Consider the following 57,671-nt stretch of genomic DNA (forward strand, 5'->3'; position numbering starts at 1 on the left):
TCGGTCAAATGACAAAACACTGCAAAACTATATGAAAACCAACCCTTTTTATAAATCAACTATCTAATTTATTGGATTTAAAAACCTTTGCAGCTTTGTCCCTCTGAACCTTTGAACCTCAATTTGGTACAAATTAAACTAAATGTTGTAATTTTGCACAAAATATTGAAGATGGTCAAGATTGGCAACATAGAATTACCCGAATTTCCTTTATTACTCGCACCGATGGAAGATGTGAGCGATCCGCCGTTTCGCAGATTATGCAAAACGCATGGTGCTGACATGATGTATTCTGAATTTATTTCATCTGAAGGATTGATTCGTGATGCTATCAAAAGTAGAATGAAGCTGGATATTTTTGATTACGAACGTCCTGTTGGAATTCAAATTTTTGGTGGTGATGAAGAAGCAATGGCGCTTTCGTCTAAAATTGTTTCTACCGTAAAACCGGATTTAGTAGACATTAATTTTGGATGCCCGGTAAAAAAAGTAGTTTGTAAAGGTGCCGGAGCAGGAGTTTTGAAAGATGTTGATTTGATGGTGCGTTTGACCAAGGCGGTTATTCGCAGTACTGATTTACCAGTTACTGTAAAAACACGTCTGGGTTGGGATGATAACTCGATCAACATTGATGAAGTAGCTGAAAGACTTCAGGATATTGGCGTTCAGGCTTTGACGATCCACGCCAGAACCCGCGCACAAATGTATAAAGGCCACGCTGACTGGTCGCATATTGCACGTGTAAAAAACAACCCAAGAATTACAATGCCTATTTTTGGAAATGGCGATATCGACAGTCCTGAAAAAGCATTAAAATATAAAAATGAATACGGTATTGACGGAATCATGATTGGTCGTGCCGCAATTGGTTATCCGTGGATTTTTGACGAAATCAAGCATTATTTTAAAACCGGTGAACACTTGCCTGCCCCAACGGTTGCTGATCGTGTAGAAGCTGCCAGAAATCATCTTATGTGGTCGATGGAATGGAAAGGTGAACGCCTTGGAATTGTTGAAATGCGTCGTCATTATACCAATTATTTTAAAGGAATTCATTCGTTTAAAGAATACAAACAAAAACTGGTTACTACTGATGAACCTGAGAATTTGTTTGCTGTTATGAAAGAGATAGAACAGGTTTATGCCGGATATGAATTTGTTTAGACTATAATAATCTTTATCAAAGTTTAAAAACGTTAACAAAGATGCTGATACAAAAAAGACCTTCAAATTTGAAGGTCTTTTTTGTATTATTAATCATCATAATGAAATCTACATTGTATAATTACGCACTTTTGATCTAAACCCTTAGTTCCTGAAACTTTATAAACTAATCGATGTTCGCCATTAATTCTTCGCGACCAAAAACTTTTTAAATCGTGACGTAAAGGTTCTGGTTTCCCAATTCCTTTAAATGGATTCTCTCTAATTGATTTAATTAATTCTTTTATTTTTATTGCAGTGTCAGTATCATTTTCAATCCAGAATTCAAACTCTTCCCAACCATTTTTAGTAAAACAAATATCCATACTATCAATTATAATTCGTCTATATTATAAGAGATAAGTTTTCCTTTTTCTAATTGCTCAATAGATTCACCAAGCCTGTTTCTATTTGCTTTAGTTGATAATAAATGCTGCGTTTCTAATATTGAGTTGTATTCTTTCATAGAAATTATTACAACTGCATCTTCCTCTGTATTTCTTGGAACAACAATAATTTCTGATGATTCAGATACTTCATCAAAATAGTTTTTTATATTTTTTCTTAATGTAGAAATTGTTATTGCTTTCATTTTACTTAAATTATAGCGTACATTTTTTTGTACGTTCAAAGGTACAAAATAAATTCCATAAAAAAGACCTTCAAATTTGAAGGTCTTTTTTTATTTATGGATTATACCTGAATACGTTTCCATTTCCCTCTTTTGTAAAAGAAAATACTCGCCAGTGTTATGGCTGTTTCGGCAACCGGAATTGCGATGAAAACACCTGTTGGCCCCATATTAAAATGTTTCGCCAATACATAGGCTAACGGGATTTGGAACAGCCAAAACCCAAAGAAATTAATTCCGGTTGGTGTCCAGGTATCTCCTGCTCCGTTGAAAGTATTGATCAAAACCATTCCTATTCCGTAAAAGATAAATCCGATACTCATGATTTGTAAAGCTTCGACGGCGATTGTTTTTACCAATTCATCATTCGTAAAAAACGAGATAATATACTTTCCAAAACATAGTGTAATCACCATGATCGTTGCCATAAAAATGACATTGTATTTAGCGGTTGTATAAACTGATTTTTCGGCACGGTCAATTTGTTTTGCCCCTAAATTTTGCCCTACCAAAGTGGCTGCGGCATTACTTAACCCCCAGGCCGGAAGAATAAAGAACATCATAATTCGAAGCGCTGTCTGATAACCTGCAGAACCATGATCACCACCTGTTGTGGCAACTAATTGTGCCAGAAAAATCCAACTGCAGGAAGCGATAACAAACTGCAAAACTCCGGGAGCAGCAATTTTTACTAATGCTTTTATCTGATCAAAATCGGGAATGAAATATGAAAGTTTAATTTTTAAAGCACCATTTCCAAAAAACAAATGATACAATTGATATAATACCCCAATACTTCTTCCTAAAGTAGTTGCAATGGCAGCACCTGTTAATCCAAAAGCAGGAATTGGTCCAAAACCGTTAATCAATATTGGACATAAAATGATATTGCAAATATTAGCCAGCCATAAACTTTTCATCGCAATGGCTGCATTTCCTGCCCCACGAAATATCCCGTTAATCAGGAATAAAAGCATAATGCATAAACTTCCGCCAATCATAATCTGGGTAAAAATGTAACCGTGTTCTGCTGCATCCTGAGATGCACCCATCAAAATCAAGATATCCCTGGCATAAATAACGCCCAGAATACTAATTATGGTGTTAATAGCAAATGCCACAATAATAGCCTGCATTCCTGCTTTTGCAGCAGCAACAGGATCTTTTTCGCCAATGCGTCGTGCGACAACTGCTGTAGCTGCCATACTCATTCCAATAGCTACCGAATATATAATGGTAAGCACAGACTCTGTTAAACCAACAGTTTGAATGGCAAAACTGCTATGCTCTAAATGTCCGACGAAATATAAATCGACCAAAGCAAAAACAGATTCCATCATCATTTCTAAAACCATCGGAATGGCTAATAAAATGACGGCTTTTTTGATACTGCCAACGGTGTAATCAAAAGATTCATCTCCTTTGATAGCTTGTTTTAAAGTGGTGAAAATTTTAGATAATAGACTTTTCTTTATAATAGTTTCTGTCATGATGTATTAGGATAAATGATAAAATAAGTCCAGATTCAATAATCCAGACTGAAGAAAAATAAACATAAGTATCCTAATTATTCGAAAAATAAAATTAGGATTAGGCAGAAACAATCATATGCTGTAGTTTTTAAGAGCATAAATATAGGTAATATTTTTTAGGAAGAAATATTAAAGCAATAACTTTTTACTTACTCTGCTGCTGGCAATTAAAGAAGCTACAAAACCAAGTGAAACGATTGTTCCCATTACAATGAGCACGTTTTCAAAAGTAAAAACAACAGGATATGCTAAGGTTGGCGTAAGCATAATTAGTTGATAATGTTGTTGTAGTACTACTAAAATGATACCCAGAACAAGACCAATTATGCCACCAAAAAAGCTTAGTAATGTTCCCTGAAGCAGGAATATTTTACGTAAACTATTGATTTCTGTTCCAAGATTAAAAAGGGTTTTTAAATTTCCTTTTTTCTCCAAAATCATCATAATCAAAGCTCCGACTAAATTAAAAAGTGCCACAATAATAACCAAGGTAAAAATCAGATATACTACTATGTTTTCGGTATTGAGCATTTTATATAATGACTCATTCAGTTGTGCCCTGTTTTTTACTGTAATTTTATTATTGAAAATTGTTTTAAGTTTGGAATTGACCGCATTTTCATCGGCATTTTCTTTGAGCTTAAACTCGATTCCGGAAATTTGATTGGGCTTGTACATTAATAATTCCTGTGCCAAAGCCAAATCCGCAAATACGTACTTAGAATCTATGTCTTCACTTATAGAATAAATACCAACAGGCAAAACATCTGTTTTATTGAATGCTTCATCAGGATTTTCTATCGCGCCTTTTCCGGGTTTAGGAGCAAATATTTGCAGGGGATTTTCGAAATCCAGAATGCCCATTGAAAAATCTCTTGCAATGCCGTAACCTACAATAACCTGATAGGTACCTGGTTTCAGCCATTCTCCCTCTTCGTTAAAAAGCTTTTTTTTAATAGCATTTACGACCGTATAATTACTGTCAACTCCTTTCAAATAGGTTACGAGCTGTTTGTCCTTAAATAAAAACAAGACACGTTCTTCAATAATTTTACTGTAGGAAGCAATTCCCTCAATATTTTTAATCTGATTTTCCTGTTCAGGTGTTATCAAAAAAGATTTTCCGTAGGTACTGGTAATTTTTAAGTCCGGGTCAATTTCGTTTGTAAACGAAAGACTAAAAACTTTTAATCCGCTAAAAACAGATAAAACGACAAACAAAGCCATTGTGCCAACAATAATTCCCATGCTGGCAATGCGATTGATAATATTGATAGCGTTGTTTTTACTTCTGCTAAAAATATAACGTTTGGCTATGTAAAGGGGGAAATTCAATTTATGATTTTCTTCTTTTTTCTAAAAGATCACGGTTTTCAATTGGGTTTTCTCTGTTTGATAAGGCATTATCAATTTTTTCAATATAATCTAAGGAGTCATCAATAAAAAATACCAGGTTTGGTACACGACGCAATTGCAAACGTACACGTTGCGATAAATCGTGCTTAATTAGAGTTGAATTTGATTTTATCCCTTCTAAAGTTTCTTTGGCTTTGTCCTGAGGAAAAATGCTTAAATAAACTGTTGCCACAGATAAATCTGAAGTAACACTAACTTTGGATACTGAAATTACCAGATTTGTAATCCCGTTTTTTCGCACTTCACCTTGCAAGATATCAACCAAATCTTTTTGGATGACACCGCCTATTTTTTTCTGTCTATTTGTTTCCATACTGCAAAAATACTATTTTTAAATTTCAATCGATACAATTTCAAATGAACAATACCGTGATTTTTGGATTTCACACTATTTTTATTCCATTTCTAAGGCTTTTTCACTAAAACACACACCATTTTTTCATTGTCCTTCTTTTCTAAAACCATGATAAAAATCATATTTATTATCAGAATTGTTTTACATATTTGATAGAAATATAACAACACATTTATTATGAAAAAGAGAGAACCAATCAGTCACATTATGACCAAAAGCGTTATAACGGCTAGCGAAAATGACGATTTAAGAAAAGTAGTTGAAAAGTTAAAGAAAAATACAATTCGACATATTCCTATTATTAAAGGCAAAGAGGTAATTGGTATCATAAGCCGCTCCGATATAAACCGATTGACTTTTGGAGCATTGTTTGAAGGACAAGAAGGTGCTGATGAAGCAATTCTGGATATGCTTACCATATCTCAGGTTATGACTTCAAAACCAAAAACAGTATCATCAGACACTATTATCAGGGATTTGGCTGAAATATTTGTAAAAGAAGAATTTCATGCATTACCGGTAGTAGATGACGGAGAACTTAAGGGAATTGTAACGACAACAGATGTCGTAAAGTATTTCTTAGAACAATATGACTAACCAGAGTGTCAAAAAAAATGGGAGCTAAAAGGCTCCCATTTTTTATTTATCTGTTTTGCAACCATCCTTCCGGATTCATATTTGATGTGTTTTGGAGTATTAAAAACTTAATAACTGTTTTTCCTGTATCACCACTGGTTCTAACTTTTCCAATACTTTGTTTTATATTTACTTTATCCCCTTTCTCGACAGATACTGAACTTAGATTTTGATAAACGGTGAAATAATCTCCGTGCTGAATCATAACTGCCCTTGTTACCGGAGATGTAACCATTACTGTTGACACTACACCTTCAAAAACGGCACGCGCTGTTGCTCCTTGCTCTGTAGTAATTTCTACTCCTGAATTATGAACCGTTAGTGATGGATAAGCGGGATGGGGCTGATCTCCGTAACCAAGTGAAACAAATCCTTTTTCTACAGGCCATGGTAACTTTCCTCTGTTGGCCTTAAAATCAGCAGCTAATATTTTTCCTTCTGGTGTTAAGGCTATTTTTGAGGAAGAAACCGGTGCAGTAGAAGCTGTAGATCCCGGATTCTCCTTCGCTCTTTCTAATGCTGCTTTTCTATTGGCTTCGGCAATTGCCTCACGAATTAAACGATCAATTTGCCTGTCAATTCTTTTAGCCTCCTGTTGTTTATTTTTTGTATCGGCAATAATTTTGTTTTTATCCTTTTTAATCGAGTTAACTAATTTTTGTTGCTCTTGTTTTTCAGTTTCTAAGCTTTGTTTTTCTTTTTCGTTTTCAGCAATTATTTTTTTCTTTACCTTTCTTTGTCCATCCAGTCTCGAATTGAAATCAACTAGTTGTGCGGTCTTAGACTGAATTTCTAAACCCTGGTTTTTTCTGAAATTGGTGTATTGTTTTAAATATTGAGCTCTTTTATACGCTTGTAAAAAACTCTCTGACGATAAAATAAACATGGCTCTGCTTTGCTCAGATCTGCTTTTGTATGATTTCAGAATCATTTTAGAGTAGTCTGCTTTCAATATCGCCAACTCTTTTTTTAGCTTATTAACCTGAACCTGGTTAATATACATGTCATTGCTTAAAAGTTTTTCTTGTTTTGCCGTAGTATTAATCAGCTTCTCCTTTAGTTTTATTTTGTTCGCCTGAATTAAGAAAACATTTACTGCTGATTTTTCTTTTTTCTTTACAGATTGCAACATTTTTTCGTTGTCCCTGATTTCCTGCTGAATTTGTGCTTTGCGCTGTTCCAGTTTTTCTTGTTGCGAATCTTGCGCCCATACAAAAGTAGTGGCACAGATTAAAATTAGGCTAAGGAGAAATTTTGGCATGTTTATATTTTATTTTGCAAATTTACTTAATTATAACTTTTTTATACCCACTTGGCACACTATAAGGGAAAGAAAGTTCTTCATTAAATGAAATTGTATTATAATTTAAATTAATATTGGTTTTTCCTTTTGGCTGAATTGCATTAATCTCAATTCCTGTTGGAAGCGTACCCTGATTAAAAACTTTACTGTCAGAATATAAAATCTCTAACATTCTGTTTTCTTCAGGTTGCGAAATCTCTTCTTTTTGAACCAAATATTTGTCTGAATCTAAAAAGAATGTTTTTTTAATTTTTGTTTCTTTTTCATCTTCTAAGCGAAAAAGATTTTCTACAATGGTCTGTGTATATTTTCCTTTTCGTAAATCATCTAATGCTTCCCCAACTAACAAGTTCTGAACTTTGCTATAATCCAATTCAGTTCCTAACCATTTGCTTAAGCTTGTAAAGTCACCATCGTAATACGTGCTGTTTATTTTTTCATAATAACTTACCGCTGTTGGCGTAATCAATGCTTTTGCCATGGTAATCCCGAGAAAACGAACACTTACTAAAATTTGTTTGTCTTTTTCGATTTTAATCTCTGCGGTAACATTCTGACTTTGTTTTTCATCAACATATCTCGCACTTGCTTTTATATATAAAGTAGAAAAATCTAATTTATTGGTATAATGGTTCTCGATTACTTTTTTTTCTTCTTTCGGGGAAATTTCTTTAATCCCGGTATTATTTTGTACTGCAACGGCTTTTGATTTACAAGAAATCATAACAACCGGCAACAAGGCTAGTACTATATATTTTTTCATCTAACTTACTTTTTTTTCTTTAATAATTCATTTGCCTTCAAAAAGTATTCCTCTTTTTTCTTCGCATCTCCCAAACCATTATAAGCCTCTCCTAATTGAATATTAAAATTTGCTTCGAGCGTTTTATCTTCTACAACATAATCAAGTCCCATTTCTAAAACGGTTTTTGCGTTCTTAAATTGTTGCAACTGATTGTTTCCTAGTCCTGCATAATAATAAAACTGAGGCTGACTTGGATAAACTTCAATCATATTCATTGCTCTTTTAGTCATTGGCACAAATTGTTTGGCCTGAGTATAGGCTTCCAATAAAAGTAAATTGGTTTCGCGATCCGTATCTGAATTTGCTTTTAGGTCTTTTTCATAATATTTAATTGCATTTTCAAACTGGCCTTTGCTATGATAAAATTTTCCGATTTCTTTGGCAACATCAACCTCTTTATCGTTGTCAAAATAGGCAATCGCTTTTTCTAAATCTGGTGCATATTGTGGATTTTTATTCGTAAAAATTAAAAATTCATTAAGCGTCCGGTGTTTTATTTTGGAATCGATTTTAGAACTTGACAAAATCACGTTCATCGATTTAATAGCTTTATCGGCTTGATTTGCATCCAGATAAACTTTGAACATACTGACTTGGGCCCATTCTGAATTTGGAACTTCCTTCGCTAATTGTTTTGCAACATCCAATGCTTTATCTGTTTCTTCTGCTTTTGAATATAGAAAAATCAGGTTTACATAATTTGATTCTTCTTTTGGATTTTTTTTAATCTGATCTATCAAATTCGTGATTTCTGCATTTTGATATTTCCCCTGGGATAAAATCTGCTGTTTATAACGGTCACGATCTTCTGATTTTCCGAATTTATCATTCATTTCATTGATCGTCACCAGCGCTTTATCGAATTGATTGGTAATCATATACAACGAAATCAGATCATCTTTATACTCTTCATCAAAAGAAATTATTTTCTGGATCGTTTCAATTGCCAAAGCATAGTTTTTGGTTTCATAACTTACATCGTAAATTCCTAACCAATACCATTTGTTTTTTGGATCTAATTGTGTAGCTTTTTCAAAAGAATTCTGCGCGTTTTGATATTCTTTTAAGGACAGATAGTTTTTTCCTAATTCAAAATAAGCGACGGCATCATCAGGTTTTAGCTTAATACATTTTTCTAATGATACGATAGCTTTATCATAGTTTTCGATTCCTTTTTGTTTCAAAGATTCGTAAAAAGAGTCTTGATATTCATCTTTTGCCATAGCAATATCTTCCGGTTCAGTCTGAGCCATAACCGAAACAGGATTGCCAAGCAAAACGAAAAATAAAACAACTATAACTCCTTTTGGTATCATTTTTTAAATTTACTGTTTAAACAAAAATGAATCTGTTTAAACCCTGATTTATTCTAAAACTGAATAATCACCAATGCTAATACTGGTAAACTTGCCATCATAAACAACGTGATTTCCAATCATTGCATTGTCTAAGTTAGCATTTTTTATTTGGGAAAAAGTCTGTACTAAACTGTTTTTTATAGTACTATCAATAACATGACACCCTTTTCCTATTGATACATTTGGTCCAACTATAGCATTTTTCAACACTACATTTTCACCAATATAACAAGGAGGGATAATTGTTGAATTTTCTAATTTTACATCATAATCAACTAAATGTTCACCATCATTATGTAAAAAGCCTAACATTCTGGAATTTGTTTCAACTGTAACATCTTTGTTTCCGCAATCCATCCATTCGTCAACACTACCGGTTTTAAAAACTTTACCGTTAGCCATCATTGCTTTGATTCCATCATTGATTTGATATTCGCCTCCATTTTGGATGTTATTGTCTAAAACGCCCTGAAGTTCTTTTTTCAGATCTCCAACTTCTTTAAAATAATAGATTCCGATAACGGCTAAATCGCTCACGAATTCTTTTGGCTTTTCAACCAATTCTATAATTTCGTTATTAGCATTTAATTTTACTACACCAAATGCTTCCGGCTGTTCTACCTGTTTTACCCAAATTACAGCATCAGCTGCAGGATCTAATTCAAAATCAGCTCTGATCAAAGTATCTGCATAAGCGATAACTGCTGGTCCGGACAATGAATCTTTTGCACACATAATCGCATGGCCTGTTCCTAATGGTAAATCCTGACGATAAATTGAAGCTTTTGCACCCAAACTTCCCGCCAATTCTTCCAGGCTTTCAACAAGGTCATCTCCAAAAAAAGCAGCATCTCCTAAAATAAAAGCCACTTCTTCGATAGGTTCTTTTAATATTTTAGCAATGTCTTCGACTAAACGATGTACAATTGATTTTCCTGCAACAGGAATTAATGGTTTTGGAACAGTTAAAGTATGTGGCCTAAGTCTAGATCCCCGACCTGCCATTGGAACGATTATTTTCATTTTTATATTTTATTTGTTACGGGAAGATTTAAAAATCTTCATTGATTTGGTTCTTTTTTGATAGCAAATATCCATCCCGATAAATAGAAATTTACAAATTTTTCCCTTTTATCTCCTCTAATTTAAAGACAGCAAAGTGCAAACAGATTACTAAAAACTATTTCACTCCTGTACTGCCAAAACCGCCTTCGCCTCTTGAAGTTTCTGAAAGTTCTTCGACTTCAATCCATTCAGCTCTTTCGTGTTTGGCAATGATCAATTGTGCAATTCGTTCTCCGTTTTCGATTACGAATTCTTCATTTGATAAATTTACTAAAATTACCCCTATTTCACCTCTGTAATCTGCATCAACAGTTCCCGGAGAATTTAAAACGGTTACTCCTTTTTTTGCAGCCAGTCCGCTTCGTGGTCTTACCTGTGCTTCGTAACCAATTGGCAATTCAATAAAAAGACCCGTTTTTACAATGGTTCTTCCTAATGGTTTTAAGGTTATAGACTCCGTTAAATTGGCACGTAAATCCATTCCTGCCGAAGCAATAGTTTCATAGTCAGGTAAAGCGTGCTGTGATTTGTTGATAATTTGTATTTTCATTTTTTATTGTAAAGATTAAAAAGCAAGATTGAATAAAACCAAACTTACTATCTATTCATAATTCCTTTAATTGTAGTTTTTTCGTTATGATATACAAAATAGATGAATGCCAGAAATAAAGGGATTCCAACAAAATAATTCTCTCTAAATCCATAAAATGAAATAGCCGAAAATACAATTGAAATTCCTAAATAAGCTCCAATTTTGTTCATATCATAAGGTATGGGATAATATTTGTTTCCTAAAACATAAGATATCAGCATCATGCTCCCATAAGCAGAAATTGTTGCGATCGCTGAACCGTAATAACTGTATTTTGGAATTAAAAAATAGTTTAAGACCAATGTTATAACAGCGCCGACAATCGAAATGTAAGCCCCTATTTTTGTTTTGTCTGTTAATTTATACCAAACCGATAAGTTGTTGTAAATTCCTAAAAAGAAATTTGCCAGAATAATAAGTGGTACAACTTTCATTGCTTCCCAATAGGATTTATTGTCCAGTAAAAGATATTTTAAAACATCTGCAAAAACAATAACACCCAATAAAATCAGGGAACCCAGGATCACAAAATACTTTGTAATTACAGCATAAGTCTGAGGTGCATTTTCACTTTTGGCATGACTGAAAAAGAAAGGTTCAATTCCTAACCTAAAAGCAGTAGCAAACAAAACCATAAATAAACCTAACTTATAACATGCTGAATAAGCACCAACTTCTGATTTTGCAAGATTTTCAGGCAATAAGTATCCTAGTAAAATTTTATCAAAATGTTCATTCACTGCAAATGCAAGTCCGGCAACTAAAATTGGTAAACCGTATTTCATCATTTTCTTCCAAAGTACCGGATCAAATTTTCTTCCTAATGACAGATAGTTTGGCGAAAGCACAATAAATGTAGCCAGACTCGCCAGTAGGTTTGCAATGAAAATATAAGCGATTTGGAAATTCTCTACATATAAATTATCCCAAACTGAATTAGGATGTGACGCTGCCAATTTAGGTAAATATATCAAAAAGAATATATTCAGTAATAAATTGATTACAACGTTTCCAATTTTAATAGCTGCATAAACCATCGGCCTTTGATTGGCTCTTAATTTAGAAAAGGGTATTAAAACCAATGCGTCTAAAACCAATATCCAAACGGTATAGGTAACATATTGTACGTCAACTTCAGCAAGGCTTGCTAACGTGTTTCTAAAAATTAATGCTGCAAATAAGAAAATAATAGACGACCAAAATATAGAAATCGTCGAAGTTGCAATTACATTTTTCTTATCTTCTTCGGCACTATAGAATCTAAAAAATGCCGTTTCCATACCATAGGACAGCACTACATTAAAGAAAACCATCCAGGACAAAACGATCGAAACCTCACCGTATTCAGCCGTTGGTAAAATACCGGTGTACAATCTCACTAATAAAAAACTTAGCATTCTTGGCAGGACAGTCGCCAGACCGTAAATAGCGGTTTGTTTGAATAGATTTTTATATAATCCCAAAATATATAAGTAATAAAGTTTATAGAACAAAAATAACCAATTCTTTGGTTTATTATTGATTTTGCTGGTTCAATAAAAAAAACTAGAGGTAATTTTATTGTGTCAATTTATTTTCGTCTATTATTTTGACAAAATGAAAACCTTTTGGCCCATAACCCTGATTGTAATAAAACCGATGCGCTGCAAAATTTGCTGTAAAGGCGTCTAAGACTATACTGCTACAATCCAGATCAATGGCTTTTTGCTCTATATAATCAGTGAGTAATTTCCCTACTCCTTTAGAACGCTGTTCTGGATTTACAACAAAATTATCGATTTCAAGATATTTCCCTGTCCATAATTTAGTTGACGACCAGCAACCTGTAATTCCTAAACAAACTTCATTCTCAAAAACTCCAATCTGAATATAATTGTGTGGAACCATTTGAGAAAGAAACTCTTTATACTTTTCGACAGAAAGTTTAGGATAGAGAAATCTCATGGTTTCAATTTGATCCAGCATTTCTTCGATTGTTATAAGTTCTTTTATGTTCAATTGAATAGTATTAAATATATAGGTTTCAAAAATACTCAATTTTTTTATTGCTTCTTATATAATTCAGAAACAGGCGATATGTGAAATCTATAATAAAGAATAAAAATTGTATAAATAATTATAAGTACTTCTGTATTAACTTTGTATCAAAGGGAATGAGGAAAGCTAAAATACAACCCTTCAAAAAAAGCAAAGCATTGGGACTAATAAAGCTAGTTTGTTCCCATAAAAGACAAAGCACAGGGATTGATTCTGCTGAAATGTAACCCTTAAAAAAACAGAGCCCTGGGACTAATAAAGCTTGTTTGTTCCCATAAAAGACAAAGCACGGGGATTGATTCTGCTGAAATGTAACCCTTAAAAAAAACAGAGCATTGGGACTAATAAAGCTAGTTTGTTCCCATAAAAGACAAAGCACCACAGAGTGATAAATCTGTAAATAATTTTATAAAATGGTACTTGATTCTCGGTTTTGGATAAATTGAGAATCACCATTTTATAAGTTTTACTTCAAAAAATTAAAACTACTATATATAAAAAGAGCCGACAATTACTTGTCGGCTCTTTTGCTTATTGTCTTAAATAAATTATCCGTTCAAAGCTTCTGCTCCACCAACGATTTCAAGGATTTCGTTTGTAATAGCAGCCTGACGTGCTTTATTGTAAGTTAATTTCAATTGGTTTCTTAATTCAGTTGCGTTGTCAGTTGCTTTATGCATTGCTGTCATACGCGCTCCATGTTCTGAAGCAAATGAATCACGAATACCTTTATATAATTGTGTTTTTAATGACTTAGGAATCAAAGTCAACACGATTTCTTCTTTTGAAGGTTCAAAAATATAATCTCCAGCTGAAACAGGCACTTCAGATTTAATTGGCGCTAATGGTAAAAACTGCTCTGTCTGAACAATTTGCGTTGCAGCGTTTTTAAACTGATTGTAAATCAATTCAATTCTGTCGTATTCTCCTGATAAGAATTTTTCAGTTAAATTATCTGCAATTCCGGCAACATTTTCAAAAGTTAAATGGTCAAAAATTGCATTATGGTGACCGTGAACCTTATGTGTTTTGCTTAAAACATCATTTCCTTTTTTACCAATAGCAAAAACGTCAACTTGTTTTCCGGCATAAAATGCAGTTCTGTTTTTAATTTCTTTAATTACGTTTGTATTAAATGCTCCACATAAACCTCTGTTTGAAGTTATAGCAACAAGCAATACTTTTTTTACTTCACGTTGTGTGGTATAATCTCCTCCAACTTCACCTTCAAGTGTAGCTGAAAGGTTTTGTAACAACTCCGTTAATTTCTCGGCATAAGGGCGCATCGCAGTGATTGCATCTTGTGCTTTCTTAAGCTTTGCTGCAGAAACCATTTTCATAGCCGATGTAATTTGCATCGTCGATGAAACGGAAGTAATTCTATTACGGATTTCCTTTAAATTTGCCATTTGTTGATTAAAAAAATGTGAAAATTTGAAAACTTAGATAACTAGAAAATCCTTTGAGAATCTTCTAATTATCTAGTTTACGAATTATCTAATTAGATATATTTTGCTGAAATTTCTTTTGCTGCTTTTTCGATTACATCAGTAATGTTGTCATCTAATTTACCAGCTTTCAAAGCGTTAAGCGTATCTTTATGTTTACTGTTTAAGTAAGCTAAGAAATCTGCTTCAAATTCTTTTACTTTATTTACAGGAACGTTTCTTAATAAGTTTTTAGAACCAGCGTAAATAATAGCTACCTGATTTTCTACTGTATAAGGATCGTTCAAACCTTGTTTCAGGATCTCAACGTTTCTTTTTCCTTTTTCAATTACGTTTAAAGTAACAGAATCTAAGTCAGAACCAAATTTAGCGAAAGCTTCTAATTCACGGAATTGAGCCTGGTCTAATTTTAAAGTTCCTGAAACTTTTTTCATTGATTTAATCTGAGCATTACCTCCAACACGAGATACAGAAATACCTACGTTAATTGCCGGACGAACTCCAGAGTTGAACAAATCTCCATCAAGGAAAATCTGACCGTCTGTAATCGAAATTACGTTTGTTGGAATATACGCAGAAACGTCACCAGCCTGAGTCTCGATAATTGGCAAAGCAGTTAATGAACCACCTCCTTTTACGATAGACTTGATAGAATCTGGTAAGTCGTTCATGTTTTTAGCGATACCGTCATCAGCAATCACTTTACAAGCACGCTCTAATAAACGAGAGTGTAAGTAGAAAACGTCTCCAGGATAAGCCTCACGTCCCGGTGGTCTTCTTAATAAAAGAGAAACCTCACGGTAAGCCACAGCTTGTTTAGATAAATCATCATACACAATAAGTGCAGGACGACCTGAATCTCTAAAATATTCTCCAATTGCAGCACCTGCGAAAGGAGCATAAACTTGCATTGGAGCAGGGTCAGAAGCATTAGCTGCCACAATAACGGTATAAGCCATTGCCCCTTTTTCTTCTAACATTTTAGCAATTCCTGCTACAGTTGAAGCTTTTTGCCCAATTGCAACATATATACAGAATACAGGTTTTCCTGCATCGTAAAATTCTTTTTGATTTAAGATGGTATCCAGACAAACAGTTGATTTACCTGTTTGACGGTCACCAATTACAAGCTCACGTTGTCCACGACCAACCGGGATCATAGCATCAACTGCTTTTACTCCTGTTTGTAATGGTTCAGTAACTGGCTGACGGAAGATAACACCAGGTGCTTTTCTTTCTAATGGCATTTCATATAAGTCTCCACCAATTGGCCCTTTTCCATCAATTGGAAAACCAAGAGTGTTTACTACACGTCCTACCATTTGCTCACCTACTTTAAGAGAAGCAATACGTTGTGTTCTTTTTGCTGTTGATCCTTCTTTGATACCAGTTGATGGTCCTAAAAGTACCACACCAACATTATCTTCTTCAAGGTTCAATACAATAGCTTCAAGTCCGTTATCAAATTCAACTAACTCACCATATTGTACATTAGATAGCCCGTAAATACGAGCAATACCATCTCCAACTTGAAGTACCGTTCCTACTTCCTCTAGCGTAGCACCAGATTCAAAACCTTCTACTTGCTTTCTTAATATTGCTGAAATTTCAGCAGGTTTGATTTCCGCCATCTTAATTTATAATTTAGACACTTTTATGTGTAATAAAACTAATTACTTAACTCTCTTTTTAATACTTGTAATCTGTTTGCAACTGAAGCATTATATTGCTTGTCACCAATTCTTAAAATAAATCCTCCAATAATTGATGGATCTACTATATTTTCTATTGTGATTTTTTTATCTGATAAAGTTGCAATTTTCGCTAAAACTTTAGCTTCCAAATCTGCATCCATAGGAATTGCTGTTGTAACTTTTGCTACTTCAATTCCATTGCTTTCATCAAAAACATGGCTATATTGTATTGCAATTGCTTCCAGAATTTCAAATCTTTTGTTTTCAAATAATAAATGAAATAAACCTTTAGTAATACCATTTACATTTGCGAAAACTTCTAAAAGAGCACTTTCTTTCACTTCACCTTTTGTAGTTGGGTTTTGGATAAACGTACTCAATTCTTCATTGGTCTGAATTGCTGAGGCAATCGACTTCATATCGTTATTAACAACTTCTGCAACACCTTTAGAGTTTGCTAAGTCCAAAATTGCTTTTGCATAACGAATTGCTGCTCTTGTACTTGCCATAATCTTAGTTTAGCTTTACGTCACCTAACATTTTCTCTACTAATTTAGTCTGAGATTCTTTGTTAGATAATTCTTCTTTCAATATTTTTTCAGCGATGCTTAATGATAAAGTTGAAACCTGTAATTTCAATTCTGCCATAGCAGCATTTTTTTCACTTTCGATAGCCGCTTTAGCCTGCTCGATCATTTTTTGACCTTGTGCCTGTGCTTCGTTTTTAGAATCAGCAATCATTTTCTCTTTCAATTCACGAGCTTCTTTAAGCATTGCGTCACGCTCTGCACGGGCTTCGTTCAAAATTCTTTGATTATCAGCTTGTAGATTTTGCATTTCCTGTCTTGCATTTTCAGCAGAAAGTAAAGCATCTTTAATACCCTGCTCTCTATCATTTACTGCATCAAGAATTGGTTTCCAGGCGAATTTTTTCAACAAAAGGATCAATCCAACAAAAATGATTATTTGCCAGAAGAACAAACCGAACTCAAACTGATTTATTAACTTATCCATTATATATAATTATAAATTTTAAATTATGTCTTTTTAAATTGCCTTTCTTAAAGCAATTTTAATGTTTTAATTTTAAAACAATAGTTACAACCAACCGTTGCAACTATTGTTTTTGTGTTTTAATTAAGCAGCGAATAACGCAGCGAAACCAATACCTTCAATAAGTGCAGCTGCGATAAGCATAGCTGTTTGGATTTTTCCTGAAGCTTCTGGCTGACGAGCAATAGCGTCCATTGCTGAACCACCAATTCTACCAATACCTAATGCAGCTCCGATTACGATTAATCCTGCTCCTATGAAATTTAAACCGTTCATATGTATATATATTAAAAATTAAACATTCAATTTATTATCGATTTTTTGAATTTAGATTTTGCATTATAATAACTTAAAATCTGAGATCTAAAATCTGGTATTTAATGATGAGCTTCTTCTTCGTGATGATGCTCTTCTACTGCTGATCCAAAATAAAGTGCAGACAGCATTGTAAAAATATAGGCTTGTAAAAATGCAACTAAAATTTCTAAGATCGAAAGTACAAATGACAATCCAAAAGATAAACTGCTTCCAATCCAGCTTTTAAAGATAAACATTAATCCGATGATACTCATTAAAACAATGTGACCTGCAAAGATATTTGCATACAAACGAATCATTAATGAAAACGGTTTGATGAAAACTCCCAGCAATTCAATTGGAGCCAAAATAATACGCATTGGTTTTGGCACTCCCGGCATCCAGAAAATGTGACCCCAGTAATTTTTATTTGCAGTAAGGTTTGTAATTAAGAAAGTAAGTATTGCTAAAGAAAATGTAATTGTTAAATTACCAGTAGCATTAATTCCCAGCGGCGTTAATCCGAAAAGATTTAAAAACAATACAAAGAAAAAGATCGTCAATAAATAACTCATGTATTTCTTATAATGTTTCTCTCCAATATTTGGAATCGCAACTTCGTCACGGATGTAAACGACAAGAGGTTCGAAAATCCTTCCTACTCCTGAAGCAATTCCTCCATTTTTAGCATACGATTTTGCTAAGCTTGAAAACAGCCAGAACATTAATAATGCAGCTGCGAAAATAGAAACTACTGTTTTCGTAATTGAAAAATCTAATGGACGTACATTTGTTGGATGTCCTGTTTTTTCATCTTCAGTAATTTTTCCGCTGGCATCTGTTCTGTAAATTTTACCATCATGATGATTAATCGCATAATAGTTTCCATTTGATTCTGCTACAGCATGACCATGATTGAATTTTGCTGAAGAAAAAATATGCAAACCATTATCCCAGATAATAACTGGTAATGGAAAACCATAATACTTTCCTGTCTCATCATCCTGAGTGAAAGTAAAATCATGAGAATCTAAAACGTGATGATTTGCGAAAGCCTTAATTTTAGACTTTAAATCTGTCGGCTCTGCATGTTGACCTTCTGAAACAGCTTCGTGGGCTACTTCAGTTTGAGTATTTGCGGCGTCTTTTTCTGAATTAGCAAAGCTTATTACCGGAAGACAAGCTACTAAAGCTACAAGAATAAATCTGAGTGGTTTGTTTGAAATCACCATATCTGTTAAAAATCTTATTTTTTTTACGTTTCTAAAATTTGGTGCAAAGGTACATTTTTTATTAATATTCAAAAGGATATGAAAAATTATTTTTGAACCTTGTTTTACAGAATCCCTATTTTAACGCTTTTCATTTAATAATCGGATAGTTAAAAGCGTTTCAAATAACAAAAATAAAATAAATGTTATAAAAAAATTCATTTTTTCTATCGCCATGTTCTGAAACTTATCCACCAAAACAGGTCTCAAAACAAAATATAAAAAAAACATTTGAATAAAAGTTCCGCCCATAAAAAGCATTCCGATATTATCAAAATGACTTGTTTTAAACTTTAATAGTATCATAAAAAGAACCGTTGCAAATGCAAAAAAAATGAGATACAACGATTCTATAGTGTAATGAAAATTTTGGTCCTGAATTTCAAAAACCAAAAAAACTCCTTTATGAATTATATAGGATAGTAATGCCAGTAAGAATAAATGTAGAATGGTTTTGTAATTTTTAAAAAGCATTTGAATAATTTTTATGCAAAGATGCAACATTTATTCAACGCTATTTTAAAAGATAAATTACTTTGTTTTGTTGATTTCGTTAACCTGACGAAATACATTATATAAAGCCAGGAAAACACCTATCATCACTAAGATTTTATTATAGTAAACTTTGGGACTGGGATGATTTTCGTCTAACCAGTTTCCTAAATAAGAAAACAAGAAAATAATAACCCCCATTTGAATGGGAATATTAATGAGGGCTATCCATTTATTTCTTTGATTTTTATTCGGTTCCTTTTCCATCTTTTAAAGTTACTTCTCTGGTATTATTGGTTAACATGGTACAGGTAGCTGTAAAATCAGCTCCTGGTTCAATAGACAGTTTTCCAACAGCTACTTCGCCATGAATTTGTGCGGAAGCTTTTATATTAAGGATTTCTAAAACTTTAATTTTTCCCTGAAACTCTCCTTCAATATCAGCGTTATTGCAAACAATCTCGCCTTTTACAACTCCTGATGCTCCTATAACTAGTTTTCCCTGCGAAGTAAAGTTACCAATTAATTCGCCATCCAATCTAAAATCGGCTTTTGATACAATATCTCCTATAATGGAGGTTCCTTCAACTATTCTATTTGTTTTTCCTAAAAGTTCTGTTCCGTTTTTTTTGACTTTATCAAACATGATTATGGGGTTTTTGGGGCTAAGTAGGTTTCGAGATTCTTTTTAATTTGAATCAATTTGTAATTATCACTCGATATGATAATAGGTGGATTTGATATTTTATATTTTTTATCATCTCTAAAAACTCCTGAAACATCCTGGGCATAAGCCTCTGATTTTAAACCATGAACGACTACAAAACTTTCTGTTCTGTTGTATTTATCAAAAGAAGTTGTTAATCTCTCATAATTTTCAACTAACAAAAATACTCTGATTGCTTCCTCAATTTTTTTGCGGGTTTTAGTATCGTTATTGGAAACCAGGTATAAAATTTTCCAGTTTTTACTATCAACTGCCGTAAAATCAAGTTTTTCTAAACCAGGGATTTGATTCTCTAAAATCTCCCGGGCATTTTTACCTTCCTCACTGTTTGGATAATTATCGGCAACAGACTCTAATGCTTTTTTATATGCTGCTAAACCATTTACTTTTGCCAAAGTATTTGCTTTTAGCAATTCATACTTAGAAACAATTTCATCACCTGAATATTGATTGATCAAATTATCGATATTATCCAGGACGGTATCAAACTGTTCTTCCTGATATAATTTATACCATTTTTGATACTCTTTATCCGGTGACGCTAAATCTTCTGAATTGGTATTGTTTAAAATTTGTGCGTATCTCGAAGTTGGATAGTTGGCTGTAATGTCAGACTTTATTCTTTCTGCTCTGGCCGGATTGGTAATCTGATAAATTTTATACAAATTATACATTGATGGCAAAATCAGCTTTTCTTCGGGATTGTTTTTTAATAACTGCTCAAGCTTATCACTTGCTAAAGTGTATTCTTTAAATTTCTCTTTATAAATAAGTCCTAGTTGATAATAGGCAAAATTGCGCTCTTTACCAATACTGTCCATTGCAGTTTGCGTAGTTGGAAGCTGTTTTTCATAAAAAGCTGTTGTATATTTTTCAACCACTACAGAATCTTTTAGTGCATTTGCGGCATCCTCACTATTCATTATACTGTCATTGGTCATTGCAGCATTATTGGCAGATTTTATTCCCGCAAGTCTCCAGTTACCCGCTACGGTTCTGTTGCCCCACATTTTCTTAAACTGAAGTTTTCCGTAAGCAACTGTTGTTGGATTATAAAAATAAAAGGTACTCGCACTGGCCGTTTCATTTCCTGATGGCGGATTAAATGCTCCTACACCCGGATCACTTTTTCCAATTGCATTAGGATTGACAGCTGTTGGCGCACTACTGGCATTTGTATTACGATCTATATTGGCTAATCGTTCTTTTTCTTTTTCTTCTAAAACACGTTTTGCCTCGTCTTTCTTTTTAAGCTCAGCGATATAATCTTCAAAATAACTTTTTCTGTCGGCTGGTGGTAAACCGTATACTTTAATGATACTGTCGTTACGTTTTACGATTGCTTCGTATTTAATTACGTTATCTAAATTTTTTCTGTTTTTTTGGATAAAAGCAAACTCTCTCGTTTTAGGATCTAATTTTACCAATGTACTGTCATAATACTTGGCAGCCATTGTATAATTAGTATTTTTAAAATACATGTTTCCTATATTACGATAGGTAGATGCTACTAAATAAGGGTCTTTAGATTTTCTTGACAATGATTTATTGTAGAAAATAAAAGCATCTTCCTGTTCTTCGGTTTTGTCAAAAAATACTCCCATTTCGTAAAAAAGGATATCATAATATGGCCTGTTTTCGCGATCAGCAACCAATTTATTATATACTTCTAAAAATAAATCCTGGTTACCATTTTCATAGTCAAACATCTGTGCCTTTTTTGCATAAGCGTGCATCATGTATTTTCGATCGGCTTTTCGATTCATGTCAATAACGCCGTCATAGAAATAATTGGCACTGTCTTTTTTTCCGGCTTCCTGATACATCTGACCAAGAATGAAACGGTATCTGGCCCTGTCTTCATTTATTCTTGTAAATTTCTCAGCAATTTTAAGTTTTGCAATAGCGCTATCTTTTTCTTCAATATTTAAAAATGCTTCTGCCAGTAAAGCATTGGCATCAGAAAAAGTCTGTTTATTTAAATCTGTGTTTTTTAATAACAGTTTAATGTTTTTTAAAGCAATAGCATCGTTTCCTAAACGCATATTGGTTTTTTCGCGCCAGATTTTTGCGGTATAAATATTACTGCTATTCGGATATTTATATAAAATATAATTGAATGCTTCTAAAGCCGGAATAAAACGCTGATCGTAATATCTTGCTTTACCAAGCATTAAATACGCTTCGTCAATTTGTGAATTTCGCTCTCTTCCTCCAATATTCATGGAGTGTTTCTGAATGGCTTTTGTGGCTTTTGTTTCTGCCTTTTCAAAATCAGCATTTTTAGCTTTTTCACCTTCCGAATAATTTTCGTCGATTTGCATTTTTTCTATCGGCAGCATTTTCCAGAAATTATCCTGATTATTGGCCTGAATGGATTTTAGTCCTTTATCAAGACCAATGCCGCCATTGTACAAAATGTTATATTTTGTACTTAAAGCGTGCGAATTTCTGGCCAAAAAAGTATTTTTCTTGGTAGAACAGGCTATCAAAAGAAATAAAAAAACGAGAAAAAAACTATATTTAAGAGTATTCTTTTTCAATAGAAAAGAGTTTAAATCAATTAACTTCTAAAAAGGATTTTTAGTATAATGACTTGTAAAAATACGCTTCTTTTTGAAATATAGAAATTTAAACAGCAAAAAACAATTCCAGTTCTTGTAAGGTTTCTTTTGAAGTTTGAATATCTTTTACGACTTCGCCTTTGTTAAGAGCTACAATTCTATCGCAAACCTCAACCGTATGCTGTAAATCATGACTGGAAACCAACACTGTAACATTTGGATTATCAGCCAGATCTTTTATTATTTTTTTTAATCGGCTTACCGTTGTGGGATCTAAATTAGCAAAAGGCTCATCTAAAATAACCACTTGAGGATTTCCGATAAGTGTGGCAATTATACCCACTTTCTTTTGATTTCCTTTAGATAAGTCTCTTAAATACTTTTTGTTGTTCAGGATTTCTCCATTAAAAAATTCTTCGTGTTCTGCCAGTAAAGCATCGATGTCGGCTTTATTCTGATGACGTAAATCGCCAATAAAATAAAAATATTCCTCAGGAGTTAAATACCCAATCAGGAAACTCTCATCTAAAAAAGATCCTGTAAAAGATTTCCAGTTTTCGCTGGTATTTACCTGAATACTATTACTTGTGATATGTCCTGTTGAAGGCTGAATTAAATCTAATAACAAACTGAAAAAAGTTGTTTTTCCCGCTCCGTTATTTCCTACCAACCCAAAACTTTGTCCTTTTGGAATTTCAAGATTATTAATGTTTAAAACTGTTGTTTCGTTATATTTTTTTGAAAGTTGATTTACTTGTATCATGATGAGTTTAGATTTTAGATTGCTGATTTTAGATTAAAAAATCTCCAGCATGTTTTTTAATATTCGATTCTGTCTGATAAATTATTTCATTATCAAATTGGTGCATTTTCTAATTTAGTTCTTTTGTTTATAAGCGCTTATTGTACTGTATTTCTCGATTTTATATCTTTTTTCGATTAATGAAAACACCTTGTCTTTTAAGATAAAACCTAAAACTCCTGCACCGGCAACTAATGCTAATCCGATGGTTTTGTTTCCTAAATAAAGACCAATGGCATAAAGTCCTAATGGTAATAGTAATTTTGGTAAAGTCAATAACATGGCACTGGCATTAAAAGCTTTTTTATCTCCAAAAGCACCGCCGGCCGAACTTAAATCGATAGGAGTTTTTGTAAATGCTCCTCCCAGAAGTACTAAGTGCGAGTTTACACCAATATTATAAATGGCTCCAATAACAATGGTTAAATAAATTACCCATCCGAAAAAAAGATAAAAGGAAGCAATTATGGTTGAAATAATAGTACCAATAACAATTAGCCACCATTTTGCAGTAATATAACCGCGATACGGAATATTTTGTGTCATCATTAATTGATAATACGAACTATCCCAGCTTGGTACAAACTGACCAAAGACGAATAAAAATCCTCCCGAAACAAAGATTCCGGCAAAAATATGCATTACCTCTGGCTGACTTGTGTTTCCGAAAAAGATGAAACCGTAGAACAAAAAGAAAACACTCATAAATATGGTTGTTTTTGATCTTTTATTTCTTTTAATCAATTTGATATCGTTTTTTAGAAAGGTTCCTAATGTTCCAAACTGATTCAGCCAGGAAAGATTTTCGGTTGTAGCAATATCTTCTTTTTTAGAAAGTCCGGCATCCAGAAACAAGTTGTTTTTGAAATACTTAAAGGTAAATAAATACAATCCGGCCAATACCAAAATTGGAATTATAAGCAGTCCCTTTGTGGCATAAAACCCCTGAAAAACAGGCGTTGTAAAAGTCGTAATATCAAATATTTTATAATATTGCGCTGCTCCCAAAGCCATAATAATTGCGATAAAAACAACAAACAATTTATCGATATTACTTAAAATAATATTCAGAAAATTGTTGATGTATATTAATGAAAATGCCGCTAAAAGCCAAAAAATAATTCCGGTAATATCGTAACCTTCCATGGCTAGCACAATCGAAAAAGGAATGAAGAAAAGGGCATGCACCCAATTAAAAAAAGATAAAGCTGTTTTGCCTAATGAGAAATGAACAATAGTTGGTTTTTTGAAAGGTAAAACCAATAGTGGTTTGATATTCAATACCGGAATTGCCTGCATTAACAAGCGGACTACAAGGTCGAACAAAAAATAGTAAATTAGAAATTGATTGATAGTCGATAAGGGTTCGAGATTCATTTTTCGTAATACATAAAATGCCCCAACGCCCATCCCGATAAAAAGTACCGAGAAATAGACCATCAAAAAACCAATTAAAATTTTCATGGCCACATTAGCACCAAAGGATGCAGATCTTGTAAAGGCCTTCCATTCGAGATAAATAAACTTTTTAATCATGGTTATTTGGTTTTCAGTTTTGTAGTAAGAGATCAAATGTAACTAAACGTTACAAAAAAAGTTAAAAATAATATTTTCGTGCCTGTCATTTAATCTCCGTTTGCTACTTTTGCATAAAATATACAATCATGCCTTCATTCTTAAAACTTATAATTAAAGAGGTAAAACGCGAAACAAAAGATGCGGTTTCTGTACTTTTTAATGTTCCCGAAGAACTAAAACCTGACTATAAATTTATAGCCGGACAATACATAAATTTAAAATTAACTCTTGATAATCAAGAAATTCGTCGTGCTTACTCTATTTGTTCTGCACCAGAAAGCGGCGAATTAAGAATTGCAGTAAAAGCAGTAAAAAACGGTTTATTCTCTCAGTTTGCAAACACGAGACTTAAAGCCGGTGATGTTCTTGAAGTTGGTCATCCGGAAGGAGTATTTACTTTTGAACCAGATGCTGAAAGACAAAAAAACTATGCTGCGTTTGTGGCCGGAAGCGGAATTACACCGGTTCTTTCAATTATAAAATCAGTATTAAAAAGTGAACCAAAAAGTTCATTTGTATTGGTTTACGGAAATAGAACTCCTGAAGAAACTATTTTTTACCAGGAATTACATGATTTGCAATTGCAATATGTAGGTCGTTTTTTCGTGCATTATGTCTTTAGTCAGGCTAAAGCTGAAAATGCTTTGTTTGGAAGAATCGAAAAATCTTCAGTAAATTTTGTTTTGAACAACAAGCACAAAGAATTGCAATTTGATAAATTTTTCTTGTGCGGACCAGAAGAAATGATCAATACTGTTTCGAATGTTTTGAAAGAAAAAAACGTAAAAGAATCAGCGATTAAGTTTGAACTTTTTACTTCTTCCTCTCAAGAGCATGAAATAAAAACTTCATTAGAAGGACATACAAAAATCACCGTTTTAGTAGATGATGACGAAGTTTCGTTCGAGATGTCTCAAAAACAAACCATATTAGATGCCGCTTTAAAACAAGGAATCGACGCTCCGTATTCTTGCCAGGGCGGAATTTGCAGTAGCTGTCTCGCTCGTGTAACTTCTGGAAGTGCCGAAATGACGAAAAATTCGATTTTAACAGATAAAGAAATTGCTTCAGGTTTAATTTTAACTTGCCAGGCGCATCCAACATCTGAGTCTATTTATGTAGATTATGATGATGTATAGACGTTAAAATTTCAAAATATTTAAAATCCAAATTCCAAACTTACAATTGGAATTTGGATTTTTTTTTGTTTAATTACGTTATTTCACACAAAATAGCCACAATTATTGCCAACCTGATGAATGAGGAATGACAAAATGCGCAGACTAGCTTTTGACTTGGAATTTGAAATTAAAAAACACAGTTGAGTAATGCGTAAACAAACATATAAGTTTTTGTGGATTTTTCAAAAAACATACTTGATTTTTAGTATATTAGTACTTTACTAAAGCTGATCATTCTTTTTTACTTTAAGATAGATTTGTAAAGCTATTTCTGATTGTCAACCTAAAATTTAAATATTATGGCAATGCATCATTACCTCCGCCTCTCTTTTATTCTACTTTTTGTAATAATGTCTTTCTTTTGTATCTACTTTATAATTAAAAAAAGAAGAAACAAAAAAGCCCCTAAATTACTTTCAGCAGAAAAGTATCCTTCTTCAATGAGTGAGGGAATGAAAGAAATACCATCTAACGATAGTTTTTTTAATATTTGGCCTTATATAAGTGAATTAAAAGCAGCTAAAATTTTATCAAAAAAAGTTAAAGAATCTGAATTGGTACATAAAGTTTACAGAAATTCAACCGAAGATTTTGAACACATTTTACTTGCCACTGAAAAAGAAAATCATTTTGTTGAAATTGTAGTGGACAGAAACAAAAAGAAAGCAATGGGATATCTTTTTCTTGATTTGTGAGAATGAATCAAAGATTAATGTCAAGTTTTTACATAAAACAACCACTATCCTGGTTCTCCCGGGGAACGAGAAATCTCCACAAGAAATTAGCACAAAGTATTTTTCCTAAAATGCCGAGCTGCTTGTTGAGATTTCTCGTTGCTCGAAATGACAAACTAGTCAGATTACTCCGAAATTATTTGTTGATTAATTTTTCGAGCCTTTCCATCATTTCATCTTTCTCCTTCAACATACGCTCGTATAATGCGATTTTTTCTTCATGTATTTGTACAATTTTATCAATCGGATTAAAAGTACAATTAATATATCCAGAATTATTAGCAACTGCTCCTTCATGAAAAGTATTAGCAATAATATTTACCGCCTGCTCCTCATCAAAATTCTGAAAAGCTTCCACCGGAATTTTCAACGCATTTGAGATTTGTTTAAGCAAATTATCCTCAATTACATCTTTTTGCTCCAGCATAGAAATTTTATTCTGGTTCCAGTCATTTCCCAGATCAAAAGCCAATGCTTCTTGTTTGATGCCAAGCATTTCTCTAAAACGTCTTACGTTTCTTCCCTGATGTATTTTCTGTTCCATAATGAATATCTATTTTCTGAAAGCTCAAATATAAAGCCATTTGAATTAAAAAGTCTGAATTTTAAAAATAAAAAAATTCCAAATCCCAATTGTAAAAGTTGGAATTTGGAATTTTTTTTATTGGAGTTTTTAATTTAAAATTACATTTTTTCCCAAATCTCGTTCCTCGACATGACAAACTATTGGGATCCTCGAAATTATTTATTGATTAATTTTTCGAGCCTTTCCATCATTTCATCTTTCTCCTTTAACATCCTTTCATACAATGCAATCTTTTCATCGTATAATTGTATAATTTTATCAATTGCATTAAATGTACAATTATCATTCTTTTGATAACCAACTGCACCGTTGTCAAATTTATTCGAAATAAAATTTACCGCTTGTTCCTCGTCAAAATTCTGAAAAGCTTCAACAGGAATTCTCAATACGTTTGAGATTTGTTTTAGCAAATTATCCTCAATTATATCTTTTTGCTCCAGCATAGAAATTTTCTTTTGATTCCATTCATTTCCCAAATCAAAAGCCAATGCTTCTTGTTTGATGCCAAGCATTTCTCTAAAACGTTTTACGTTTCTTCCCTGATGTATTTTCTGTTCCATAATGAATATCTATTTTCTGAAGGCTCAAATATAAAGCCATTTGAATTAAAAAGTCTGAATTTCAAAAATAAAAAAATTCCAAATCCCAATTGTAAAAGTTGAAATTTGGAATTTTTTTATTGGAGTTTTTAATTTAAAATTACATTTTTTCCCAAATCTCGTTCCTCGACATGACAAACTATTGGAATCCTCGAAATTATTTATTGATTAATTTTTCGAGCCTTGCCATCATTTCATCTTTCTCCTTTAACATCCTTTCATACAATGCAATCTTTTCTTCATGAAGTTTTTTTAATTCGTCCAATGGATTGATGTTGAATACAGGCTTAGCGTTTCCTATATAAGCATCTTTTTCAATATTAAACGTATTAGATATAATATTTACCGCTTGTTCCTCATCAAAGTTCTGAAAAGCCTCAACAGGAATTTTCAATGCATTTGAGATTTGTTTAAGCAAATTATCTTCAATTATATCTTTTTGCTCCAGCATAGAAATTTTATTCTGGTTCCAGTCATTTCCCAGATCAAAAGCCAATGCTTCTTGTTTGATGCCAAGCATTTCTCTAAAACGTTTTACGTTTTTTCCCTGATGTATTTTCTGTTCCATAATGAATATCAATTTTCTAAAGGCTCAAATATAAAGCCATTTGAATTAAAAAGTCTGAATTTCAAAAATAAAAAAATATTTGATGGCTCCACAGATTTTGGGATTAATCCTTGTGGTTCTCAGTAGAGATCTTCTCTAAACTTTGATTGATGTGTAATCACAATTCCTAAATTAAAAAATTCCATCTTTATAATTGAAATTTTAATAAAGTTTGAGATGCACAAGATTAATTATACAATTCACTTATAACCAAGAAATTAAACCCCTTCATTAATAAAATACTGTATAAAAAAAACAAATAACATTATATGTAGTCCTTACGGGACAAATTTACTACGTGGTTATTTATTTCTACCAAGATATAATCTCTAAGAGATATACTCTAACAGTTAAATATTTGATATAAAAACAAAACAATACTCCTTTAGGAGTTACATGTTGGTAGAAAAACACAAAACAAGGACAAAAAATGTCCCGTAGGGACTAAATTATTATAATGTAATTCTCTGTTAATTTAATATTTAATCTTCGAATATTGATTAATATAAAAGACTATAGTAAGTTCCTTACATCCCTTATTTTGAAACTTTTACAAAGATGATACGGATTTTCAATGCAATAAAATTTGGAATTTTCTACAATAATTGTGACTGAATACTGGTAACTACTTTTTCTGGCGAAATACTTCTCATCACGTCTTCATAACCTTCTACGATTTTGTTTCCGTACACTGATGTTGGTAATTTTGGATATTGATTTCTGTCTGAAGTCAACGCATTTTCTAAACTTTGATTGAATGGCAAAAATCCTGCATAAGGATGGGTTGCCCCCCATAAAGTCAGCACTTTCACGCCTAACATTGCTGCAATATGTGCGTTTCCGGAATCCATAGAAAGCATGACATCGAGATTACTTATTAACTGTAATTCTTGCTGAAACTTTATTTTTCCAGCCATATTGATTACGTTTTCAAATGGTTTTGAAAGTGAATCCAGAATTTCGATTTCTTTCTTTCCTCCACCAAAAAGTAATATCTTATATGCTTTATTCTCCGCTAGTTTTGTAATAACTTCCTGCATTAAATCCTTCGGATACACTTTAGAATCGTATTGTGCAAAAGGTGCAATTCCGATCAATTTTTGGTTTTTATCCCCAATAATTTCTAAAATATCCGGGCTTAATTTTGCCTTTTCAGGAAAAGTAGGATTTGATAAATCTAAAGGAAAACCAAGTTCTTCGAACACCGCTGCATGTCTTTCGAACATGGTTGGCAGTTGTTTGAATATCTTGTTTTCTGATCTTGTCAGTTCCTTTTTACCTTCTCTTCCTTTGTCAACTGTTGCTCTTTTTTTCCCGCTTAAAGCGAAAAGTAAACTCACGATTTTAGATCTTAAAACATTATGAAGATCTGCAAAAGCATCAATTTTGAGTTTTTTTACATCGCTGAACAATCTCAAAAGCCCTGCAAAACCTTTATGACCTTCTTTTTCATCAAAAGCAAAAAAGTCAAGATTGGGGATTCCGTCAAAAAAGGGTTTAAAAAACGGACGCGAAATTACGGTGATTTTTACCTCTGGATACTGTTTTACAAAAGCACGTAAAACAGGAACCGTCATGGCGACATCTCCCATTGCAGAAAGTCTCATGACGGCTATATGCTTAATTTTATTGGACAATTCTGCCAATTATTTTTTGTTTTGGTATAAAACAGGATTCAATTCATCGTCATTGTACATCTTCATTTGTTTGTACACTTTCATGAATTTATCTCCATTTTCGATGTCAGTCAATAAATCATCAATCGCTGTTGATAAGTCACTTCTTTGTTCTAAAAGAATGTTTAATTTTTCCTGACATTTATCTCTGTGTTCCTGCGAAGCTTCTGCACGAGTAGCTTCTTCATTCATGTGATAAATTTTAAGCGCTAAAATTGACAATCTGTCAAAAGCCCAGGCTGGACTCTCAGAATTGATTTTTGCACCATCTTTTACTTTTACATCGCTGTATTTTTGCAAAAAGTAGCTATCGATATATTCTACCATATCTGTACGTTCCTGATTTGAGGCATCGATTCTTCTTTTTAAAGTAAGAGCTGCTACCGGATCAATTTGCGGATCACGGATAATATCTTCAAAATGCCATTGAACGGTATCAATCCAGTTTTTTAAATATAATAAATGCTCGAATTTATCCTTTGGATAAGGATTGTTTACAGGTTGATCAACATTATCAAATTGATGATAATCTTTGATGCTTTGTTCGAAAACAGAATATGCTAATTTTGAAAACATGTCTTTATTTGTTAGAGTTACAAAGATACTTTTTATACTTTTATCGTGCGAATAAAACGATGAATTTTTCGTTATCGTACTGTAACCCATTGATAATTCTAAAATTTTATTATGAAAATCCATTATATCTCTGAAAATAATAGTGTATTAAATCACTTTTTAAGTCAAATTAGAAATATTAACGTTCAGAATGATAGTATGCGTTTTAGAAGAAATATAGAGCGGATTGGCGAAATTATGGCGTATGAACTAAGCAAAGATCTTGCTTATAAAAATGTCGAAATTCAAACTCCGCTTGGTATTAAAAAGACCACAGAAATCGAGAGTGATTTGGTTTTATGTTCGATTTTAAGAGCCGGATTACCGCTTCATAATGGTTTTCTGAATTACTTTGATCATGCTGAAAACAGCTTTGTTTCAGCTTGCAGATATCATCCAAATAACGATGATGAATTTGAAATTAGGGTTGAATATCAGGCCGTTTCAAATATCAATGATAAAACGGTTTTGTTACTTGATCCAATGTTGGCTACCGGTCAGTCTATTGTGGCTGTTCATGAAAAACTAATTCAAAATGCAACTCCAAAAGAGATTCATATTGTAGTGGTTATTGCCGCACCGGAAGGAATTGCACATCTTGAAAAAAGCCTTCCTGAAAACTGCCATTTATGGGTTGCTTCTTTAGACGAGAAATTAAACGGGAAAAACTACATTGTTCCCGGTCTTGGAGATGCAGGTGATCTTGCTTACGGAAGTAAATTATAATTGAGAGAAAAACGTAAATAAACTACACAAAATCAATACATAAAAAACAATTTCGTTGTTGAGTTTTTGCTGCATGTATTCAACATGACTTGCCGCCATGATGGTTAAAGGAGCGATGCTAAACAACAATAAATCATTGCTTTTATCTGGCGAAACTATATAGACAATGGCCGCAATAAAAAAACAGGCTACAACTTTTTTGTACGAAGAGTGTACGATTTGGGGTCTGTTTGATAATGTCGTTAACATTGAAACTATAAAAAACAAAGCTACTGCAACGTAGATTGAAAGTGCTCCATTCTCATAATTATTTTTGAAATAAGTAATATTAAAATCAATAACGGCTCGTTTCTGAAAAAATTCAATGATATCAATATGAAAGATTAATGCTATTAATAAAAAGAGTATCGATACCGCCAAAAGTGCTACAAAAGGCAGGACCCAGTTTCTGTAATCTCTCGAAGCATGAAAAACAATTGATATAAATACCAATATCAGGAAAAGAATGCACCAAAATTGAAATAAAGCAGCTATTAAAATCCAAAAAGAGGCATCGAATATTTTTTCTTTAGACGATTTTAAGGATTGTAGCGAAATTAATCTTCGAAGTGCCAACAGTACAAAAAAGTTGGCATATATAACATTTGCATTATTGAAAATCGTAGGGAAGAATAATATAAACAATAAATAGAAAAATATCGCGTAACCGTTGTCTTTACTGAGCCCGTTCTTTTTTACAATAAAATTAATCAGGAAAAAAGAGGCCAAAATAAAGAGCAGTAAACTCACTTTCTGGAACGCCAAAAAATAAGAACTCACCCATGATGGATCTTTAATTTGAAAAATAAAAAAGAAAACCAGTATCAAAATTACGACCAATGAATAATTTAATGGCGTAGATTTTTTAAAAACACTTGTTATCATAAGGATATTTTATACTTTTGTGATTGTAAATATAATACTTGTTTAAAAAGGAAAACCAACAAGTTGAAAAAGATTCTCTATTGAATTTTGTCTTCAACGCGTTAAAAACAATAAATAACATATAATTTTATAAATTATGACAGCTTTTTTTGAAGGAATACAATACTTATTCGTTAACATTTTATTTGCTCCACTTGACTTTTTACGTCACTTAGAACTTATTACATGGTTTGGTGCGAATACTATTAACTGGATTTTTATGATCATCTGCGCATGCGCAATCGTTTACTGGATTAAACAATTACGCATTTTTGATGACGCCGGAACAGAAAATCAAGATACTACAGCTCACTCTTTTTTAAAGTAAGTCGAAGCCAATATCTTTTCTAAAATACATCTTATCAAAATTTAGTTTATCTATATTTTGGTAAGATTTTTTTATGGCCTGTTGAAAATCGTCTCCATAAGATGTTACAGTCAATACACGCCCTCCATTACTAACGACATTATTGCCCTCTAATTTTGTTCCTGCGTGAAAAACTATAGAATCTGTAATATTTTCTAATCCTGTAATTATTTTTCCTTTTTCAAAATCTTCAGGATATCCTCCGGAAACTACCATAATTGTAGTGGCACTTCTTGGATCAACTTCTAATTCGAAAGTATCTAATTTTTGATCTGCCACAGACTGGAACAATTCAACCAAATCAGATTTTAATCTTGGTACTACAACTTCCGTTTCAGGATCTCCCATTCTCACGTTGTATTCAATAACAATAGGTTCGTTTTTTACATTGATCAAACCAATAAATACAAATCCTTTATACTCGATTCCATCTTTCTGAAAACCTTCAATTGTTGGTTTTACAATACGGGTTTCGATTTTTTCCATCAAAACAGCATCAACATAAGGAACCGGAGAAACTGCTCCCATTCCACCTGTATTTAATCCTGTGTCTCCTTCGCCAATACGTTTGTAATCTTTTGCTGTTGGCAAAATTTTATAGCTTTTTCCGTCAGTTAAAACAAAACAGCTTAATTCTATTCCGTCAAGGAATTCTTCGATCACTACTTTTGAACTGGCTGCTCCAAATTTTTCGTGAACCAGCATGTTTCTTAGTTCGGTTTTAGCTTCTTCAAGATCCTGAATAATCAAAACTCCTTTTCCAGCCGCTAAACCGTCTGCTTTTAAAACGTACGGAGGTTGTAATGTTTCTAAGAAATCACACCCTTTTTCAACTGTTTGGGCAGTAAAACTGTCATAAGCTGCTGTTGGAATATTGTGTTTCATCAAAAATTCTTTGGCAAACTCTTTACTTCCTTCAAGTTGAGCCCCTAATTTTGATGGTCCGATAACCGGAATATGCTGTAAACTTTCGTCGTTTTTAAAATAATCGTAAATTCCTTTTACCAAAGGATCTTCTGGCCCTACGACCACCATTTTTACATTTTCCTGAATTACAAATGCTTTTATGGCATCAAAATCTGTTGGAGACATTGCAACGTTTGTAGCAATTGCTGCTGTTCCTGCATTTCCTGGTGCAACAAAAAGTTTTTCGCAAAGCGGACTCTGAATCATTTTCCACGCAAAAGCATGTTCTCTTCCGCCTGATCCCAATAGTAAAATTGTCATGTGTAGTTGTATTTAGTTGTGGTGCAAAAATAATTGCTTTTGTACGTAAAAAATAATTAAATCTTAAAAAGTTGTTGATTCTTCTCTGTTAGTAATTTGATAATATTATTTTTGGTAAAAATTCAACCCCAAATGATTTCTATTTTTGATATTTCGCTTCAATTAAATGGTTTTCCGATAAAGAAAGCCAAAGCTGAATTGAGCAAAATCGTGAATTTATCCGAAGAAGAATATACTGTGTTCCTTCAAAATAAAAAAGAAGAAATTGTAGATTTTCATTTAAAAAACAATTCATTTTATCAGGAATTAGTCGGAAATAAAACACATCTGAAATGGGAAGATTTGCCGATTTTAAACAAACAAAATTTACAGAAACCTCTTGAAGAAAGACTATCAAAAGGATTCTCCAAAAAAAATATCTACCTCAACAAAACATCCGGATCCAGCGGAACTCCTTTTGTTTTTGCAAAAGATAAATATTGCCATGCCCTGACCTGGACTTCGATTTTTATGCGATTTGGCTGGTACAAAATCGATTTTAATCATTCCTGTCAGGCTCGTTTTTACGGTATTCCGATGGATTTTACTGGATATCAAAAAGAACGTTTTAAAGATTTTCTGACACATCGTTTCCGATTTCCTGTTTTCGATTTATCTGATGCTGTTTTGGAGAAATTCCTTCGAAAATTCAAAACTAAAAAATTCGATTATATCAATGGTTATACAAGTTCTATTGTTTTATTTGCTAAATATTTAGAACAGAAAGATATCATTTTAAATAAAATTTGCCCAACCTTAAAAGCGTGTTTTGTTACTTCGGAAATGCTTTTTGAATCGGATAAAAAGCTTTTAGAAAAACAATTTGGCATTCCAATTATTAATGAATATGGAGCTTCGGAACTCGATTTGATTGCTTTTGAAAACCCGGACGGAGAATGGCAGATAAATGCCGAAACGCTGTTTGTAGAAGTTTTAGATGAAAATAATAAAGCTCTTCCTTATGGAAAAGAAGGCCGAATCGTTATTACGTCTTTATTCAATAAAGCACATCCTTTTATTCGATATGACATTGGCGATATCGGGATTCTGGATGAAAAAAGTACACCACAAAAACCAATTCTAAAAAAATTAACTGGAAGAACCAATGATATTGCAATTCTCCCAAGCGGAAAAAAATCGCCAGGTCTGACCTTTTACTACGTAACCAAAAGTATTATTGAAGATGATGGAAACGTAAAAGAATTTATTATCAAACAAATGCAATTGGATAGTTTTGAGATTGAATATGTTAGTGATCTTGAACTAGATGACCATCAAATTCAACAAATAGAAAAGGCAATTACTTTGTATTTAGAACCTAATTTAAACTTTAGTTTTACCCGAAAACCGGTTTTAGAAAGAAGCAATCGGGGAAAATTAAAACAGTTCAAATCTTACATTTAATTATGGCCAATCATCTTTGAAAATTCATATTCTGAAAGATTGGTTAACAATGTATTCCAAAAATTTTCATTTAAACTTGGAAGAAAACATTTCAATCTATACAGATTCCGATTTAAACTTTACTTTTGCCAAAAGAACGTTTTTAGAAAGAATCCAATCCAACTATGAAAATCACTATAATCGCTGGTGCAAGACCTAATTTTATAAAAATAGCGCCCATTATTAATGCCATAAAAAGCAAGCAAAATGAAGGTTTTGATATCTCATTTCGATTGGTTCATACAGGTCAGCACTATGATAAAAACCTAAGTGATACTTTTTTTGAGGAATTAAATATTCCGAAACCTAATGTCAATTTAGAAGTAAAAAGTGGTTCTCAGGCCGAACAAACTGCTGCAATTATGATTGCTTTTGAAAAAGAATTGATTCAAAATCCTTGTGATTTGGTTTTGGTGGTAGGTGATGTCAATTCGACTATGGCGTGTTCGATTGTAGCCAAAAAATGCCATACAAAAGTAGCGCATGTCGAAGCCGGAATTCGTTCGGGTGATTTAACAATGCCCGAAGAAATCAACAGAATGTTGACAGATAGCATTACCGATTACTTTTTTACAACCTCAACTTCGGCTTCTGATAATTTGCTTAAATCGGGTTCAGATCCTGAAAACGTACATTTTGTGGGTAATGTGATGATTGATACTTTATACCAAAACATCAATCGAATTTCGGCTCCGGATTTTTGGGAAGAACATCAATTACAAGAAAAAAACTATATCATTCTAACCTTGCATCGTCCCGGAAATGTTGATGAAGTTTCTTCTTTAATTAAGCTTCTTCATGGAATCGACGATTTAGTGAATGACAAAAAAATACTGTTTCCAATTCATCCCAGAACTCAGTCCATTTTAGGAGAGCGGAAAATTAAATTCAACAATATCATTTTTGTTGCACCGCAAGGTTATTTGAATTTCATGTATTTAATCAAAAATACTTTTGCCGTTATTACAGATAGCGGTGGAATTTCTGAAGAAACAACCGTACTGGGGATTCCGTGTTTTACCATGCGAAATAATACTGAAAGACCTGAAACAGAAACTATAGGATCTAATACTATTGTTGGGACATCATTAGAAAATTTGCAAAAAGTCTTTGCACTGTTCTTGAAAAATGGTCTGCGAAAAACTGGCATTCCTGAATTATGGGACGGAAAAGCATCGGAAAGAATTATTTCAATTTTATTGAATAAAAAATAATGAAAGACATTCTAATCATATCTAATTATTATCCACCCGAAAAAGGTGCTGCAGCAAATAGAATTGAACAACTGGCTTTAAAACTGAATCAAAACGGATACGAAGTTTCGGTAATTTCTCCGTTACCTAATTATCCAAAAGGGCAATTGTTTCCGGAATATAAAGGTCGTTTTTCTGTCACCGAGAAAATAAAGAATATCACACTTAAACGTCTTTGGATTTATCCGAGTAATAGTTCGAATGTCTTTAAACGAATTGTTTCGACATTATCATTCTCTACCACTTTATTTTTCTATTTACTGTTTGCCAAAACGCCTAAAAAGGTTATTGTACAATCGCCGCCATTGTTACTTTCATTCATTTCTGTTTTTGTCCTTTGGCTCAAAAGAAAAACCATAATCCTGAATGTTTCAGATCTTTGGCCAACTGCTGCTATTGAACTTCAGGTATTAAAGAAAAATAGCATTTCGCATAAAATCCTGCTTTTTATTGAACGTTTTATTTATAAAAAGGCAACACATATTTTTGGTCAGTCCAATGAAATAATTGATCATATTCATTCTGTCTTCCCTGAAAAGAGATGCTTTTTATATCGCAATTACCCGGATCATTTTCTTGAAGATTTCCTTGAGGAAAAAGATAATTCCAGTGAACCCATTAAACTATTTTATGCAGGATTACTAGGTGTTGCCCAAGGGGTTTTTGAACTTATTCAGCAATTAAATTTAGAGAACGGCAACATCGAACTGCATATTTTTGGCGACGGCGCTGAGAAAACTCAGATTGTAAATTACCTCAGCCAAAATCCGACGAAAAAGATCTTTTTCCACGGCATGTTAGAGCGTAATGTTCTGCACGAAACTTTAAAAGATTTAGATATTGCTTTGATTCCGCTTAAAACAAGAATCTATGGTTCTGTACCTTCAAAAATATTCGAATACAGCGCTTTAGGTTTCCCTTCTCTTTATTTTGGAGGTGGTGAAGGCGAAAATATTGTCGAAGAAAATAATTTGGGCTGGGTTGTTCCTGTAGAAGATTTTCAGCAATTAAATACCACTTTAATCCAGATTTCAGCATTAGGAAAAGGTAAAATTCAAAAGATGAAAAAGGCTATTTTTCTTCATGCCAAAAGTCACTTTAATCTGGACCAGCAAATGAAAGAACTGATTGAAAATAATGCTTTTTAAGCAAATTCCATAAAATGAATACGGGCAAATATTCGATAAATATTTGCCCGTTTTTTTATTTTATATAATTCGAAAAATCTTTGTGTTCTTCTTTTAATAATTCTTCTTTAGAAAGAGATCTGAAATAATCATAAGTAATTTTCATTCCTTCAGATCGGCTTACTTTTGCTTCCCAGCCTAATAACTGTTTTGCTTTTGTGATGTCTGGCTGACGTTGTAAAGGATCGTTTATGGGTAACGGATGATAGACTACCTTTTGGTTCGTTCCTGTTAGTTTAATGATCTCTTCTGCAAAATCTTTAATGGTGATTTCGTCCGGATTTCCAATATTTACGGGATACACATAATCTGAATGCAATAACCTGAAAATACCTTCGACCTGATCATCTACATAACAGAAAGAACGTGTTTGCATTCCGTCTCCAAAAATGGTTAGATCTTCTCCGCGTAAAGCCTGACCAATAAAAGCAGGAATTACACGTCCGTCATTTAAGCGCATTCTTGGACCGTATGTATTAAAAATACGAACAATTCTGGTTTCTACACCATGAAAAGTATGATAGGCCATTGTAATAGATTCCTGAAAACGTTTTGCTTCGTCGTAAACGCCACGTGGTCCAATTGTATTTACGTTTCCGTAATATTCTTCGGTTTGTGGATGAACCAACGGATCTCCATATACTTCAGAAGTTGAAGCAATCAGAATTCTGGCTTTTTTTACTCTTGCTAATCCCAATAAATTATGGGTTCCAAGAGACCCAACTTTTAAAGTCTGAATTGGAATTTTCAAATAATCAATCGGACTTGCAGGAGAAGCAAAATGCAAAATATAATCTAAATCACCAGGAACATGTACAAATTTGGTAATGTCATGGTGGTAAAACTCAAAATGTTCTAACTTGAATAAATGTTCTATATTTTTAAGATCTCCCGTAATCAAATTATCCATCCCGATAACATAATAACCCTCTTTGATAAAACGATCACATAAATGTGACCCTAAAAATCCTGCAGCCCCGGTAATAAGTATTCTTTTCATTTTATTTATTTATACATCGCAAATGTAACTGATTTGAAAATTAATTTCGAACCTTATATCTCTTGCACATTATAGGGCTATTTTACTACAAGCCTTTTTATTCCCTTGATCCACTGTGTTAAACTCAGGTATTGTTTTATTTTACATTGAAAATTTGTTCTAAAATTTTGATCGTAATCAAATACGTTGGTTTTACACCTGTTGTTCCTAATCCGCCTGAAGCTAATGTACTTCCTGTTTCTAATGGATTATCTGAGGCATAATAGGCATAACGAACTTTGATATCGTGCGGAACACTTTTTCTGATTTTTGAGGCTGACTGAATGGCTTTTTGGTAATAAGACCCTTCCATTTCCAGACCAATTACACCCCAGGTCGATTCATGAAAAAACTTTAATAAATCTCTGTTTTGTAATGATGTTCCTAAAACGGTTACCATCGCTCCTTCAAAAACCGCAATGTCGTTTCCTTCAAACATGGCGCCTGTTAATTCATTTTCAAAGAAATAATTATCAGCTGTTCCCTCATTTATATGTGCTGTTGGGATCATGATATCTCCTTTTCCACCTTCCAGAATTCCGGCTTTTCCCATTATCGAAACTGATTTTACATTCAGTAACGTTTCTTTTTTATAGGGTTTTAAAAGTTCATCGATCGTTTCATAAGCCTGCTCACCAAAAGCATAATCCATTACAATAATAACAGGTGCAGCTTCTTTGTCAAGAACCGCCTTTGGAAATCCGGTTTTTGCCCAGTCAATTTTAGCTGTATCAAAAATCTGAACATCAATATTTGTTCCTGAGGTATCCGGTAATGAAATCATTCCGTTTTTTAAGGCTAATTCTTCAACATGGCTTCTAATTTCTTTTGCACCGGACTTACTTAATTCTTCGTAAATATAAAAATCTGATTTTTCTTTGAATTTTGTTTTCAACAATGGTGTTGCAAAAATCGAATTCATCACACTATGCATGTTAGCGCTTATAACGTGAATTGGACGTTTTAAAAGGTTATTTGTTTTTAAAACTTCTTTAATATTTGTTGCCCAGATTTCACCGTGAATATGGTGTCCTAAACGTTCTCTTAAAACAGGACTAAAAGTTATAGTACGTTTATTATTGTCAACCACTTCTTCTATCGCCAATTTTCCTAACCAGTAAATTACATGTAGGAAACGGTCCGGAGCTTCTTCAGATCCAAATGCTTCATAAATATCCAGGACCTCTTCAAAAGTTCTTCCTAATATATTGGCAACGTGCGAAATTGCTTTTTCTTTCTCAATTAATGGCAATTTTTTGGTCTGCATTACAGCTTGCTCCAGTTTCATCCAATCGCGTGAAACTTCGCCGCCATCGTCTAATAAAACCCTGTTTTTAATTTTATGAGATTCAATGAAAATAAAAGTCAGATGCGTCAGGATATCATAAATATCTGAACGCCCGCGGGTAATTTCGACATTCATTTGTTCCTCATCGATTCTATAACAATTTCGTCTTCTTTTGGGAGGAACAATGGCCTCAAAATGCGATTTAGAATATCCTTCGTCCGAAGTTAAGTTGATGAATCGACATTGTTCAATTCCTATTGGCAAACGCTCTATAACGTACAAAAGCCCGTTAAGTTCTACTTTTTCTTCGCCTATATTTCCATAAATTTCCGGACGTAATGCTAATAAGGATTCGCGCAATCCATCGCCCGAAACTCCCATTGGTTTGTAAAAACCACGGTTGAATAAATGGCGCATTGTAATGTACATCCTTTCTATTGCCGCAGATGATTCCTGCGCTCTTGATCTTGATATATGTTTGGTTTCTTTCATGCTTTTTTATTTTAAAATCTTCTGTTTGAGAAGATGTAATAGGTGTTTTGTTAAACGAAATTAGGAATTAAAAATTAAAACTATTTAAAGCTTTTTAAAACCTTGCGTTATTTTATTTATAATCTTCAAAATTAACTTCTACTTTTTGAAAGTTTTCATTTTCTGATAATAACAAATTTATTCTAGTGATACATTCCTGATTATTATCTGACATTATAAAGGCTAAATCCCAAATTTCTTTTGAAATGGAGAATGAACCGAGATCGGAGCTGACTTCCATAAAAATTTCATCATTCATCCAAAGGTCATTTATTTTATCAACTTTTGGATTTATTTCTGTTACTGAATCTAATAGATCCGTAAGAAAACATTCATCTTCTACTCCGCTAAATATTTCAATTAACAGCTTTTGAGATTTATATCCTGGTCTTAAATGATACTTATATTTCATTAAAACCTTTGTCTATTTCAGATTATCTGCAATATCTCTATTATTTGATAATCTTGGAATTTTATTCTGTCCGCCTAATTTTCCCTGTGATTTCATATATTCCTGAAATCCGTTTTTAGAAACTTTGGTAACCACCACTTTTCTTAAAACATTTCCTGTAATCAAATCATCGTAATAAATGTTTTGTTTGCGCATGGCATCATCAAGTGCTTCTGCAAAAGCTTCGCTGTTTTCAGGTTCGTTTTCAAATTCAACCAGCCATTCATGATACGGCAATCCGCTTGGCGGGTTGATTTGTGGCGCCACCGTAAATTCGTTAATCACAATGTTAGTTCCTGTTGTGGCTTCTTTCATGGCACTTTCAACTTCCTTTGCAATAACGTGTTCTCCAAAAGCAGAAATATAATGTTTGATTCGGCCTGAAACTATAACACGGTGTGGAAATAATGTAGTAAACTGAACCGTATCCCCAATATTATAGCGCCAAAGTCCGGCATTTGTAGAAACAATTAAAGCATAATTAACCCCTATTTCTACTTCTCCCACGGTATAACTTTTTGGGTTTTCTGTAAAAAATTCGTCTGCCTTAATAAACTCATAGAAAATTCCCGAATTCAATAACAAAAGCATTCCTTTTGCTTTCTGAGAATCCTGATAAGCAAAAAATCCTTCAGAAGCCGGAAACAATTCTATACTGTCTACTTTTCGGCCAATCATGTTTTCGAACTTGGCACGATAAGGTTCATAATTTACGCCTCCGTAAATAAACAAATTGAAATTTTTGAATAATTCCCCTATTTTCTTTCCGCCACTTTTTTCCTGTAAACGCTCAAAATACATTTGAACCCAGGACGGAATTCCGGAAATAATGGTCATATCCTGTTCAATGGTTTCCTCTACAATGGCGTTTACTTTGGTGTCCCAATCTTCTATACAATTGGTTTCCCAGGAAGGCATCCTGTTCTTTTGAAGATATTTAGGTACAAAATGTGCTCCGATTCCGGATAATCTTCCAAATTTGATTCCGTATTTTTCAATTAAAATCGGGCTTCCCTGCAGGAAAATCATTTTTCCATCTACAAAATCAGCATTTCCGGTTTCGTATATATAATGAAGAATTGCATTTCGGGAGGCTTCAATATGATAGGGCATTGATTCTTTAGTAAGCGGAATGTATTTTGCCCCGGAAGTTGTTCCTGAAGTTTTGGCAAAATAGAGCGGTTTCCCTTTCCAGAGAATGTTTTTTTCGCCCATTCGAACTTTGTCGATATAAGGTTTTAAATCTTCGTAATCCCGAATCGGGACACGTTTCCTGAAGTCATGAATTGTTTTTATCTTATCAAAATGATGATCGATACCAAACTGGGTTTCTTTGGCACTATTGATCAAACTCCTGAATATTGCTTGTTGTGTTTCAACCGGTTTATTGGCCCAAGACAGTGTTTTATAATATATTTTGCTGGCAAATAATTTTGCTGCTACTGATTTAATAGACATTTGCTGTGGTATTATTTCTTGTCACTTTTGTTCTTACTTTGCTTTTTTTCGCCAGACTCCTTCTCCATTTTTGACACCTCATCTCTTAGTTTTATTTCTTCTTCTGACGCTTTCATATTTACTTCTGAATGCTCTTCTGTTTCTGCTAAAATAGAATCTTTATTGAATTTTGCATATTCCAGTTCGCCTCTTAGGACTTTCTGAATTCCTTTTATATATGCTTCGTTTTTCTTTAAAGCGGTTTCTAATGAATCTGATTTTATAGCTAATTCGGTCGCATTCTTTTTTAATTGCGACGAAGAATACCCCGGAATAAATTCCCTTAATGGTGTAAAAGCGATAATAAAAGTAGTGATCAGAATCAAAAAAATACCTCCTAATGTGAACGTTACAAAAACATTCATTAGGTTCAGTTTAAATGAAAAAATTTCTTCAAAAGTGTCTTCATTCAAAATTACCAATCGGTTTTTGATGAATAATTTTTTTCTGAAATTGAATTTTTTCTTAGCCATTCTGGTTATTTATACGAGCAAATATAATAATTAATAGTCTTGTTAATGCGTCACAAAAATGAACGAATACAGTTATTTCAGGATTTTATAAAATATTTAACGCTATCAGAAATAAATATTTTAATCCAAATACTCTTGTTCTTCGTATATTCTATATACATTTGCGGTATAATTTAGAAATCAATTTGCTTCGGCATTAAATATACAAACCATGGGAAGATTAGGTCTTACAGAAATCCTCGTAATAGTAGGTATCGTGATATTACTTTTTGGAGGTAAAAAAATTCCGGAATTAATGAAAGGTTTAGGAAGCGGAATTAAGGAATTTAAGAACGCTGCTAAAGACGATCAAACCCCTCCTGCACCTTCTGTTAAAAAAGAAGAGGAAGAAATTAAATAAGTATTTATATCCTTATTATAAACCCCAAATTACAAATGTAGTTTGGGGTTTTCTTTTTTATCTAAAAATGTTTTTATCATTCCTAAAGTACAACTGTAGTTTAGGATTTTTTTATGCCATTTTAAAAAAAACAGATTTTTAAATTGTTTTCTTTTTGTATATTTTTTCTTAAAAAAAACAACAAACAACGTAACATTGTAAACATTATTGTACAATTTAACAAATATTTATGCTTTTTTTAAAAGATGTTAATTTTTTAACTACTTTTACTTTAACATTTCTTTAAAAGCATTGATTATGAGCGATTTAAAACGTAGGAATTTTATTAAAAATATTGGGTTTCTAGGCGTAACAACTCTCTTTTGCAGTTCTCTTTTAGCACAAAATTCTCTTCTGGATTTTTCGCATTCGCATAATGGGGAAGAAGAAAATATCCTGTCTAATTTTTCAAAATCAACTTTTTCAGATTCTTTACTATTAGATCCATCGCTGTTAGATTGTTATAATAAATCAATTGTAAGTTGGGAAAAAAACGGATACCAGCCTTCAGGAAATTTTTGTTATAGTTCTAAAGATAATAATCTGAAAATGTTTCCGATGCACCTTCATATAGATAGCATGGGAAAATTAGATGATGTTTTGTTATGTTTTGGAAAAAACTCAAATGGCGAATGGCAATTTTTAAAATCATTATCAGGATTTGATTTGGAAGCCATAACAGTAGCGCTGAACGAATTGAGAATTCATAATACTAGTACCGATCTATCTCATTATTTATTTCCTGCTCCTGTACAACAATTGGAACCTTATGGATTCACTACTAAAAAGGGAAGTGTCTTTTTAAAAACAACACTATCTCAAAATACCTCAATATTAATTATTGTCAAGGAAGGAAATACTATAGTTTATAAGAAAGAAATACTTTCTAAGCATCGCTTAATTGCTAATTCTGTTTTAGTTTAACATACCTATTTAAAGAATAAACCAATAAAATAGTCTCATCATGGCAGAACCTTTTTTATCTGAAACACGAATCATGTCGTTTAACTTTGCACCTAAAGGATGGGCAATGTGCAATGGACAACTTTTACCTATCAATCAGAACCAAGCTTTGTTTTCATTGTTAGGCACTACTTTTGGCGGCGATGGAAGAGTAAATTTTGCACTGCCGGATTTACGAGGAAGAATCCCTATTCATTTTGGAAATGGTCATACATTAGGAGAAAAATCCGGGGAAAAATCTCACACAATATCTGTTAATGAATTGCCCACACATAAACACTTTCTTAAAAGCACAACGCAAGCCGTTGGTACAAACATTCCAACTGCAGGAGTCGTATTGGCAGAAACTGCCCCAAACCAGGTTTATAATGGCTCCGGTCAAAACTTAGTGGCTATGAATCCTGCATCTGTTAGCACTATTGGTGGAAGTCAGGCTCATTTAAATATGCAACCCTATTTAGTCCTGAATTTTTGCATTGCACTACAAGGAGTTTTTCCTACTCAAAATTAATTTATAACGCTAAAAAGTTAAAACATGGCGCAACCTTACGTTGGTGAAATTAGAATGTTTGCAGGAAATTTTGCTCCTGCGGGATGGATGTTTTGTGAAGGTCAGCTACTCCCTATTTCAGAAAATGAAACATTATTTCAATTAATTGGAACCACTTATGGTGGTGACGGCGAAAGTACTTTTTCATTACCTGATTTGCGTGGTCGTGTACCCATTCATAATGGTACTGCTATCTACGATGGTAGTAATTATACTATAGCAGAAACAGGTGGTGTTGAAGAAGTAACTCTTACTATAAATCAAATACCTTCGCATTCACATTCTTTACTGGCAACAACAGATTTGGCAAGTAGTGCAAATCCTTCTGAAGCTTACCTGAGCACTACTCCTACAGGAAGTAAAATATATTCTACAGCAACTCCCACAATAGCATTAAATAATGGTGTAATCACTCCGGATGGAGGCAGTCAGCCGCACACTAACTTTCAACCTTATTTGTGTGTGGATTTTATTATTTCACTATTTGGAATATTTCCAACTCAAACATAACTACTATATCGTTCATTACTTTATAAACGAAAAAAATAAAACATCATGGATCCATTTGTAGCCGAAATACGCATATTCCCATTTAACTTTCCTCCTAGAGGCTGGGCATTTTGTAATGGGCAAATTTTGCCTATTTCTCAAAACACAGCTCTTTTTTCATTATTGGGCACAACGTATGGTGGTGACGGTAAATCAAATTTTGCTCTGCCGGATTTACAAGGCAAAACACCTATGCATCCTGGTCAGGGTCCGGGACTATCATTGCATGATTTAGGGGAATCTTCAGGAACAGAAACCGTTACTTTACTCGATTCAGAAATTCCGTCTCATAATCATACTGTAATGGTGGCTAGTTTGAATTCTCAATCGACAAATCCGTCAAATACCAGTTTAGGGCGCGGTAATCCTGTAAAAGTATACCTTAACAGTAGCCCCACAACAAATATGGGAGTCAATGCAATTGCAACAACAGGCGGTAATATGCCTCATAATAATATGATGCCCTATCTAACAATGAATTTTTGTATCGCACTTCAAGGAGTTTTTCCTCCAAGAGGTTAATTATTTATTTTATTGGATTTAGAAATAAAAGGTATTCGTCTTCGTGACATACAAGATAGCGATTTAACTGTTTTATGTAAAATATACGGCAGCACCAGAACAGAAGAATTAGAAAAAGGAACCAATTGGAACGATGAACAAAAAAATATTTTTATTGAGCATCAGTTTTTGGCCCAACATGAATATTATCAAAAAAATTATATCGGTGCCAAATTTTATATAATTGAAAAAGAGAATGTTATAATTGGAAGATTGTATATTGATTTCTTTTTTGAAAAAAAAGGAGTACGAATCATAGACATTACTTTATTACCGGATTGGCGAGATAAAAATATTGGAAGTTCAATTTTGAAAGAAATTTTAGAAAAGGCTGCAAAAGAGAACCTCAAAGTAACAATTCATGTAGAAAGTTTTAATCCTGCCATGAATTTATATAAAAAATTAGGCTTTACAAAAATTAGCGAAACTAATGGTATATATCATTTAATGGAATGGAGCCCTAATTGAACCTGATAAAATAACAAAACATAGTGTATGGATATAGCTTTACTTACTTTAGATGATTTTAACGCATTCTTAAACAAAGTCTTTACGATTAAGATTTCTGATGAAATTCAGCTTAATGCAGAATTAATCGAACTTACTAAGCTGAATAACTATTCTCCCTTAGAAAGAAATCCTTTTTCAATAACTTTCCGTACAGAACAAAAAAACGAATATTACGAGCAAGGTATTTTTACCATTATACATCCTCAAAAAGGCAATTTAGAACTGTTTCTTTCTCCACTAGGTTTTGATAATGTCGGGATGAAGTATGAAGCCATATTTTCTTAATTGTGTTAACTCATTAAAGTAAAAAAAATGAAAAAAAATAAACTCTTAATTGTTATAATACTACTGGGATTCCTATCATTCGGAATGTCATATAGTAGTCTTATCAAGGAAAATTTTGTTGCTCCATTAGTGAAAAAACTGGCAGAACCAGAAAAAAAATCCGGCAATGAAATATCTTCTGATAAAGTAACTGAAAATAAAAACAACTCCTTTCCGGCTAAAGAAAAATCAATTGAGAACACTACTGCAGTAGCAGCAACTATTGGTCTTACAAATGCGGTTGCTGTAAATGGCGGAGGAAATGCTCTACCGGGATCCCAGCTTGATTTTACTCTTACTCTGAGTAATACAGGGATTGATGATGCTACAGGAACGACTTTTCAGGATATTTTAGACTCAAATTTAACATTAGTACCGGGCTCTCTTAAAGCAACTCCTATTGCTGTAAATGATTCCTATAATTGTATAGGAAATGTTGGAATTACTTTAAATGTGGCTCAGGGTATTTTAGCAAATGATGTTAGTCCTGACGGGACTACATTAACCGCAGTAGTATTAGCAAATGCAACTCACGGAACTGTATCCTTATCGACAAATGGCTCCTTTACATATAATCCTAATCCGGGTTATTTTGGTACTGATAGTTTTACTTATACGCTAACAAGCGGGAGTGGAAAAACAAGTACGGGAATTGCAAATATTACAGTATCAGCACCCATATTTTTTGTTAATAGCGCTGCAGCCACAAACGGAAACGGTACTTTGGCATCACCATTTAAAACAGTTGATAATGTTACCGGTGCCGGCTCAAATCCAATTTTTATTTATACCGGTACAGGAAGCAGCGGTACTAATTTAACTTTATCGGCAAATCAAAAATTGATTGGTCAGGGAGCTACAGCCAGCCTGATATCCATATTAAATATTACAGTACCAACATACAGTAATGTTTTACCTTCTACTGGTGGTACTAATCCAACTTTTTCTGTTTTAAATATTAACAGCAACAATGATATTGAAGGTATTAATCTTTCCGGTACAAATGCAACTATTGCAGGATCAAATGTTGGGGCTTTAAAGGTAAGGGACGTCTCTATAAGTGGTGGAACTGCTGTTGCAGTAAACATTGCTTCCGGTGGTATATTAGATTGTATCTTTAAAAGTATTTCTGCAAACGGAGCTCCTAAAGGAATATCTGTAAATAGTTCCCTTGGTAGTTTTCAGGTTACCGGAACAGGTACAACAGCAGGGTCGGGCGGTACAATTCAAAACATAACGAATAGAGGTGCAGAATTTATTTCCTGTACTAACATTTCCCTAAAAAACATAAATTTTACCAATTCAACAACCTCAGCAGGAGTTTGTTCTTCCCCTGCAGTTGATAATTCTTCATGTAATGGTGCCATACATCTAAAAACGGTTACGGGCGTGACATTAGATAATATTTCAATAACCGGTACTAACAATGCTGTAGGTATTAATATTAATAATGTAAACAATTTTACATTAAGCAATAGTACTTTGACAAATTGTGGCAGCAATACTACAGGTTCTGATGTTGGTGGTATATATGCTTTAAATTTGGGAGGTACAAGTTCTATAACCAATACAAATATTAATGATTCCTGGGGTCGTGGTTTTTATGCCTATAATGGTATATTGTCTCAAAATCCAACACTAAACATGACCATAACCGGTTGTCAATTTAAAAATTCATTTAATAAAGCAAATGGTGGCAGTAATTTTATTTTTCAGGGCTACGGAAGTTCCTCTACTACCTTAACTTTAAAGGGAAATGATTTTTCTAACGCTAAAGAATATGGGTTACAACTAAATTTTGGCGGTACATCTATAAATACAATACAAGTTGGAGGAAACATCCTCACTGAAGGAAATACCATAAATGCTGCTGCTGTAAGCCCTGGTAGTAATGGGTTCTCCTTACAGGCTATTTCAGCAGCAACAGTGAATTATAATGTAATAAACAATACTATTAAATCAAGTTTCAACGCCGCTTTTACCTGTAATATTGGAAACCAGGGAACCGGAACAATGAAAGGAAGGATAAATTCTAATATTATTGATGGAGCAGGAATTGGTTCTTCCTGTAATGGTATATCTGTTGCCGCTTATGAAAAAACAAAACATATTACAGAAATAAAAAATAATACGATTACCAATGTTAGTACCTACGGTATTGTTTCTGAGTCTAATGATAATAATATTGCGAATGGTAATGCCCGAATGGATGCTACGATCCAAAACAATACAATTAATTTAGTGACTAATGGATATGCACATCTTGCCGTAATTTCTGTTGGTAATTTTCCCACAAGTACTTTAATAAGTGCTGCTAACATTAGTAGTAACACGACAAATAGTCCGGTAACAGGTCTCGGAGCAGCTACTTTTGATGTTTTAGCACAAGGGACAAACAGCCAGGTTATTTTACAAGGTCCAACTTCAACATATGTAAATGGATCCGGTGATAGAACTGCAGCACTTACTACCTATTGGAATGGTAATAATACGGCAGGATCAAGAACAGCTATAGACGAGCAAGGAGGAGGTACAATAGTTTCAGGAACTGTTTTGACTCCTGACAATGCATTAGCTTCAAAAATGGCAACACCTAAAAATAGTGAAGAAACTCCATTAATAACAGAAGCAGCACCAAACAGTAATAATCTTACGAATAAACCTGCTGTTGAAAATAGTACTGCAAAAAAAGCATCCGGAGAAACCATTTCGGCTGGGCCGTTTACTTTACCAGCAGGGAAAAGCACAGTAATAACTTTTAGTGCAACAATTAATGCAGCTGTTGCATTACCTGCTAATACTTGTGCTGTAACCAATCAGGCATCAGTAAGTGGTTCTAATTTTACAACCGTTAACTCTAATATTACCACAACATCGATAAAACCTGCAAATGCTACAGTTACTACTGATACACAGAATATTTCTTGTTTAGGCAGTACAACTGTAACTCTAAATGCAACTTGCCCATTAGCGACAACAGCTACCTGGTATACTTCGTTAACTGGAGGTACTAGTTTTGCAACAGGATCATCCGTAACTGCAACACCTACAGTTAATAATACTACGTATTGTGTGGCTTGTGAAACAGCATATTGTGCAAGTGACAGATTACTGGTAAAAACAGTTACGGGTACTCCATCAACTTCATCTACTCAAACGGAGTCAGTGTGTGGAACTTATACATGGCCTGAAGATGGAAATACTTACACTACTTCAGGAACATACACTCATACGGTAGGATGTGATACTAAAACTTTAAATTTAACGATAACGCCATCAACTTCGTCTACTCAAAATGTATCGGTTTGTAATACTTATACCTGGGCTGAAGATGGAAACACTTACACGACTTCAGGAACGTATACCCATACTGTAGGTTGTGATACCAAAACTTTAAATTTAACGATAACGCCATCAACTTCGTCTACTCAAAATGTATCGGTTTGTGACACTTATACCTGGACTGAAGATGGAAACACTTACACGACTTCAGGAACGTATACCCATACTGTAGGATGTGATACCAAAACTTTAAATCTTACCATAAATAATTCATCAACAATTGACAATACTGTAAGCTTAAATTCCGGTTTATTGACATCAAACCATCTGGGTGCTACTTATCAATGGTATAAATGTCCAAATACATTACTGACCAACGAAATAAATCAATCTTATACCCCTTTGACTGTAGGTGATTATAAAGTAGAAATTACTGTTGGTAATTGTACTGTAACTTCTAATTGTATCACTGTTAGTAGTCTGGCTGTAGAGCAATTTAATCAAAATGAATTTAAAATTTATCCTAATCCAAGCAAAGGAACAATAAATATCGTTACTTCATATGAAGGAAATTATGTTATTATTGACCAATCCGGGAAACAGATAAAATCAGTAAACCTTGATGAAAATGTAGTCAATACTATACATCTGGAAAATGTCTCTGATGGAATTTATATTATCAAAAGCATAAGCGACAGTAAAATAAAAGCCCAGAAATTTTTCATAAAAAAATAAGGTTTTTGTAAATATATTTTTTTACAATAAACATTTCAAAATCCAAATTACAATTGATAATTGTAATTTGGATTTTTTTTATATCTAAAAAATCTTACTTTTAGAGTCCCTAAATCAAATAACAATAATTATGAAAAACCTACTTCTGATTACTGTTGCTTTTTTGTGCCTCAAAAGTTATGCACAAAAGCAACCCTTTCCCGCCAATGTGGCATTTACAAATGGTTTAATGGCTTCAAACAAAAATAGCCTTGATGCCCAAAATAATTACAATATCTGGAAAACCAATTTTGTTGAAGCCTGTTCTAATGGCCGATACCGAATAAAATTTGACAATCCTTCTGAAACAGTTTCTGAAGGAATTGGTTACGGAATGCTACTTGCCGTTTATAGTGCTGATAAAACGCTGTTCGATGGTCTTTGGTTATACTACAAAGGCAATGTAAATTCTAATGGCGTTATGAACTGGAAAATCAATGGCTGTTCCGGAGTTAATGGTCCAAATGGTGCAACCGATGCTGAACTTGACGCTGCTTTTGCTCTTATTGTAGCCGATTATCAATGGACAAGCGCCGGAACCATCAATTATAAAAATGACGCCAAAACTCTAATTGCTGCTATAAAAACTCATGAAATAGAAGCCAGTACTTTTGTACTAAAACCGGGAGATCAATTTGGCGGAAGTGATATTACCAACCCTTCTTATTTTTCTCCGGCGTATTACAGGGCTTTTGGAACTTTTACTAATGATACTTCATTTTGGAATTCGGTTGCTGCAAAATCATATACAGTAATCAATAATAACTTAACAGTAAACAATGCTGTTGGCGGATTAGTTTCTGACTGGTGCGAAGCTTCTGGCGCTTATTCATCTCAAGCCGGTGGTTATAATAATGGTGGAAAAACATATACTTACGATGCTGCAAGAACGCCATGGCGTATTGCCGTTGACTATGTATGGTACGGAAGTGCAGATGCAAAAACATATTCAAAAAAATCATCAGATTTTGTTCGTGTAACGCTGGGAGGATCATCAAATATTAAAGATGGTTATAATCAAAATGGTTCTTTAATCGGACAATGGCACAATGCTACTTTTGTTGGAGCTTTTGCCTGTGCTGCGATGGCGGGCGAAAATCAGACGCATTTAGATGCTTCTTATACCGATTTAAAAAATTTAAACGAACCCAACAGTTATTTCAATCATACTTTAAAAACATTGTATTCGTTTTTATTAACGGGTAATTTCTACCTCCCCCCAACCGCCACTTTATCTACTGGCGATTTTGATATAGAAAAGTCTACTGTTACTTTATATCCAAACCCTAGTAGTGATAAATTTACTGTCTTTGCTCCCGAAAATTCGGTGATTTTGGTGATTTCTCCACAAGGAAAAATAATTTCGGAACAAAGATCAACTACTGAAAACACAGAGATTAATCTAGCTAATTATTCCTCTGGTTTGTATTTGATAAAAATTACAAATGAGAATAAAAGTGTTACGAAAAAAGTGATTTTAAAATAATTTACAAATAGAATAGAAAATCCCAAATTACGATTGTAGTTTGGGATTTTTTGTTTGAAATTAAAATGAAAAATTACTGCATTTTTATATTTTTAAGATTAAAAATAAAATATTTTATATTTGATAAAAATTACCCTATGAAAAAAAATTACTCTTTTTACTTTTAATCATTCAGCCTTTATTATTATTCCCTCAAAATTCTGCAGATATTGAAAAATCTTTTGGATCTTATCCTGGCTTTTCTGATTCTGTATAGGCCGTTGTAATACAACCTGATGGCAAAATAATAATTGGAGGTAATTTTACATCCTATCAAGGTAACGTACAAAGAAATTTGATTCGATTGAATAGCGATGGAAGTAAAGACAAATCTTTTGAAATCAAAAGTAGATTTAATGGTGAAATCAGAACTATCGTTCTTCAACCAGATGGAAAAATAATAGCCGGAGGTTCATTTTATATATTTCAAGGATATGGATCTCCCCGTGTAATACGATTAAATACTGATGGAAGTGACGACCATAGCTTCGATATTGGATCAGGAGGTTTATTAGTTGGATTTAATGATGCCGTTTCATCTATCATTCTCCAACCCAATGGGCAAATAGTAGTAGGAGGTAATTTTACTAAATTTCAGAATATTGAACAATCCTTTTTAATTAGATTAAATTCTAATGGAACAAAAGATTCTACATTTGACATTCAACCAGGATTTAATAATAATATTACAGCTATTTATCAACAGTCTGATAATAAAATATTAGTAGGTGGTTTTTTTAATAATTACAAAGCTACTCCTTCTTCTTTTTTAATTCGTATAAAAGGAACCGAAACAAATTTATCTAACGAAGATTTTAGCACAGAAAAAAGTATGTTTTCGATATGGCCAAATCCAGCAAAAAATACATTAAACATACACTCTTTAAATGAAAATAATTACTCCGTAAAAATTTATGATTTGTCTGGAAAACTAATTTATTCTAAAGAAAATCTAAGCAACTCTATAGATGTAAGTTCATTTACTTCTGGTATGTACTTAATTAAAATAAAAGCCGAAAATGGAGAAACCTCCCAAAAATTTATAAAAATTTAATTCTTCAAATTGATAAAACTAAAAACTCCCAAATTCCAATTGGAATTTGGGAGTTTTTAGTTTTAAAATTCCTGGACAATTGGAATTTAGAATATTGGCATTTTTCTAAAGTACCATCGTCAGCTGAATCCTTTTTCTATCTTCATCAACCTCAGTAACCTTAACATCAACATGTTGGTGAAGCTTAACCACTTCATTCACGTCACTTACAAAACCGGCTTTTAACTGCGAAATGTGAACCAATCCGCTTTCTTTGATTCCGATATCGACAAAACAGCCAAAATTGGTAATGTTATTCACAATCCCTGGCAAAATCATTCCGGTTCTCAAATCTTTAATAGATTTTACGTTGGCATCAAATTCAAAAACCTTAGCTGACTTTCTAGGGTCTAATCCGGGCTTTTCAAGCTCTTTTATGATATCTTTTAGGGTTAGTAAACCTATTTCAGGTGTAATGTAGTTTTCGGCCTTAATTAAGGCTGTTTTCTCTTTGTTGGCAATTAGGTCGTTTACTGATAATTTCAAATCTTTCGCCATTTTCTCCACAACCGGATAAGCCTCGGGATGCACTGCCGAATTATCCAGCGGATTTTTAGCATTCGAAATTCTAATAAAAGCAGCTCCTTGCTGATAGGCTTTATCGCCCAGTCGAGGCACTTTTTTTAACTGTTTTCGATCCTCAAACGGACCGTTTTCAGAACGATATTGCACGATGTTTTCGGCAAGCTTCTCTCCTATTCCACTCACATAACTTAATAAATGTTTACTGGCCGTATTGATATTGATTCCAACCGAGTTCACACAACGAATTACGGTATTATCTAATTCTTCTTTTAATTTGGTTTGATCCACATCATGTTGATATTGCCCTACTCCAATTGCTTTTGGATCAATTTTAACCAACTCGGCCAAAGGATCTGAAAGTCTTCGCCCGATAGAAACCGATCCGCGAACCGTAACATCGTAATTCGGGAATTCCTCTCTCGCAATTTTTGAAGCTGAATAAACAGAAGCGCCGGCCTCAGAAACAATAAAAACCTGCAGCGGTTTGTCAAACGCGATTTTTTTGATGAAAAATTCGGTTTCTCTTGAAGCCGTTCCATTACCAATAGAAATAGCATCAATCTGGTACGCATTGACCATCGAACGGATTTTCTTAATCGCCATTGCTTCCTCGTTTTGAGGCGCGTGCGGATAAATCGTTTCGTTGTATAATAAATCGCCTTTTTCGTCCAGGCAAACTACTTTACAACCGCTTCTAAATCCCGGATCAATTGCCAGAATACGTTTTTCGCCCAAAGGCGGTGCTAATAATAACTGACCTAAATTGTTCGCAAAAACCTGAATCGAATTAGCATCCGCTTTGGCTTTAGCTTCCTGCAAAGTTTCATTTCCAATTGCCGGATTCAGTAATCGTTTATAGCTATCTTCAATCGCCAGTTGCAAATGCGCTGTGGTACTATTTTGTTTTTTAATGATGATTTCATCAATAACATCATACGCTTCATCGATATCAACATCTACTTTCATTTTGACAAAACCTTCGTTTTCTGCACGAAGCATCGCTAATAAACGGTGTGAAGGCGCTTTGGTCAACGGTTCTTCCCAATCAAAATACTGACTGAATTTTTGGGCTCCTTCTTCTTCGCTTTTCTTTTTTACCACTTTAGTCCCAATGGTTGCTTTACGCTGAAACAGTCTTCGTAGCTGTTTACGAACATAAATATTCTCGTTAATCCATTCGGCCACAATATCTCTTGCACCTTGCATCGCGGCTTCTTCATTTATAACATTTTCATTTAAATATTGTGTCGAAATAAAATCGATATCAACATCATTTTCAGACATGATAATTTTTGCCAACGGTTCTAAACCAAATTCGCGTGCCACATCTGCCTTTGTTTTTTTCTTTTTTTTGTATGGAAGATAAAAATCTTCTATTTCTTGTAAATCAAAACTTTGCTCAATTTTCTGTTTCAATTCCGGTGTAAGCGATTTTTGTTCTTCGATCGATTTTAAAACGGCTTCTTTACGTTTTACAATTGTTTCATACTCTTTTTGAAGTTTCGCAATTTGCTCAATCTGCACTTCATCAAGATTTCCGGTTGTATCTTTTCGGTAACGGGAAATAAACGGAATTGTGCAATCTTCCTCTAATAATTTTACCGTGTTTTGAATGTTAATCGCTGCTGTCTGAACAGTCTTGGCAATGAATTGAATATTAGTCATACTTTTAATGAAATAATTTCTTGATTACAAAATGAAAGAATCTGCCTCTTAAACCTTGGACAGATTCATCAATCACCCGGCTAAAATAATATCTTTGTTTTTAATTTTAAGCCAATGGAAGTTTTATTACTGTATTTTTTATTTGTAAATATCATCGTTTTTGTTCTGGCCGGATATGATAAATATCAAGCAAAAAAAAATAAACGGCGAATTCCTGAAAATCAACTTTTTTCGATGGCACTTTTAGGTGGTTCCATTGGTTTGTTATTAGCAATGTTATTGTTTAAACATAAAACGAGCAAATCTTCTTTTATTGTGAAGTTCTGTGGCATTTTATTTATTCAAATTATAATCCTCTTTACTATCTATAAAGATAGATAGTAAATATATTTTTTGTTAATAACTCAAAAAATGTCTTTTAAAAAAATTTCAATAGTTTGAAATTCAGTTAATTAAATAAAAAACCGGATGAATCTTAAAATTCGCCCGGTGTGTTTATTTTTTGGTGCGCAGCACCCGATTTTTTTGACGTTTTATTGACAAGCAATTTTATTTACCCTGTTTTGGTGTCTTCCTCCTTCAAATGCAGTTGTTAAAAATGTTTCAACAATTTCTACTGCCTGTGGGATCGATGTAAAACGTGCCGGGATACTCACAATATTTGCATCGTTATGTAAACGTGTTAAATAGGCAATTTCTTTAGTCCAGCATAAACCAGCTCTTACTTTAGGGTGTTTATTAACAGTCATGGCAATTCCGTTTCCGCTTCCGCAGATCACGATACCAAAATCAGCTTTACCTTCAGACACATCATTGGCAACCGGGTGACCATAATCAGGATAATCAACAGAATCTTCAGAATCTGTACCATAATTGGTTACTTCATATCCTTTTGCTTTTAGCATTGCCACAATTGCTTTTTTATAATCTGGTCCTGCGTGGTCGTTTCCTATCGAAATTTTCATTGTAAGTACTATTAAGTTGTGTATTGCAAATTTACTTAAAGAATTTCGAAGTAATTCTATTTGAAAAGAAAAGTTCACCAAGAATTTCACTAAGTAGCAGTAATATTTTTTCCTTTGCAATCATTAAGATGGTTTTTCAACAGTTAAATAGAAGGTATTGATTTACTGAAAATCGTATCGAAAAAAACTTATTTTACAACTGTCTCTATTTCAAAATCTTAACACTTATTAACATTATTAATAAGTATATAAGTATCTCATAATCAATAAGAAATAAACATATATTTTGTTAATTTTTTATAATGTTAATAGCAAAACCTAATTACTTGATATTCAGTTAACTTTAAGTTAACATTATTTGTTAATAAGTTGAGATAGAAAATTAGAAGTTTTTTTTGGTTGTGTCGAAAAAAAACCTAATCCAAAACCGGAATGAAATAACCTAATAAAGTTTCATGAATTTTTGGAAAAGTTATCAATATCAAAAATGCCATTTTCAACAAATATCAACAAGTGAACTTATCTACAAAATGAATCTGTTTTGGGTTGTTAACCATTGTTAATTAAAATACAAAAAGTCTTATAAATTAGACTTTTAACAAAAT

The 57,671-nt window shown here is 33.2% G+C and carries 58 protein-coding genes; 20 read left to right on the plus strand and 38 right to left on the minus strand.

All coding sequences use genetic code 11. The features are described 5' to 3' along the window. The first annotated feature begins 171 nt into the window (after window positions 1-171). Window positions 172-1,164: a tRNA dihydrouridine synthase DusB gene (gene dusB / locus ACHRWY_RS09935; protein WP_395354228.1), complete on the plus strand. Its 993-nt coding sequence runs from the start codon at window positions 172-174 to the stop codon at window positions 1,162-1,164. An 89-nt stretch (window positions 1,165-1,253) separates the two neighbouring features. On the opposite strand, the gene ACHRWY_RS09940 is transcribed toward dusB, so the two are convergent. From ACHRWY_RS09940 to rbfA, 5 genes are all read right to left on the minus strand, one after another. After that, window positions 1,254-1,529, minus strand: a complete 276-nt coding sequence (locus ACHRWY_RS09940) for a Txe/YoeB family addiction module toxin (RefSeq protein ID WP_395354229.1) — start codon at window positions 1,527-1,529, stop codon at window positions 1,254-1,256. 8 nt (window positions 1,530-1,537) lie between these two features. Continuing rightward, a complete protein-coding gene (locus ACHRWY_RS09945; protein WP_395354230.1) occupies window positions 1,538-1,795 on the minus strand; it encodes a type II toxin-antitoxin system Phd/YefM family antitoxin in 258 nt (85 codons plus the stop codon). 101 nt (window positions 1,796-1,896) lie between these two features. Continuing rightward, window positions 1,897-3,324 (minus strand): MATE family efflux transporter, encoded by a 1,428-nt coding sequence (locus ACHRWY_RS09950; RefSeq protein ID WP_395354231.1) that lies wholly within the window; start codon window positions 3,322-3,324, stop codon window positions 1,897-1,899. A gap of 171 nt (window positions 3,325-3,495) precedes the next feature. Continuing rightward, window positions 3,496-4,701: an ABC transporter permease gene (locus ACHRWY_RS09955; protein WP_395354233.1), complete on the minus strand. Its 1,206-nt coding sequence runs from the start codon at window positions 4,699-4,701 to the stop codon at window positions 3,496-3,498. 1 nt (window position 4,702) lies between these two features. Further along, a complete protein-coding gene (rbfA, locus tag ACHRWY_RS09960) occupies window positions 4,703-5,095 on the minus strand; it encodes a 30S ribosome-binding factor RbfA (protein WP_041519807.1) in 393 nt (130 codons plus the stop codon). A gap of 219 nt (window positions 5,096-5,314) precedes the next feature. On the opposite strand from rbfA, the gene ACHRWY_RS09965 reads away from it, so the two are divergent. Further along, entirely contained in the window at window positions 5,315-5,734 is a 420-nt protein-coding gene (locus ACHRWY_RS09965; protein ID WP_395354235.1) for a CBS domain-containing protein, read from the plus strand. Between the two features lie 46 nt (window positions 5,735-5,780). Here ACHRWY_RS09965 and ACHRWY_RS09970 read toward each other — a convergent pair whose 3' ends face one another. The 19 genes from ACHRWY_RS09970 to ACHRWY_RS10060 form a co-directional block, all read right to left on the minus strand. Next, entirely contained in the window at window positions 5,781-7,034 is a 1,254-nt protein-coding gene (locus ACHRWY_RS09970; protein ID WP_395354236.1) for a murein hydrolase activator EnvC family protein, read from the minus strand. A 22-nt stretch (window positions 7,035-7,056) separates the two neighbouring features. Continuing rightward, complete coding sequence (locus tag ACHRWY_RS09975; protein ID WP_395354238.1) at window positions 7,057-7,839, minus strand: DUF4292 domain-containing protein; 783 nt, start codon at window positions 7,837-7,839, stop codon at window positions 7,057-7,059. A gap of 5 nt (window positions 7,840-7,844) precedes the next feature. Beyond that, window positions 7,845-9,197 (minus strand): tetratricopeptide repeat protein, encoded by a 1,353-nt coding sequence (locus tag ACHRWY_RS09980; RefSeq protein ID WP_395354239.1) that lies wholly within the window; start codon window positions 9,195-9,197, stop codon window positions 7,845-7,847. Between the two features lie 48 nt (window positions 9,198-9,245). Then, complete coding sequence (locus tag ACHRWY_RS09985) at window positions 9,246-10,262, minus strand: sugar phosphate nucleotidyltransferase (RefSeq protein ID WP_395354240.1); 1,017 nt, start codon at window positions 10,260-10,262, stop codon at window positions 9,246-9,248. Between the two features lie 157 nt (window positions 10,263-10,419). Beyond that, complete coding sequence (gene dut / locus ACHRWY_RS09990) at window positions 10,420-10,854, minus strand: dUTP diphosphatase (RefSeq protein WP_395354241.1); 435 nt, start codon at window positions 10,852-10,854, stop codon at window positions 10,420-10,422. A gap of 47 nt (window positions 10,855-10,901) precedes the next feature. Further along, window positions 10,902-12,359 carry a lipopolysaccharide biosynthesis protein gene (locus ACHRWY_RS09995; RefSeq protein ID WP_395354243.1) on the minus strand — a complete coding sequence of 486 codons (1,458 nt, stop codon included), beginning with the start codon at window positions 12,357-12,359 and terminating at the stop codon, window positions 10,902-10,904. Between the two features lie 94 nt (window positions 12,360-12,453). Beyond that, window positions 12,454-12,900 (minus strand): GNAT family N-acetyltransferase, encoded by a 447-nt coding sequence (locus ACHRWY_RS10000; protein WP_395354621.1) that lies wholly within the window; start codon window positions 12,898-12,900, stop codon window positions 12,454-12,456. Window positions 12,901-13,481: 581 nt separating this feature from the next. Then, window positions 13,482-14,342 carry an ATP synthase F1 subunit gamma gene (gene atpG, locus ACHRWY_RS10005; RefSeq protein WP_395354245.1) on the minus strand — a complete coding sequence of 287 codons (861 nt, stop codon included), beginning with the start codon at window positions 14,340-14,342 and terminating at the stop codon, window positions 13,482-13,484. 92 nt (window positions 14,343-14,434) lie between these two features. Next, entirely contained in the window at window positions 14,435-16,012 is a 1,578-nt protein-coding gene (atpA, locus tag ACHRWY_RS10010) for a F0F1 ATP synthase subunit alpha (protein ID WP_127338104.1), read from the minus strand. A 38-nt stretch (window positions 16,013-16,050) separates the two neighbouring features. Beyond that, window positions 16,051-16,584 carry an ATP synthase F1 subunit delta gene (gene atpH, locus ACHRWY_RS10015; RefSeq protein WP_395354246.1) on the minus strand — a complete coding sequence of 178 codons (534 nt, stop codon included), beginning with the start codon at window positions 16,582-16,584 and terminating at the stop codon, window positions 16,051-16,053. 4 nt (window positions 16,585-16,588) lie between these two features. Beyond that, entirely contained in the window at window positions 16,589-17,089 is a 501-nt protein-coding gene (locus ACHRWY_RS10020) for a F0F1 ATP synthase subunit B (protein ID WP_395354247.1), read from the minus strand. A gap of 123 nt (window positions 17,090-17,212) precedes the next feature. Then, window positions 17,213-17,404, minus strand: a complete 192-nt coding sequence (gene atpE, locus ACHRWY_RS10025; RefSeq protein ID WP_053472986.1) for an ATP synthase F0 subunit C — start codon at window positions 17,402-17,404, stop codon at window positions 17,213-17,215. A gap of 101 nt (window positions 17,405-17,505) precedes the next feature. After that, on the minus strand, window positions 17,506-18,657 hold the full coding sequence (atpB, locus tag ACHRWY_RS10030) for a F0F1 ATP synthase subunit A (protein ID WP_395354249.1): 1,152 nt from the start codon (window positions 18,655-18,657) through the stop codon (window positions 17,506-17,508). A gap of 120 nt (window positions 18,658-18,777) precedes the next feature. Then, complete coding sequence (locus tag ACHRWY_RS10035) at window positions 18,778-19,170, minus strand: hypothetical protein (protein ID WP_395354250.1); 393 nt, start codon at window positions 19,168-19,170, stop codon at window positions 18,778-18,780. A gap of 57 nt (window positions 19,171-19,227) precedes the next feature. Further along, window positions 19,228-19,455 (minus strand): AtpZ/AtpI family protein, encoded by a 228-nt coding sequence (locus ACHRWY_RS10040; RefSeq protein ID WP_395354251.1) that lies wholly within the window; start codon window positions 19,453-19,455, stop codon window positions 19,228-19,230. Beyond that, entirely contained in the window at window positions 19,436-19,834 is a 399-nt protein-coding gene (locus ACHRWY_RS10045) for a polymer-forming cytoskeletal protein (protein ID WP_395354253.1), read from the minus strand. Before ACHRWY_RS10045 ends, ACHRWY_RS10040 begins: the two co-directional genes overlap by 20 nt. A gap of 2 nt (window positions 19,835-19,836) precedes the next feature. After that, a complete protein-coding gene (locus tag ACHRWY_RS10050) occupies window positions 19,837-22,458 on the minus strand; it encodes a tetratricopeptide repeat protein (RefSeq protein ID WP_395354254.1) in 2,622 nt (873 codons plus the stop codon). Between the two features lie 88 nt (window positions 22,459-22,546). Beyond that, on the minus strand, window positions 22,547-23,242 hold the full coding sequence (locus tag ACHRWY_RS10055; RefSeq protein WP_395354256.1) for an ABC transporter ATP-binding protein: 696 nt from the start codon (window positions 23,240-23,242) through the stop codon (window positions 22,547-22,549). A 114-nt stretch (window positions 23,243-23,356) separates the two neighbouring features. Then, window positions 23,357-24,817 (minus strand): DUF5687 family protein, encoded by a 1,461-nt coding sequence (locus ACHRWY_RS10060; RefSeq protein WP_395354258.1) that lies wholly within the window; start codon window positions 24,815-24,817, stop codon window positions 23,357-23,359. 128 nt (window positions 24,818-24,945) lie between these two features. On the opposite strand from ACHRWY_RS10060, the gene ACHRWY_RS10065 reads away from it, so the two are divergent. Both ACHRWY_RS10065 and ACHRWY_RS10070 read left to right on the plus strand, forming a co-directional pair. Further along, window positions 24,946-25,998: a 2Fe-2S iron-sulfur cluster-binding protein gene (locus tag ACHRWY_RS10065; RefSeq protein WP_395354259.1), complete on the plus strand. Its 1,053-nt coding sequence runs from the start codon at window positions 24,946-24,948 to the stop codon at window positions 25,996-25,998. Between the two features lie 341 nt (window positions 25,999-26,339). Further along, window positions 26,340-26,735, plus strand: coding sequence for a hypothetical protein (locus tag ACHRWY_RS10070; protein ID WP_395354261.1), 396 nt, complete (start codon window positions 26,340-26,342; stop codon window positions 26,733-26,735). Window positions 26,736-26,910: 175 nt separating this feature from the next. On the opposite strand, the gene ACHRWY_RS10075 is transcribed toward ACHRWY_RS10070, so the two are convergent. From ACHRWY_RS10075 to ACHRWY_RS10095, 5 genes are all read right to left on the minus strand, one after another. Next, window positions 26,911-27,318: a helix-turn-helix domain-containing protein gene (locus ACHRWY_RS10075; RefSeq protein ID WP_395354262.1), complete on the minus strand. Its 408-nt coding sequence runs from the start codon at window positions 27,316-27,318 to the stop codon at window positions 26,911-26,913. A 197-nt stretch (window positions 27,319-27,515) separates the two neighbouring features. Further along, window positions 27,516-27,920, minus strand: a complete 405-nt coding sequence (locus tag ACHRWY_RS10080) for a helix-turn-helix domain-containing protein (protein WP_395354264.1) — start codon at window positions 27,918-27,920, stop codon at window positions 27,516-27,518. Window positions 27,921-28,116: 196 nt separating this feature from the next. After that, complete coding sequence (locus tag ACHRWY_RS10085) at window positions 28,117-28,527, minus strand: helix-turn-helix domain-containing protein (RefSeq protein WP_395354266.1); 411 nt, start codon at window positions 28,525-28,527, stop codon at window positions 28,117-28,119. Between the two features lie 635 nt (window positions 28,528-29,162). Beyond that, entirely contained in the window at window positions 29,163-30,173 is a 1,011-nt protein-coding gene (locus ACHRWY_RS10090; protein ID WP_395354622.1) for a glycosyltransferase family 9 protein, read from the minus strand. A gap of 39 nt (window positions 30,174-30,212) precedes the next feature. Beyond that, window positions 30,213-30,818, minus strand: coding sequence for a DUF4254 domain-containing protein (locus ACHRWY_RS10095; RefSeq protein ID WP_395354268.1), 606 nt, complete (start codon window positions 30,816-30,818; stop codon window positions 30,213-30,215). A 111-nt stretch (window positions 30,819-30,929) separates the two neighbouring features. Here ACHRWY_RS10095 and upp point away from each other — a divergent pair, with 111 nt between their 5' ends. Beyond that, on the plus strand, window positions 30,930-31,583 hold the full coding sequence (gene upp / locus ACHRWY_RS10100; protein WP_395354270.1) for a uracil phosphoribosyltransferase: 654 nt from the start codon (window positions 30,930-30,932) through the stop codon (window positions 31,581-31,583). On the opposite strand, the gene ACHRWY_RS10105 is transcribed toward upp, so the two are convergent. After that, window positions 31,578-32,507, minus strand: a complete 930-nt coding sequence (locus tag ACHRWY_RS10105; RefSeq protein WP_395354272.1) for a DUF6427 family protein — start codon at window positions 32,505-32,507, stop codon at window positions 31,578-31,580. The two genes, upp and ACHRWY_RS10105, sit on opposite strands and share 6 nt — an antisense overlap. A 136-nt stretch (window positions 32,508-32,643) precedes the next feature. Between ACHRWY_RS10105 and ACHRWY_RS10110 the strand changes: the two genes are divergently transcribed. After that, window positions 32,644-32,874, plus strand: a complete 231-nt coding sequence (locus ACHRWY_RS10110; RefSeq protein ID WP_041519835.1) for a hypothetical protein — start codon at window positions 32,644-32,646, stop codon at window positions 32,872-32,874. Here ACHRWY_RS10110 and purD read toward each other — a convergent pair. Next, window positions 32,866-34,140, minus strand: a complete 1,275-nt coding sequence (gene purD / locus ACHRWY_RS10115; RefSeq protein ID WP_395354274.1) for a phosphoribosylamine--glycine ligase — start codon at window positions 34,138-34,140, stop codon at window positions 32,866-32,868. The two genes, ACHRWY_RS10110 and purD, sit on opposite strands and share 9 nt — an antisense overlap. Before the next feature lie 132 nt (window positions 34,141-34,272). On the opposite strand from purD, the gene ACHRWY_RS10120 reads away from it, so the two are divergent. The 3 genes from ACHRWY_RS10120 to ACHRWY_RS10130 all read left to right on the plus strand — a co-directional run bounded on the left by ACHRWY_RS10120 (window position 34,273) and on the right by ACHRWY_RS10130 (window position 38,023). After that, complete coding sequence (locus ACHRWY_RS10120; RefSeq protein WP_395354276.1) at window positions 34,273-35,583, plus strand: phenylacetate--CoA ligase family protein; 1,311 nt, start codon at window positions 34,273-34,275, stop codon at window positions 35,581-35,583. Between the two features lie 164 nt (window positions 35,584-35,747). Then, complete coding sequence (gene wecB, locus ACHRWY_RS10125; protein ID WP_395354278.1) at window positions 35,748-36,836, plus strand: non-hydrolyzing UDP-N-acetylglucosamine 2-epimerase; 1,089 nt, start codon at window positions 35,748-35,750, stop codon at window positions 36,834-36,836. Then, window positions 36,836-38,023 (plus strand): glycosyltransferase family 4 protein, encoded by a 1,188-nt coding sequence (locus tag ACHRWY_RS10130; RefSeq protein WP_395354280.1) that lies wholly within the window; start codon window positions 36,836-36,838, stop codon window positions 38,021-38,023. The genes wecB and ACHRWY_RS10130 overlap by 1 nt, the downstream gene beginning before the upstream one ends. Before the next feature lie 55 nt (window positions 38,024-38,078). Here the strand turns inward: ACHRWY_RS10130 and ACHRWY_RS10135 are convergent, their stop codons facing one another. From ACHRWY_RS10135 to ACHRWY_RS10155, 5 genes are all read right to left on the minus strand, one after another. Then, entirely contained in the window at window positions 38,079-39,062 is a 984-nt protein-coding gene (locus ACHRWY_RS10135) for a UDP-glucuronic acid decarboxylase family protein (protein WP_395354282.1), read from the minus strand. 136 nt (window positions 39,063-39,198) lie between these two features. Further along, a complete protein-coding gene (locus ACHRWY_RS10140) occupies window positions 39,199-40,881 on the minus strand; it encodes a DUF6909 family protein (protein ID WP_395354284.1) in 1,683 nt (560 codons plus the stop codon). A gap of 112 nt (window positions 40,882-40,993) precedes the next feature. Beyond that, complete coding sequence (locus ACHRWY_RS10145; protein WP_395354286.1) at window positions 40,994-41,332, minus strand: hypothetical protein; 339 nt, start codon at window positions 41,330-41,332, stop codon at window positions 40,994-40,996. A 12-nt stretch (window positions 41,333-41,344) separates the two neighbouring features. Further along, entirely contained in the window at window positions 41,345-42,829 is a 1,485-nt protein-coding gene (locus ACHRWY_RS10150; protein ID WP_395354288.1) for a GH3 auxin-responsive promoter family protein, read from the minus strand. An 11-nt stretch (window positions 42,830-42,840) separates the two neighbouring features. Further along, window positions 42,841-43,341 carry a peptidase gene (locus tag ACHRWY_RS10155; RefSeq protein WP_395354290.1) on the minus strand — a complete coding sequence of 167 codons (501 nt, stop codon included), beginning with the start codon at window positions 43,339-43,341 and terminating at the stop codon, window positions 42,841-42,843. Window positions 43,342-43,552: 211 nt separating this feature from the next. Between ACHRWY_RS10155 and ACHRWY_RS10160 the strand changes: the two genes are divergently transcribed. The 10 genes from ACHRWY_RS10160 (at window position 43,553) to ACHRWY_RS10205 (ending at window position 53,872) form a co-directional block, all read left to right on the plus strand. After that, complete coding sequence (locus ACHRWY_RS10160; RefSeq protein ID WP_055096778.1) at window positions 43,553-43,741, plus strand: twin-arginine translocase TatA/TatE family subunit; 189 nt, start codon at window positions 43,553-43,555, stop codon at window positions 43,739-43,741. A 297-nt stretch (window positions 43,742-44,038) separates the two neighbouring features. Continuing rightward, a complete protein-coding gene (locus tag ACHRWY_RS10165; RefSeq protein ID WP_395354292.1) occupies window positions 44,039-44,704 on the plus strand; it encodes a hypothetical protein in 666 nt (221 codons plus the stop codon). A 40-nt stretch (window positions 44,705-44,744) separates the two neighbouring features. Continuing rightward, window positions 44,745-45,254, plus strand: a complete 510-nt coding sequence (locus ACHRWY_RS10170) for a phage tail protein (RefSeq protein WP_395354294.1) — start codon at window positions 44,745-44,747, stop codon at window positions 45,252-45,254. A 24-nt stretch (window positions 45,255-45,278) separates the two neighbouring features. Continuing rightward, the gene (locus tag ACHRWY_RS10175; protein WP_395354296.1) at window positions 45,279-45,803 is read left to right on the plus strand and encodes a phage tail protein; all 525 of its coding nucleotides are present in this window, start codon (window positions 45,279-45,281) and stop codon (window positions 45,801-45,803) included. A gap of 45 nt (window positions 45,804-45,848) precedes the next feature. Beyond that, window positions 45,849-46,364, plus strand: coding sequence for a phage tail protein (locus ACHRWY_RS10180; protein WP_395354297.1), 516 nt, complete (start codon window positions 45,849-45,851; stop codon window positions 46,362-46,364). Window positions 46,365-46,376: 12 nt separating this feature from the next. After that, the gene (locus ACHRWY_RS10185) at window positions 46,377-46,871 is read left to right on the plus strand and encodes a GNAT family N-acetyltransferase (RefSeq protein WP_395354299.1); all 495 of its coding nucleotides are present in this window, start codon (window positions 46,377-46,379) and stop codon (window positions 46,869-46,871) included. 27 nt (window positions 46,872-46,898) lie between these two features. Continuing rightward, window positions 46,899-47,198: a DUF6916 family protein gene (locus tag ACHRWY_RS10190; protein ID WP_395354301.1), complete on the plus strand. Its 300-nt coding sequence runs from the start codon at window positions 46,899-46,901 to the stop codon at window positions 47,196-47,198. Window positions 47,199-47,225: 27 nt separating this feature from the next. Continuing rightward, entirely contained in the window at window positions 47,226-51,254 is a 4,029-nt protein-coding gene (locus ACHRWY_RS10195; RefSeq protein ID WP_395354302.1) for an Ig-like domain-containing protein, read from the plus strand. Window positions 51,255-51,384: 130 nt separating this feature from the next. Further along, window positions 51,385-52,779: a glycosyl hydrolase family 8 gene (locus tag ACHRWY_RS10200; RefSeq protein ID WP_395354304.1), complete on the plus strand. Its 1,395-nt coding sequence runs from the start codon at window positions 51,385-51,387 to the stop codon at window positions 52,777-52,779. Window positions 52,780-53,044: 265 nt separating this feature from the next. Then, window positions 53,045-53,872 carry a T9SS type A sorting domain-containing protein gene (locus tag ACHRWY_RS10205; RefSeq protein WP_395354624.1) on the plus strand — a complete coding sequence of 276 codons (828 nt, stop codon included), beginning with the start codon at window positions 53,045-53,047 and terminating at the stop codon, window positions 53,870-53,872. A gap of 105 nt (window positions 53,873-53,977) precedes the next feature. On the opposite strand, the gene ACHRWY_RS10210 is transcribed toward ACHRWY_RS10205, so the two are convergent. Then, window positions 53,978-56,101: a Tex family protein gene (locus ACHRWY_RS10210; RefSeq protein ID WP_395354306.1), complete on the minus strand. Its 2,124-nt coding sequence runs from the start codon at window positions 56,099-56,101 to the stop codon at window positions 53,978-53,980. A gap of 114 nt (window positions 56,102-56,215) precedes the next feature. Here ACHRWY_RS10210 and ACHRWY_RS10215 point away from each other — a divergent pair, with 114 nt between their 5' ends. Next, window positions 56,216-56,482: a DUF1294 domain-containing protein gene (locus tag ACHRWY_RS10215; protein ID WP_395354308.1), complete on the plus strand. Its 267-nt coding sequence runs from the start codon at window positions 56,216-56,218 to the stop codon at window positions 56,480-56,482. 152 nt (window positions 56,483-56,634) lie between these two features. On the opposite strand, the gene rpiB is transcribed toward ACHRWY_RS10215, so the two are convergent. Beyond that, on the minus strand, window positions 56,635-57,066 hold the full coding sequence (rpiB, locus tag ACHRWY_RS10220; protein WP_041520454.1) for a ribose 5-phosphate isomerase B: 432 nt from the start codon (window positions 57,064-57,066) through the stop codon (window positions 56,635-56,637). Window positions 57,067-57,671: the final 605 nt, after the last annotated feature.

The sequence above is a fragment of the Flavobacterium sp. FlaQc-48 genome (genome assembly GCF_044007335.1).
Lineage (GTDB): Bacteria > Bacteroidota > Bacteroidia > Flavobacteriales > Flavobacteriaceae > Flavobacterium.

Excerpts from the sequence above, each read along its gene's own strand:
- dusB (WP_395354228.1), top strand. The coding sequence starts at position 172 with ATGGTCAAGATTGGCAACATAGAATTACCCGAATTTCCTTTATTACTC.
- ACHRWY_RS09940 (WP_395354229.1), bottom strand. The coding sequence starts at position 1,529 with ATGGATATTTGTTTTACTAAAAATGGTTGGGAAGAGTTTGAATTCTGG.
- ACHRWY_RS09945 (WP_395354230.1), bottom strand. The coding sequence starts at position 1,795 with ATGAAAGCAATAACAATTTCTACATTAAGAAAAAATATAAAAAACTAT.
- ACHRWY_RS09950 (WP_395354231.1), bottom strand. The coding sequence starts at position 3,324 with ATGACAGAAACTATTATAAAGAAAAGTCTATTATCTAAAATTTTCACC.
- rbfA (WP_041519807.1), bottom strand. The coding sequence starts at position 5,095 with ATGGAAACAAATAGACAGAAAAAAATAGGCGGTGTCATCCAAAAAGAT.
- ACHRWY_RS09965 (WP_395354235.1), top strand. The coding sequence starts at position 5,315 with ATGAAAAAGAGAGAACCAATCAGTCACATTATGACCAAAAGCGTTATA.
- ACHRWY_RS09970 (WP_395354236.1), bottom strand. The coding sequence starts at position 7,034 with ATGCCAAAATTTCTCCTTAGCCTAATTTTAATCTGTGCCACTACTTTT.
- ACHRWY_RS09975 (WP_395354238.1), bottom strand. The coding sequence starts at position 7,839 with ATGAAAAAATATATAGTACTAGCCTTGTTGCCGGTTGTTATGATTTCT.
- ACHRWY_RS09980 (WP_395354239.1), bottom strand. The coding sequence starts at position 9,197 with ATGATACCAAAAGGAGTTATAGTTGTTTTATTTTTCGTTTTGCTTGGC.
- ACHRWY_RS09985 (WP_395354240.1), bottom strand. The coding sequence starts at position 10,262 with ATGAAAATAATCGTTCCAATGGCAGGTCGGGGATCTAGACTTAGGCCA.
- dut (WP_395354241.1), bottom strand. The coding sequence starts at position 10,854 with ATGAAAATACAAATTATCAACAAATCACAGCACGCTTTACCTGACTAT.
- atpG (WP_395354245.1), bottom strand. The coding sequence starts at position 14,342 with ATGGCAAATTTAAAGGAAATCCGTAATAGAATTACTTCCGTTTCATCG.
- atpA (WP_127338104.1), bottom strand. The coding sequence starts at position 16,012 with ATGGCGGAAATCAAACCTGCTGAAATTTCAGCAATATTAAGAAAGCAA.
- atpH (WP_395354246.1), bottom strand. The coding sequence starts at position 16,584 with ATGGCAAGTACAAGAGCAGCAATTCGTTATGCAAAAGCAATTTTGGAC.
- ACHRWY_RS10020 (WP_395354247.1), bottom strand. The coding sequence starts at position 17,089 with ATGGATAAGTTAATAAATCAGTTTGAGTTCGGTTTGTTCTTCTGGCAA.
- atpE (WP_053472986.1), bottom strand. The coding sequence starts at position 17,404 with ATGAACGGTTTAAATTTCATAGGAGCAGGATTAATCGTAATCGGAGCT.
- atpB (WP_395354249.1), bottom strand. The coding sequence starts at position 18,657 with ATGGTGATTTCAAACAAACCACTCAGATTTATTCTTGTAGCTTTAGTA.
- ACHRWY_RS10035 (WP_395354250.1), bottom strand. The coding sequence starts at position 19,170 with ATGCTTTTTAAAAATTACAAAACCATTCTACATTTATTCTTACTGGCA.
- ACHRWY_RS10040 (WP_395354251.1), bottom strand. The coding sequence starts at position 19,455 with ATGGAAAAGGAACCGAATAAAAATCAAAGAAATAAATGGATAGCCCTC.
- ACHRWY_RS10045 (WP_395354253.1), bottom strand. The coding sequence starts at position 19,834 with ATGTTTGATAAAGTCAAAAAAAACGGAACAGAACTTTTAGGAAAAACA.
- ACHRWY_RS10055 (WP_395354256.1), bottom strand. The coding sequence starts at position 23,242 with ATGATACAAGTAAATCAACTTTCAAAAAAATATAACGAAACAACAGTT.
- ACHRWY_RS10060 (WP_395354258.1), bottom strand. The coding sequence starts at position 24,817 with ATGATTAAAAAGTTTATTTATCTCGAATGGAAGGCCTTTACAAGATCT.
- ACHRWY_RS10065 (WP_395354259.1), top strand. The coding sequence starts at position 24,946 with ATGCCTTCATTCTTAAAACTTATAATTAAAGAGGTAAAACGCGAAACA.
- ACHRWY_RS10070 (WP_395354261.1), top strand. The coding sequence starts at position 26,340 with ATGGCAATGCATCATTACCTCCGCCTCTCTTTTATTCTACTTTTTGTA.
- ACHRWY_RS10075 (WP_395354262.1), bottom strand. The coding sequence starts at position 27,318 with ATGGAACAGAAAATACATCAGGGAAGAAACGTAAGACGTTTTAGAGAA.
- ACHRWY_RS10080 (WP_395354264.1), bottom strand. The coding sequence starts at position 27,920 with ATGGAACAGAAAATACATCAGGGAAGAAACGTAAAACGTTTTAGAGAA.
- ACHRWY_RS10085 (WP_395354266.1), bottom strand. The coding sequence starts at position 28,527 with ATGGAACAGAAAATACATCAGGGAAAAAACGTAAAACGTTTTAGAGAA.
- ACHRWY_RS10090 (WP_395354622.1), bottom strand. The coding sequence starts at position 30,173 with ATGAGACTTTCTGCAATGGGAGATGTCGCCATGACGGTTCCTGTTTTA.
- ACHRWY_RS10095 (WP_395354268.1), bottom strand. The coding sequence starts at position 30,818 with ATGTTTTCAAAATTAGCATATTCTGTTTTCGAACAAAGCATCAAAGAT.
- upp (WP_395354270.1), top strand. The coding sequence starts at position 30,930 with ATGAAAATCCATTATATCTCTGAAAATAATAGTGTATTAAATCACTTT.
- ACHRWY_RS10105 (WP_395354272.1), bottom strand. The coding sequence starts at position 32,507 with ATGATAACAAGTGTTTTTAAAAAATCTACGCCATTAAATTATTCATTG.
- ACHRWY_RS10110 (WP_041519835.1), top strand. The coding sequence starts at position 32,644 with ATGACAGCTTTTTTTGAAGGAATACAATACTTATTCGTTAACATTTTA.
- purD (WP_395354274.1), bottom strand. The coding sequence starts at position 34,140 with ATGACAATTTTACTATTGGGATCAGGCGGAAGAGAACATGCTTTTGCG.
- ACHRWY_RS10120 (WP_395354276.1), top strand. The coding sequence starts at position 34,273 with ATGATTTCTATTTTTGATATTTCGCTTCAATTAAATGGTTTTCCGATA.
- wecB (WP_395354278.1), top strand. The coding sequence starts at position 35,748 with ATGAAAATCACTATAATCGCTGGTGCAAGACCTAATTTTATAAAAATA.
- ACHRWY_RS10130 (WP_395354280.1), top strand. The coding sequence starts at position 36,836 with ATGAAAGACATTCTAATCATATCTAATTATTATCCACCCGAAAAAGGT.
- ACHRWY_RS10135 (WP_395354282.1), bottom strand. The coding sequence starts at position 39,062 with ATGAAAAGAATACTTATTACCGGGGCTGCAGGATTTTTAGGGTCACAT.
- ACHRWY_RS10140 (WP_395354284.1), bottom strand. The coding sequence starts at position 40,881 with ATGAAAGAAACCAAACATATATCAAGATCAAGAGCGCAGGAATCATCT.
- ACHRWY_RS10145 (WP_395354286.1), bottom strand. The coding sequence starts at position 41,332 with ATGAAATATAAGTATCATTTAAGACCAGGATATAAATCTCAAAAGCTG.
- ACHRWY_RS10150 (WP_395354288.1), bottom strand. The coding sequence starts at position 42,829 with ATGTCTATTAAATCAGTAGCAGCAAAATTATTTGCCAGCAAAATATAT.
- ACHRWY_RS10155 (WP_395354290.1), bottom strand. The coding sequence starts at position 43,341 with ATGGCTAAGAAAAAATTCAATTTCAGAAAAAAATTATTCATCAAAAAC.
- ACHRWY_RS10160 (WP_055096778.1), top strand. The coding sequence starts at position 43,553 with ATGGGAAGATTAGGTCTTACAGAAATCCTCGTAATAGTAGGTATCGTG.
- ACHRWY_RS10165 (WP_395354292.1), top strand. The coding sequence starts at position 44,039 with ATGAGCGATTTAAAACGTAGGAATTTTATTAAAAATATTGGGTTTCTA.
- ACHRWY_RS10170 (WP_395354294.1), top strand. The coding sequence starts at position 44,745 with ATGGCAGAACCTTTTTTATCTGAAACACGAATCATGTCGTTTAACTTT.
- ACHRWY_RS10175 (WP_395354296.1), top strand. The coding sequence starts at position 45,279 with ATGGCGCAACCTTACGTTGGTGAAATTAGAATGTTTGCAGGAAATTTT.
- ACHRWY_RS10180 (WP_395354297.1), top strand. The coding sequence starts at position 45,849 with ATGGATCCATTTGTAGCCGAAATACGCATATTCCCATTTAACTTTCCT.
- ACHRWY_RS10190 (WP_395354301.1), top strand. The coding sequence starts at position 46,899 with ATGGATATAGCTTTACTTACTTTAGATGATTTTAACGCATTCTTAAAC.
- ACHRWY_RS10195 (WP_395354302.1), top strand. The coding sequence starts at position 47,226 with ATGAAAAAAAATAAACTCTTAATTGTTATAATACTACTGGGATTCCTA.
- ACHRWY_RS10200 (WP_395354304.1), top strand. The coding sequence starts at position 51,385 with ATGAAAAACCTACTTCTGATTACTGTTGCTTTTTTGTGCCTCAAAAGT.
- ACHRWY_RS10210 (WP_395354306.1), bottom strand. The coding sequence starts at position 56,101 with ATGACTAATATTCAATTCATTGCCAAGACTGTTCAGACAGCAGCGATT.
- ACHRWY_RS10215 (WP_395354308.1), top strand. The coding sequence starts at position 56,216 with ATGGAAGTTTTATTACTGTATTTTTTATTTGTAAATATCATCGTTTTT.
- rpiB (WP_041520454.1), bottom strand. The coding sequence starts at position 57,066 with ATGAAAATTTCGATAGGAAACGACCACGCAGGACCAGATTATAAAAAA.